This window comes from Leisingera sp. (assembly GCF_034669605.1).
GTDB lineage: Bacteria > Pseudomonadota > Alphaproteobacteria > Rhodobacterales > Rhodobacteraceae > Leisingera.
This window is the reverse complement of the sequence record NZ_JAXMOX010000008.1, coordinates 1-41,115: the sequence shown is the minus strand read 5'-3', so window position 1 is coordinate 41,115 and position 41,115 is coordinate 1. Positions and strand designations below refer to the sequence as shown.

At 60.9% G+C, this 41,115-nt stretch carries 32 protein-coding genes and 3 pseudogenes; 16 read left to right on the top strand and 19 right to left on the bottom strand.

Annotation, left to right across the window (positions count from 1 at the left end):
* Positions 1 to 352: 352 nt before the first annotated feature.
* From VOI29_RS01950 to VOI29_RS01935, 4 genes and pseudogenes are all read right to left on the bottom strand, one after another.
* Positions 353 to 430: pseudogene (locus tag VOI29_RS01950) on the bottom strand (IS6 family transposase); the annotation flags it as partial.
* A 381-nt stretch (positions 431 to 811) separates the two neighbouring features.
* The gene (locus tag VOI29_RS01945; RefSeq protein ID WP_323775773.1) at positions 812 to 1,891 is read right to left on the bottom strand and encodes a betaine/proline/choline family ABC transporter ATP-binding protein; all 1,080 of its coding nucleotides are present in this window, start codon (positions 1,889 to 1,891) and stop codon (positions 812 to 814) included.
* 5 nt (positions 1,892 to 1,896) lie between these two features.
* Positions 1,897 to 2,928: an ABC transporter permease gene (locus VOI29_RS01940; protein ID WP_323775772.1), complete on the bottom strand. Its 1,032-nt coding sequence runs from the start codon at positions 2,926 to 2,928 to the stop codon at positions 1,897 to 1,899.
* Between the two features lie 75 nt (positions 2,929 to 3,003).
* Positions 3,004 to 3,966, bottom strand: coding sequence for an ABC transporter substrate-binding protein (locus tag VOI29_RS01935; RefSeq protein ID WP_323775771.1), 963 nt, complete (start codon positions 3,964 to 3,966; stop codon positions 3,004 to 3,006).
* 173 nt (positions 3,967 to 4,139) lie between these two features.
* Between VOI29_RS01935 and VOI29_RS01930 the strand changes: the two genes are divergently transcribed.
* Positions 4,140 to 5,114, top strand: coding sequence for a LysR family transcriptional regulator (locus VOI29_RS01930; protein ID WP_323775770.1), 975 nt, complete (start codon positions 4,140 to 4,142; stop codon positions 5,112 to 5,114).
* An 8-nt stretch (positions 5,115 to 5,122) separates the two neighbouring features.
* Here VOI29_RS01930 and VOI29_RS01925 read toward each other — a convergent pair whose 3' ends face one another.
* Complete coding sequence (locus VOI29_RS01925; protein ID WP_323775769.1) at positions 5,123 to 6,646, bottom strand: trimethylamine methyltransferase family protein; 1,524 nt, start codon at positions 6,644 to 6,646, stop codon at positions 5,123 to 5,125.
* Positions 6,647 to 6,836: 190 nt separating this feature from the next.
* On the opposite strand from VOI29_RS01925, the gene VOI29_RS01920 reads away from it, so the two are divergent.
* From VOI29_RS01920 to VOI29_RS01890, 7 genes are all read left to right on the top strand, one after another.
* Positions 6,837 to 9,272, top strand: a complete 2,436-nt coding sequence (locus VOI29_RS01920) for an FAD-dependent oxidoreductase (RefSeq protein ID WP_323775768.1) — start codon at positions 6,837 to 6,839, stop codon at positions 9,270 to 9,272.
* Positions 9,273 to 9,279: 7 nt separating this feature from the next.
* Positions 9,280 to 10,365 carry a GlxA family transcriptional regulator gene (locus tag VOI29_RS01915; RefSeq protein ID WP_323775767.1) on the top strand — a complete coding sequence of 362 codons (1,086 nt, stop codon included), beginning with the start codon at positions 9,280 to 9,282 and terminating at the stop codon, positions 10,363 to 10,365.
* Positions 10,274 to 11,287 (top strand): D-cysteine desulfhydrase, encoded by a 1,014-nt coding sequence (locus VOI29_RS01910; RefSeq protein WP_323775766.1) that lies wholly within the window; start codon positions 10,274 to 10,276, stop codon positions 11,285 to 11,287. Before VOI29_RS01915 ends, VOI29_RS01910 begins: the two co-directional genes overlap by 92 nt.
* Before the next feature lie 2 nt (positions 11,288 to 11,289).
* Positions 11,290 to 12,495 (top strand): DegT/DnrJ/EryC1/StrS family aminotransferase, encoded by a 1,206-nt coding sequence (locus VOI29_RS01905; protein ID WP_323775765.1) that lies wholly within the window; start codon positions 11,290 to 11,292, stop codon positions 12,493 to 12,495.
* Complete coding sequence (locus VOI29_RS01900) at positions 12,492 to 13,193, top strand: aspartate/glutamate racemase family protein (RefSeq protein WP_323775764.1); 702 nt, start codon at positions 12,492 to 12,494, stop codon at positions 13,191 to 13,193. Before VOI29_RS01905 ends, VOI29_RS01900 begins: the two co-directional genes overlap by 4 nt.
* Positions 13,194 to 13,197: 4 nt before the next feature.
* The gene (hisD, locus tag VOI29_RS01895) at positions 13,198 to 14,463 is read left to right on the top strand and encodes a histidinol dehydrogenase (protein ID WP_323775774.1); all 1,266 of its coding nucleotides are present in this window, start codon (positions 13,198 to 13,200) and stop codon (positions 14,461 to 14,463) included.
* 110 nt (positions 14,464 to 14,573) lie between these two features.
* Positions 14,574 to 15,602, top strand: coding sequence for a YeiH family protein (locus VOI29_RS01890; protein WP_323775763.1), 1,029 nt, complete (start codon positions 14,574 to 14,576; stop codon positions 15,600 to 15,602).
* 763 nt (positions 15,603 to 16,365) lie between these two features.
* On the opposite strand, the gene VOI29_RS01885 is transcribed toward VOI29_RS01890, so the two are convergent.
* The 3 genes from VOI29_RS01885 to VOI29_RS01875 form a co-directional block, all read right to left on the bottom strand.
* Positions 16,366 to 17,832 (bottom strand): sodium:solute symporter family protein, encoded by a 1,467-nt coding sequence (locus tag VOI29_RS01885; protein ID WP_323775762.1) that lies wholly within the window; start codon positions 17,830 to 17,832, stop codon positions 16,366 to 16,368.
* Positions 17,833 to 17,912: 80 nt separating this feature from the next.
* Entirely contained in the window at positions 17,913 to 18,854 is a 942-nt protein-coding gene (locus tag VOI29_RS01880) for a CobW family GTP-binding protein (RefSeq protein ID WP_323775761.1), read from the bottom strand.
* Positions 18,851 to 20,485 carry an amidohydrolase gene (locus tag VOI29_RS01875; RefSeq protein WP_323775760.1) on the bottom strand — a complete coding sequence of 545 codons (1,635 nt, stop codon included), beginning with the start codon at positions 20,483 to 20,485 and terminating at the stop codon, positions 18,851 to 18,853. Before VOI29_RS01875 ends, VOI29_RS01880 begins: the two co-directional genes overlap by 4 nt.
* 103 nt (positions 20,486 to 20,588) lie before the next feature.
* Here VOI29_RS01875 and VOI29_RS01870 point away from each other — a divergent pair, with 103 nt between their 5' ends.
* From VOI29_RS01870 to VOI29_RS01860, 3 genes and pseudogenes are all read left to right on the top strand, one after another.
* On the top strand, positions 20,589 to 21,533 hold the full coding sequence (locus VOI29_RS01870; protein ID WP_323775759.1) for a LysR family transcriptional regulator: 945 nt from the start codon (positions 20,589 to 20,591) through the stop codon (positions 21,531 to 21,533).
* Between the two features lie 307 nt (positions 21,534 to 21,840).
* Positions 21,841 to 22,195: pseudogene (locus tag VOI29_RS01865) on the top strand (hypothetical protein); the annotation flags it as partial.
* Between the two features lie 4 nt (positions 22,196 to 22,199).
* Positions 22,200 to 22,349: pseudogene (locus VOI29_RS01860) on the top strand (ATP-binding protein); the annotation flags it as partial.
* 77 nt (positions 22,350 to 22,426) lie between these two features.
* On the opposite strand, the gene guaD reads toward VOI29_RS01860, so the two are convergent.
* Genes guaD through xdhA form a run of 5 tightly spaced genes read right to left on the bottom strand, consistent with a single transcriptional unit; the run spans position 22,427 to position 30,104 of the window.
* Positions 22,427 to 23,725: a guanine deaminase gene (gene guaD, locus VOI29_RS01855; protein ID WP_323775758.1), complete on the bottom strand. Its 1,299-nt coding sequence runs from the start codon at positions 23,723 to 23,725 to the stop codon at positions 22,427 to 22,429.
* A 60-nt stretch (positions 23,726 to 23,785) separates the two neighbouring features.
* Positions 23,786 to 25,381 (bottom strand): xanthine/uracil/vitamin C permease, encoded by a 1,596-nt coding sequence (locus tag VOI29_RS01850; protein ID WP_323775757.1) that lies wholly within the window; start codon positions 25,379 to 25,381, stop codon positions 23,786 to 23,788.
* A 31-nt stretch (positions 25,382 to 25,412) separates the two neighbouring features.
* On the bottom strand, positions 25,413 to 26,306 hold the full coding sequence (gene xdhC, locus VOI29_RS01845; protein WP_323775756.1) for a xanthine dehydrogenase accessory protein XdhC: 894 nt from the start codon (positions 26,304 to 26,306) through the stop codon (positions 25,413 to 25,415).
* Between the two features lie 3 nt (positions 26,307 to 26,309).
* A complete protein-coding gene (xdhB, locus tag VOI29_RS01840) occupies positions 26,310 to 28,628 on the bottom strand; it encodes a xanthine dehydrogenase molybdopterin binding subunit (protein WP_323775755.1) in 2,319 nt (772 codons plus the stop codon).
* A gap of 12 nt (positions 28,629 to 28,640) precedes the next feature.
* Positions 28,641 to 30,104, bottom strand: a complete 1,464-nt coding sequence (gene xdhA, locus VOI29_RS01835) for a xanthine dehydrogenase small subunit (protein ID WP_323775754.1) — start codon at positions 30,102 to 30,104, stop codon at positions 28,641 to 28,643.
* 207 nt (positions 30,105 to 30,311) lie between these two features.
* Between xdhA and VOI29_RS01830 the strand changes: the two genes are divergently transcribed.
* Positions 30,312 to 31,229 (top strand): LysR family transcriptional regulator, encoded by a 918-nt coding sequence (locus VOI29_RS01830; RefSeq protein WP_323775753.1) that lies wholly within the window; start codon positions 30,312 to 30,314, stop codon positions 31,227 to 31,229.
* A 54-nt stretch (positions 31,230 to 31,283) separates the two neighbouring features.
* Here the strand turns inward: VOI29_RS01830 and VOI29_RS01825 are convergent, their stop codons facing one another.
* Complete coding sequence (locus tag VOI29_RS01825) at positions 31,284 to 31,487, bottom strand: hypothetical protein (RefSeq protein ID WP_323775752.1); 204 nt, start codon at positions 31,485 to 31,487, stop codon at positions 31,284 to 31,286.
* Between the two features lie 291 nt (positions 31,488 to 31,778).
* Positions 31,779 to 33,038, bottom strand: coding sequence for a urate hydroxylase PuuD (locus tag VOI29_RS01820; RefSeq protein ID WP_323775751.1), 1,260 nt, complete (start codon positions 33,036 to 33,038; stop codon positions 31,779 to 31,781).
* A gap of 104 nt (positions 33,039 to 33,142) precedes the next feature.
* On the opposite strand from VOI29_RS01820, the gene VOI29_RS01815 reads away from it, so the two are divergent.
* On the top strand, positions 33,143 to 34,051 hold the full coding sequence (locus VOI29_RS01815) for a LysR family transcriptional regulator (protein ID WP_323775750.1): 909 nt from the start codon (positions 33,143 to 33,145) through the stop codon (positions 34,049 to 34,051).
* Positions 34,052 to 34,130: 79 nt separating this feature from the next.
* Here the strand turns inward: VOI29_RS01815 and uraH are convergent, their stop codons facing one another.
* Complete coding sequence (gene uraH, locus VOI29_RS01810; protein WP_323775749.1) at positions 34,131 to 34,487, bottom strand: hydroxyisourate hydrolase; 357 nt, start codon at positions 34,485 to 34,487, stop codon at positions 34,131 to 34,133.
* A 150-nt stretch (positions 34,488 to 34,637) separates the two neighbouring features.
* On the opposite strand from uraH, the gene puuE reads away from it, so the two are divergent.
* The 3 genes from puuE (at position 34,638) to VOI29_RS01795 (ending at position 38,046) form a co-directional block, all read left to right on the top strand.
* Complete coding sequence (gene puuE / locus VOI29_RS01805) at positions 34,638 to 36,053, top strand: allantoinase PuuE (RefSeq protein ID WP_323775748.1); 1,416 nt, start codon at positions 34,638 to 34,640, stop codon at positions 36,051 to 36,053.
* On the top strand, positions 36,050 to 36,541 hold the full coding sequence (locus VOI29_RS01800; RefSeq protein WP_323775747.1) for an ureidoglycolate lyase: 492 nt from the start codon (positions 36,050 to 36,052) through the stop codon (positions 36,539 to 36,541). The genes puuE and VOI29_RS01800 overlap by 4 nt, the downstream gene beginning before the upstream one ends.
* A gap of 68 nt (positions 36,542 to 36,609) precedes the next feature.
* Complete coding sequence (locus VOI29_RS01795; RefSeq protein ID WP_323775746.1) at positions 36,610 to 38,046, top strand: nucleobase:cation symporter-2 family protein; 1,437 nt, start codon at positions 36,610 to 36,612, stop codon at positions 38,044 to 38,046.
* A gap of 68 nt (positions 38,047 to 38,114) precedes the next feature.
* Here VOI29_RS01795 and bhcD read toward each other — a convergent pair whose 3' ends face one another.
* The 3 genes from bhcD to VOI29_RS01780 form a co-directional block, all read right to left on the bottom strand.
* Positions 38,115 to 39,080: an iminosuccinate reductase BhcD gene (bhcD, locus tag VOI29_RS01790; protein WP_323775745.1), complete on the bottom strand. Its 966-nt coding sequence runs from the start codon at positions 39,078 to 39,080 to the stop codon at positions 38,115 to 38,117.
* A gap of 70 nt (positions 39,081 to 39,150) precedes the next feature.
* Positions 39,151 to 40,314 (bottom strand): 3-hydroxy-D-aspartate aldolase BhcC, encoded by a 1,164-nt coding sequence (gene bhcC / locus VOI29_RS01785; RefSeq protein WP_323775744.1) that lies wholly within the window; start codon positions 40,312 to 40,314, stop codon positions 39,151 to 39,153.
* A gap of 16 nt (positions 40,315 to 40,330) precedes the next feature.
* The coding region (locus VOI29_RS01780; protein ID WP_323775743.1) for a pyridoxal-phosphate dependent enzyme at positions 40,331 to 41,115 on the bottom strand (785 nt) is incomplete at its 5' end.

Below are 41,115 nucleotides of genomic sequence, written 5' to 3'. Positions count from 1 at the left end.
TCATCATCACCCATCCCATGCCCGATCTCTCTGCCTGTTATCATTGCAGGCGAGAGTGACACTTCTGAATTGCTCATGGGTGACATTTTAGAATTGCAGCTACAGCGCTCCGCACCATAATCCTGTTTATGTTAAATAGATCAGCCTATCTGATCTAAATTGCGCCTGCTGATTCACACAACTGAACGCAACTTCATACCGCCACGCCCGCTCCGATGCCTTCAGCCTCTGGGCAAATTACTCTGCGGAAATGGTGGCATGCTCCTGCCTTTGCCAAGCTTCACAAGCTGACGCCAGCAACTTGGCAATACCGATCCTCGACATCCGCCGTGCTGAGTGCAAATCGGTGTTATGCCCAGACCGCATTGGCGACAATCCCGCGAGGAAAACGGTAGCCTTTCAGACCAGGCATCGTGCTAGGTATTTTCATCCCGGTTGCCTATGCGAAAGCTGACCGGCAAACAAGTTGGCAATGCCCCCAGACCGCACATGCGACGATCTCACTAGGAAAACGGTCGCCTTTCAGGCGTGGCATGGAAGATGGCATATTCATGCCCAACCCCTAACCAAGCACCGCACCGCAAACAAGTTGGCAATCCCACTCGATAACATGCCTATGACGGAACAGAACCCAACTTGCCAAATACTGCGTTTTGAATGAATGTCGGGTTCTGTGGACAAAATCCGTAACGTGACAAAATCAAACACAGTTTCGCTTGGGGGGCAGCACATTCGTTTTTAGTGTTTGGTGACTTTTCCGGCTGCGACAAGAAAGCAACCGTCTGGACCAACTCAAAATTGAACGCCCCAGCTATGCTACGCTTGATGCGCTTGCCGTACTCTGGGCCTCCGGGCTGTTTCTGTTGGAGGCATAGGGCACTAAAGCCAGCATCAAATCACGCATTTCGATACTACCTGCGACGTGTCCCTCCCGGAGGACTCTTACCGAGACATCCGCGCGCCCGCCTGTTGTTTTGATGACAGTTTCCAGAGTGTCCTGCCAGTCGACTTCTCCGACAACGGTTCCCGCCGGAGCCCCCGCAACGGCGATTGTTCCGGCCCGCAGAACACGCGCGCGGTTGATGTCACCAACAAAGGCTTCGATATAAGGATCGCCCGGGTTCATCACAATCTGTTGCGGAGAGCCTTGCTGTACAACAGCGCCGTCCTTGAGGATCACCAGATGATCGGCAAGCTTCAGCGCCTCATCCAGGTCGTGCGTAATGAAGATGATCGTTTTGTGCAGTTCAGTTTGAAGTTCAAGAAGCAGGTCCTGCATGTCTGTTCGGATCAGCGGATCAAGCGCCGAGAATGCTTCGTCCAGCAGCATGATGTCGGTATCTGCGGTCAACGCCCGAGCGATGCCCACACGCTGCTGCATCCCGCCGGAAAGCTGATTGGGATAGCGATTTTCGAACCCGGACAAGCCAACACGATCAAGCCATTTGCGCGCTTCCGCCTCTCTTTTTTCCTGCTCGACCCCCTGGATGCGCAGAGCGGTTGCCGCATTTTCCAGCACAGTCTTGTGTGGCAGTAGGGCGAATTTCTGGAACACCATGGACATGGACGTCCGCCGTATGCCGCGGAGGCTAACCGGGTTCAGATCCGTGACATCCTGCCCATCCAACAGGATTTCTCCAGCGGTGGGCTCGATCAAGCGGTTCAGGTGCCGGATTAGAGTGGATTTCCCAGATCCTGACAGCCCCATGATGACGGAGATTTCCCCGGCCTGCATGTCAATGCTGATGTCCCGCAGCCCCAGCACATGCTGGTGCTGTTCCAGGAGCTCCGGTTTACCAAGGCCCTGATCCCGCACCAAGGGCAGAACGGCTTTCGGGTTGGAACCAAAGATCTTGTACAAGTTCCGGATCTGAATTTTGGGTGTCGTCATTTGTGTCAATCCGTCTTGTGCGTTGGGTCAATGCGTTGCAGGGCTGCTTTGGAGCAGCGGTCCAGCACCACGGCCAGCAAAACAATACCAAAGCCGGCGACCAGTCCAACGCCCAGTTCCAGGTTGCGTATTCCCCGAAGGACAAGCACGCCGAGACCGGGTGCAGATACCAGTGACGCAATCACCACCATTGCAAGGCTCATCATGATCGTCTGGTTCACCCCGGCCATGATATTGGGCAGGGCAAGTGGCAGTTGGACACCATACAGTTTTTGCCGATCTGTCATTCCGAAGGCGTCGGCGGCCTCGATCACATCCTTGTCGACCAGCCGGATGCCCAGATCGGTCAGCCGGATCACGGGCACAATCGCGTAGAGGATGATCGCGATGCCATACAGTTTTGGCTCGGTAACGGAAAACAGAAAGATCAGCGGGATCAGGTAGACGAAACTCGGCAGGGTCTGAAGCATGTCGAGGATGGGCAGCATAAGCTGCTGCATCCGGTCGGACCGGGACATCATGATGCCAATCGGCACACCCAACAAAACACTGAACCCGGTGCAGACAAATATGATCGACAGCGTCTGCAAGGCGACATCAAGATGGTCGATCACGCCAAAGAACAGGAATACAGCCGCGACAAATACCGTGATGCTAAGTGCGCGCGTGGCCAGCCAAGTCGCCAAGACCAGAAGCGGGATCAGAATCCACCAGGGTGTTGCCATGAAGGTAAAAAGCGCCCCTTCCAGTATCCACGACAGCGGCTGGGTCAGCGGGTCAAGGATGAACTTGAGGTTGTCCTTGATGGAAAGGAAACCTTGCTCGACGCTGATCGTCATGTCCCGGGTTTGGGGAAAAGCGTTGCAAGCCTCGTGAAGGGCGTCCAACGAAGGAAACGGCAGTGTCCCGGAACTCTCCGCATTGCCTTCATTGGTCTGGGCTAGCAATTGGGCCATGCTCATCGGCGAATCCGCCGCATCGGCATCGCACCAGTCACGCAATCCCAACCGGTCAAACAGTTTCTCGTAGCTCGTCACGCTTTGGCCCCTTAACTGATCTTCATATGAGCGCGCCCCGGGGCACTGGTTGCCGGAACGCGCTCGTTCGTTGCTTTAATTCAGGATCGTGGACAGCTTTGCGCGGGCGTCGTCGTTCAGCCAGTCGCTCCACTGATCTTTGTTGTTTGTCAGGAAGTACACAGCGCCTTCCTCGGCAGAGGCATTGTTGTCTTCCATCCAGGCGAGCACCCCGTTCATCTGGTCGTTGGTGAAAGAAATGTTCGACATCAATTCGGCGATCGCGGGTTCACGCTGCTGGAAATCGGTCGTCGCAGCCGTTTTGACCGCAGCACGCGGATAGGCCGAGACACCGGGTTCCGCGCAGTCCTTGGAACTGTTGCAGGTATGCTGTTCAGCATCATGCGCGCCGACATCGACCAGAACCATCGGATATTTTCCCAGAATAGCGGTCGGAGCCCAGTAGAAGCCGAACCAGGGTTTCTGGTCCGCATAGGCCGAGGCGATGGCGGTTGCCAGCGTTTCGCCCGATCCATGGTTGAAGACCTCGATCCCCTTGCTTTCCATATCAATGGAACGGTTCATGTTGTCATTGACAGTTCGACACCCCCAGCCATCGGGGCAATTGTCAAACCGGCGGCCAACAAGGCCGGGGTTGGCCAAAATACCGTCCAGGGTGGCCGCTTCGGGATGCGCATCGACCACATATTGCGGCACCCACCAACCTTCGATACCGCCATCTGACAGCACGTCGGCCAGTTCGACCAGCTTACCGTCGGCAACCAGATCGGCATAGGCTGGGGCAGTATTGACCCAAAGTTCGGTCAAAATATCAGGGGTGCCGGTCTCGGCAACTGATGTCAAAGCTGTCGGTGTCGAGGATGGAACGGTCGTGACGTCACACCCATACCCCTGTTCCATCAAGAATTTGGCCACTGAAGTCACGACATTGGCTGAAGCCCAGTCCATTTGCGTGATGGTCACGTCACCGCAACTTTCGGCCCAAGCAGGTGCAGCAAGGCCCATGGCAAATGCGGATGTCAAAAGCAGTCTTTTCATTTCTACCTTCCAAGTTTTGGCTTGGCACCGCCAGAAGCCCAATCTGCATGATTTGCAAAGCTCCCACAGCTTCCTGATACGGAGGACAACTATTCGATTGATAGGATGATATCTGATCAATAGTATCATAATTTAAAAGTTATCCGATGCGGATCCTAAGAAAGAAAGATCACATGCCCCGTCAACCAGCCCCCAAGGATCTTAGTCTCAAATGGCTGGAGATTTTTCAGATATGTGCACAGAAAGGGTCGCTTCAGGCGGCATCCGAAGAAACCGGTCTGACCATCAGTACCGTGTCACATCACCTGCGCAATCTGGAAGATCATCTTGGGGTCGAGTTGTTCAACCACTCCCGCAGGCCCATGGTATTGACCCCCAAGGGACAGGTTTTTCTACGCAATATAGATGACGCTCTTTATGCAATCCGCAAAGCCAAGGCCGAGGCCTCGGCTGGAAGTATTGCAGACGCAAGTTATCTGAGGATCGGTACGATTGAGGACTTCGACAGCGATATCATACCGGAACTGGCGGTCTTTCTATCGGGAAACATGCCGTCCTGCGACTTCATGTATCAAACGGATTCCAGCCACGCGATCATCGAACTGCTGCGCAACCGTCATCTTGATCTAGGGATCACGACCACCCCGGATGAAAGGTTGCGCGACCTGCAGGACCGCCCGTTGCTGCGCGACCCTTTTGTTGTGGTGCTGCCCCGGTTCAGCGAACAGTCATTGGCGGATATTGTCGAAGGCCGCACCAAACTTCCGTTCTTGCGGTTTTCAAGTAACCTGATCATAGCAAGACAAATAGAATCCCAAATGCGGCGCATAGGACTTAGAGCGCCCTCCAACTTTGAATGCAGCAACAACCAAACGCTGATGGCGATGGTTGCGGCAGGCTCCGGGTGGACCATCACCACCCCCTTGCTGTTCTCCCGGGCCAAGCGGTTTCAACCGAAACTTGCTATACACCGGTTCCCGGGCAAGAGCTTTTCTCGCACGCTGGCCATTGTCGCCACCCCCGATTGTTCAAGGTCCGTGATGGAACTGATAGACAGCAAAATGCGGGCGTTAATCCGGGACCATGTCATCTCAACGCAGCATCAGCAAACGCCATGGCTTGCTGACAGCTTTAAACTAGTGGACTGACTTCTGCGTCAGGACGACAGGATTTTGAACCGCGACCGGATTTCCTGCTCTTGCTCTGGGGTAAGATAGGCCGGGTTGTGGCCACGCAATATCTCACGGGCTTTAATCTTGGCACGCCCCCAGGCATCCTGCGCCCCGTTGTCAGCCCATGTGCGCGGCTCGTCGCGGTCTGCAAGCTTAGGGTAGAAGTAGTCGCGCTCCATCGCGGCATATGTATGCTGACCGCCTAGGAAATGGCCCTCTCCCAACACAGCGCCACAAATGGCCTCGAACCCCAGATTCTCATCCGTCACCTCAATCCCGCGCAGCGCGCGGTAGGTATTCGAGTGCATTTCGTCATCCAGCACGAACCCTTCGAAACTTGCCCCCAACAGCGATGCGGTCATTCCCGAGCTTTCATAGATCAGGTTCCCGCCTGCCAGCGCCGCCGCCATCGAGGTGATGCCCTTTTCCATCCCGTACTGAGCGTCAATGGCCTTGGCGTCCGTCATCGAGCAGGCCACCCCCGACGGCAGGCCCAGCCAGTTCGACAGCTGCGCCGAGGCCGCGTTCAGCACTGCCGTCTCGCCGCTGCCGCCGGAGAACGCACCGGTGCGCAGGTCAATCACCAGCGGCCAATTTGAGAACACCATCGGATAGCCGGGCTGGATGGCGTGTACCATCAGCAAGCTGCCAAGCGTTTCTGCAAGCGATTGCGCCAGAAAGCCGGCCAATGTGGCAGGCGCGGTCGCGCCGGCCTGCGCCGCAGTGATGCAGGAGATCGGAATGTTGTGCCGGATACACTCATACACCACATCCACCGCATCCTCGCCATAGCGCATAGGCGAGATCATCGGGCTGATATGGGCCTTCATAAAGGGGCGCTTGGAAAACTCTCCCGGACCGCCTGCCGCGATATCCAGCATCTCGACAATCGGGGCAACATACTCGGCTAGCGTGAACGAGGTTGCTGTTGGCTTGGAGGTGTTTTTCAGCAGCGCAAAAACCGTGTTGACGTCCAGATCGTAATTGTCGGGCACGTCAGTCGCCACGCAGCAGCGGGTGAACCAGCTGACATTGGCCAGCGTGTCCTGGAGCCGTGTGAAATCATGAAGGTCCTGCAGGGTCGACGGGCGGTAGATCCCGCTGTCCATATCCAGCGTCTGTACAGCCGCGCCACCAGTGCCGAAGTACACTTTGTTGCCACCGACCTCGATCGAGCGCTCCGGGTCGCGGCCATGCAGGATAAAGGTCTTGGCGGCCTGATCAATTGCCTCTTCGACCAATACAGGCGGGAACAGGACCCGTCCGTTGCCATTGTCGATGGCACCGATGGCCAGCAGATCGGCGTGCAGCCTGTCCGGCACTTCGCCGATCCCCAGTTTTTCGAGCAAGTCGAGCGCAGTATCGTATATGCGCCGCAAATCAGAATCGCTGAGTGGTTTGTATGTGCCGCCGGCCTGACCAGGGGGGCATGGGTCCACTGCAGGCTTTGCCGCTCGCTGTGCCAGACGCTCCCGGCGCCCGCCTCTCTTTCCACGCTGTACAGCCATATCAAGTCCTTTGAAGCAGGTGCTACGGGTGCGATCCAAGGGCCTTGGCAGCGCTGGCACAATAGTCTCTCGATATATACTAAAAAATAGAACTCTAACTTCGAAATTGTATGAAGATGGAGCCGTGCAATTGCGCTGAAAGGCAATGTGACGGTGTATCTGGGTCAAATTGTTTCGGAGGCGCTCTTCTATGAAATCCCGTACCAAAGTTGTAGTGATCGGCGGCGGCATCGCCGGCTGTTCCACCCTCTACCACCTCACCCAGGAAGGCTGGACTGACGTCGTCCTGGTCGAACGCAATGAGCTGACCAGCGGCACCACCTGGCATTCCGCTGCACAGGTCACGAACTTTGGCATGAACCAGACCATGGTCGGGCTCAAGACCCATTCGATCAACCTGTACAAAAAGCTGGCTGAAAACCCGGAATACCCGATCAACTACCACCATGCAGACGGCGGCATCCGGCTGGCAAATACCGAAGAGCAGATGCAGGGCTACCGCCACTTCGCCTCTATGGCGCGCGGCATGGATGTGCATCTCGAAGTGATCGACGCCGAGGAATGCGCCCGCCGCCATCCGCTAATCTCTACCGACAACATGATAGGGGGTCTCTGGGACCCACTGGACGGCGATATCGACCCTGCGCAACTGTGCCAGGCGCTCGCCTACCACGCCCGCAAGGCAGGTGCCGAGGTCTACCGCAATACCCCGGTCACCGCTCTTACCCAGCACAAGGACGACACTTGGACCGTGCACACTGAACACGGTGACATCGACTGTGACATCGTGGTGAACGCCTGCGGTTACCGGGTGAACGAGGTTGGCGCGATGATGGGGGTGCACCACCCGGTCGCCTCGATGGAGCATCAGTATTTCCTGACCGAAGACATCCCCGGCATCATTGACGCGGGCCACCGGATGCCGCTGATCCGCTGCCCGATCAGCGACTACTACAGCCGCCAGGAAAAGAACGGTCTGCTGATCGGCTTCTACGAGCAGGAGTGCAAAACCTGGGGCATGGACGGGATCGACCCGAACTTCGTGAACGCCCTGTGCCCCGATGATCTGGAGCGTGTGATGGACCCTCTGGAGGGCGCGTTTGAACGGATGCCTGCGCTGCGCGAAACCGGAATCCGATCCATTGTCAACGGCCCCATCACCTATACCATCGACGGCGCGCCGCTAATCGGCCAGATCCCGGGCAAGCGCAACGCCTTCTGCGCTATCGGCCTGCGTGCGGGCTTGGGCGAAGGCGGCGGCCACGGCTGGCTGCTGGCACAGCAGATTGTGCATGGCGAGGCCTGCTATGACACCTGGTGCATCGACCCGCGCCGCTTTACCGGCCACACCAATGTGGAGCTGACTGCGCTGAAAGCGATCGAGGACTACCAGAACGAATTCCGTTTCCATTTCCCGCATGAGCACCGCCCCGCCGGGCGTCCGGCCAAGACCACGCCGCTGACACCTGTGCTGGCAGCCGAGGGTGCGGAGTTCACGGTGGTAAACGGCTGGGAGCGGATGGACTACATCAAGCCCGCGCCGGATTTCCACCCCTCGCTGACTTTCAATTTCGACGAGGCCTTCGGCATCGTGGCAAAGGATGTGAAGAACGTGCAGGAAAACGTCGGCCTGTGCGAAGTGAACGGCTTCAACCGGTTTGAGATCACCGGCAGCCACCGCCACAGCTTTCTGGACCGCATGTTCTGCGGCGCCGTGACCAAGCGCGACGGCCGGGTGGGGTTGGGCTATCTGCTGAACGATCACGGCATGGTCAAGGGCGAGGCGACGATTGCCAACCTGCCGGCATCCGACCGGGGCGAGGCGCGGGTCTGGTACGGGTCTGCGGCGGCCAGTGAATATCACGACATGGACTGGCTGCAGCAGCATGTTCGTGCGGATGAGGACGTGCAGATCCGGTCGCTGACCAATGAGCAGACCATTCTGGTTCTGGCAGGTCCCAAGGCGCGCGATGTGCTTTCAGCCTGTTCCCGCGGCGACTGGTCTAAAGAGGCGTTCCCGTGGCTGTCGGTGCGCGAATGCTTCATCGGGTTCTCGCCGGCGACCGTCCTGGGCGTCAGCTTCTCGGGCGAGCTGGCCTATGAGATCCACGTACCCAATGCCTCGCTCTACGCGGCCTACCTGGCGCTGCGCAAGGCAGGCGAGGCGCATGGGATGAAGCTGTTCGGCGCCCGTGCGGTGGAATCGATGCGGATGGAGAAGGGCTTCTTGCACTGGAAGGCGGATATCCTGACCGAATTCGACCCTTTCGAGACTTCGCTGGACCGGTTCGTGAAGATGGACAAGGGCGATTTCATCGGCCGCGAGGCGCTGCAGAAACGCCAGGCGCAGGGTCCGTCCAAGAAGCTGGTGACGCTGAAGGTGGACGCAACCGATGCGCCGGCCCACGGCGGGGCCTCGCTGATGCAGGGCAGCAAGGTCGTAGGCACCGTGACCTCGGGCGACTGGGGGCACCGGGTGGGTATGAACCTGGCCTATGCCTTTGTCGATCCGGAGCTGGCGGGCGAAGGCACCAGGATGCAGCTGGATATGTATGGCGACGCGGTAGAGGCCGAGGTCATCGCGCCGTCGCCCTATGATCCCAGCTATGGCCTGATGCGGAGCTGAGCCGGTCATGAAAAACGTTGTGGTCATAATTCTGGCTGAGCAGGGATATGTCCCGACAGAGCTGGCACTGGTGCTTGATGTCCTGCGCATCGCCACGCGGCTGAGTTCGGAGGTCCGGTTTGCTCACCAGGTATGCACAACACAGGAGTACACGCTGGTCGAGGGAATGGGGGGCAGCTTGGTGCGCGCAGCTCCGTTCCAGCCCGACGGCGCCGCGCTGCCCGATCACCTTCTGGTGCTGGGCGGTGCGGGCATCCGGCCGGCGTTCCGCAAGCTGAAGCCGCGGTTGTGCTGGCTGGAACGTCTGGGCGTCAGCATCACGCTGCTGTCCGACGCGGCTGCGGAATGGAAGCGGCTGCATCCGGACACGGATGAGATGACCACCCATTGGGAAATCCAGCAGCTGGATCAGGATGCGGGGTATTCGCTGGACCAGCCGCTGCCGCTGTTTGCGAAGAAGGTGCGGATCATGACGGGCGGGGGCATGGCCTCTACTGCGGATCTGGTACTGTCGCAAATCGTGGCGCCGCTGTCGCCGCATTTGGCGCAATCGGTGGCCCAGGTGCTGCTGATGGGGGAAATCCGTGACGGAACCATCCAGCAGCCGCGCAGCGCCAATGATGTGATGGCCCTGCGCCTCGTGAAGCTGGAACCTGTGATCGCAGCGATGGAGAACGCGCTGGAGACCCCGCTGACGGTGGCGCAGCTGTCTGAAATCGCTGGCTTTTCCATCCGCCAGATGGAACGCAAGTTCAAATCGCAGCTGGGCCAGAGCCCGGCTGCATTCTACCGGTCGTTGCGCCTGCGTCGTGCCAAGGCGCTGATCGAACAGACCATTCTGCCCATTTCCGAAGTCGCGGTGGCCTGCGGCTTTACCAGCCTGTCGAATTTCTCGAAGAAATACACGCAGGAATTTGGGGTTTCCCCTTCCAAACGACGGGTTCAGCTGTCGACCGCTTCGCACCCGCATCAACTTACCTCTGAACATCAAGGAACAAGCTATGCATCTCTCCCGCTTTCCCCGAGTACATCTCGCTCATTTGTCCACTCCTCTGGAGCCCATGAAACGCCTGTCCAAGGAGTTGGGGGTTGATCTCTGGATCAAACGTGATGACTGCACCGGCATGTCTACGGGTGGCAACAAGACCCGCAAGCTGGAATTCCTGATGGCCGAGGCGCTGGAACAAGGTGCCGATATGGTGATGACGCAAGGCGCGACCCAAACGAATCACGGGCGTCAGACCGCAGCCTTTGCCGCCAAACTGGGGCTAAAATGCCATATCCTGCTGGAGGACCGGACCGGGTATCAGGACAGCAATTACAACACCAACGGCAACGTGCTGCTGGATCACCTGCATGGCGCCACGACCGAAAAGTTCCCCGGAGGCCACGACATGCCCGCCGAGATGGAACGCGCAGCCGAGAAAATGCGTGCCCAGGGGCATAAAGTCTATGTCATCCCCGGTGGCGGGTCCAATCCGACCGGCGCGCTTGGCTATGTGAACTGCGCGTTTGAACTGCTGGCGCAAGCCAATGACTCCGGGCTCAAGATCGACCGAGTCGTTCATGCGACCGGGTCGTCGGGCACCCAGGCGGGTCTTGTAACCGGCATGTGTGCCATGAACAGCCAGATCCCCGTGCTGGGCATCGGAACCCGGGCGCCGCAGCCGAAACAGGAACAGATGGTCTATGATCTGGCCTGCAAAACCGCTGAAAAACTGGGCTGCCCCGGTATAGTCAAGCGTGAAGACGTGATGGCCAATACCGATTACGTCGGTGAGGGCTATGGCCTGCCGACCAAAAGCGGCATCGAAGCAATTCGCATGTTTGCCGAGCTGGAGGGCATCCTGCTGGACCCCTGCTATTCTGCCAAGGGCGCGGCCGGGCTGATTGATCTGGCCCGCAAGGGTGAGTTCAAGGACGAGCGAGTGGTGTTTTTGCACACGGGCGGGGCTGCGGCCCTTGGCGGTTATGACTTCGCCTTCGATCACGGCAACCGCTGGGTCAACCTGTAAAGATGGAGGACATCGTGGCTCGCAAGTTCACCCGGGTGTTCACGCAACAGGCGCCCCTGCCTGCCGAGTCGATGCAGGCCGCGATGTCCGTTCTGGAAAGCGGCAGGCTGCACCGCTATAATCTGGTGCCCGGCGAAACAGGCGAAGTGGCCGCGCTGGAAGCCGAGTTCCGCGACTGGCAAGGCAGTTCTTACTGCCTTGCGCTGACGTCGGGCGGTCAGGCGCTGCAGATCGCCATGCGCGCCTGCGGCGCCGCGCCGGGCGATGTTGTTCTGACCAATGCCTTCACGCTGGCCCCGGTGCCGGGGGCCATCGCCGCCGTCGGCGGCCGCGCCGCACTGGTCGAGATCACTGAAGACCTGCGTCTGGATCTGGGCGATCTTGAACAGAAGATTGCTGACACCGGGGCACGGGTCCTGTTGCTGTCCCACATGCGCGGGCATCTGTGCGACATGGAGGCCCTGATGCGCATCTGCGACAGTGCCGGAGTCACGGTGATCGAAGATTGTGCTCACACGATGGGCGTGCGCTGGAACGGCAGGCGGTCGGGGAACTTTGGCAAGGTCGCCTGTTTCTCGACACAGACATACAAGCATATGAACTCGGGCGAAGGCGGGTTTCTGACCACTGATGACGCCGAGATCGCCGCGCGAGCGACGATTCTGTCGGGCAGTTACATGCTGTATGAACGACACGGAGCAGGCCCCGCACCCGAGGCGTTTGCCGAAACCCGCTATCAGATGCCGAACTGTTCTGCCCGGATGGACAGCCTGCGCGCGGCGATCCTGCGCCCGCAGCTGGTCCGGCTCGAAGAGAACATAAGCGCCTGGAACGCGCTCTATGCCGTTACCGATCGCGGGCTCGCCGCATCGAACCGGATCCGCACCATAGCAAGGCCTGCTTCGGAAACGCCGGTGGGATCGTCAATCCAATTCCGTCTGCCCGGTTTCAGCGCAGCGCAATGCGAGGCCGTGCTGGCCGCTGCCGATGCGCGCGGAGTCGAGCTGAAGTGGTTTGGCGCGGCCGAACCAAGGGGCTTCACCTCCAACCATCAAAGCTGGCGCTACTTGGACACGCACTCCTTGCCGCGCACCGATCGCGTGCTGTCGACGCTGTTTGACATGCGTCTGCCGCTGCCCTTCACCGAACAGGACTGTGCCTTCGTTGCAGAGCTTATCTGCGAGGCCGTGGATGAGGTGGCGTCATGACCCGTCGCGTAGTCGGTGTTCTGGGCGGGATGGGACCAGAGGCCACAATCCTTTTGCAACAACGCGTGCTGCAAAAAGTCGAGGCCCGCGATGACTCAGATCACCTGCCCCTGTTGATCGACATGAACCCGCAGGTTCCCTCGCGGATTGCGCATTTGATCGAGAGAAACGGTGAAAATCCCGGCCCCGTTCTTGCCGATATGGCGCGGCGGCTGGAAACCGCTGGCGCCACAGCCCTGGCCATGCCTTGCAATACGGCCCACCACTATGCGCCCTTCATTACGGCGGCAGCCGCCGTTCCCTTCCTCGACATGGTGGCGCTTTCGGTGGCGGTGGCCCGCCAAAACCTGCCGCAAGGGGCCAAAGTCGGAATTCTGGCCTCGCCTGCCGTCAAAATGGCCGGAGTGTTTGATGAGCCCCTCAGAGAGGCGGGGCTGTCGGCGCTCTGGCCTGCCGATGCGGACAGGATGCTGACCGCCATCAAGCGGATCAAGGCAGAGGGACCCACGCCGGATGCCCTGGATATCCTGACCGATGCGGCAACCGAATTGACTCGGGGAGACGCCGACATGCTGTTTGTCGCCTGCTCCGAGTTTTCCCTGATGTCACAAGAATTGGTCGCGCAGGTGCCGATTGTCGACACTGTCGATGTTCTGGCCACTGCTATCCATGACCACACCACCCAAGAAGCGAGCTGATCCAATGGCAATCACCTATCTCAAAAAGGCCGCGCCCCGGCCCTCAGCAGAAAACAGCGACATCCGCGATACCGTCTCGGTCATGCTGACCAATATCGAACGTGAGGGGGAAGAGGCGGTTCGGCGCTACGCGAAGAAATTGGACGGCTGGGCTGGCAGCATCGTGCTTTCCGGTGCAGACCGGGCAGCTGCCTGTGCCCGCGTTTCGCAGGACCTGAAAGACGACATCCAGTTCGCCCATGCGAATATCCGCCGCTTTGCAGAGGCGCAAAAGGCCACCATGGGCGAATGCGAGATCGAGGTCATCCCCGGGTTGATCGCAGGGCAGAAGCAGATACCGGTCTCCAGCGCGGGGTGTTACGTGCCCGGAGGCCGCTACAGCCACATTGCCAGCGCCCTGATGACCATCACCACCGCCAAAGTGGCTGGTGTAAAACATATCACGGCAGTTTCACCGACCCGGCCGGAGACCGGCATACCGGATGCGATCATATATGCGATGGATCTGTGCGGCGCGGATCTGATCCTCAACCTGGGCGGGGTCCAGGCCATTGCTGCCATGGCGCAGGGCCTGTTTGGGGCCAAACCCGCCGATATTCTGGTCGGCCCGGGCAACTCCTATGTTGCCGAGGCTAAGCGGATGCTGTTTGGAGAAGTGGGGATCGACATGTTCGCCGGGCCGACGGACTCGCTTGTCATTGCAGATCACACTGCTGAGGTTGAAACGGTTGCTTGGGATCTGGTCAGCCAAGCGGAACATGGTGCCGACAGCCCCGTCTGGCTGGTCACCACAAGCCAGACCCTGGCCGAAGGTGTCATGGCCCGGGCAGAGGGCCTGATCAGCCAGCTGCCGGAGCCCAACCAGTTGGCCGCGCGCCAGGCCTGGGCGGATCGCGCCGAGGTCATCCTTTGCGACAGTCGTGAAGAAGCGGCCCAAGTCAGTGACCGCTACGCCCCCGAGCACCTGCAGGTCCAGGCCGAAGATCTCGATTGGTGGCTGGACCGCCTCACCGCCTATGGCTCATTGTTCCTGGGCAAGGAGACCACGGTGTCCTTCGGTGACAAGACCTCCGGTCCGAACCATGTCCTGCCCACCAGCGGCGCGGCGCGCTATACCGGCGGCTTGTCGGTGCACAAATTTACCAAGACCGTCACCTGGCAGCGCAGCAATGCCGCAGCATCCCATGAGTTGGCGCTGCGCACAGCGCGGATCAGCCGGATGGAAGGCATGGAGGGGCATGCCCGGGCGGCGGAACTGCGTCTGAGCTGACACTCTCGCCGCGCCCTTCAGGCCAGCGAACCGCGAAAACGGGGACGTCACCCTGAACCGGCGTCCCCGAACAGTTTTTTATTGCCACCATGAAGCCGGAAAATTCGCTTATGTTACAGAGAGTTATTCAACCTGTATGCCTCAATCCGCTCCCGGGCCTTCGAACCCGCGCGCGGGGGTTTCTGGTGTCTCTTGTCATAGCGGTCGCTGCGCAATTCATCTCGGAACACTATGGTGCGCCTGCAATGTTGATGGCGCTGCTTCTGGGCATCGCGCTGCATTTCCTCAGCGAGGAAGAGACCTGTCGCGCAGGCGTGGAATTCACCGCGCGCAGCGTGCTGCGTTTCGGCGTAGCGCTGCTGGGCGCGCGGATCAGCCTTGAGTTGCTGGCGGGTCTGGGCTTGGGCCTGATCGGTCTGCTTGTGGCCGGGGTGCTGCTGACGATAGGCTTCGGCCTTTTGGCTTCCCGCTTCTTGGGGCGCGGATGGCGTTTTGGCCTTCTGACGGGGGGGGCGGTGGCAATTTGCGGCGCCTCCGCGGCCATGGCAATCTCGGCTGTTCTGCCCAGGAACGAACATTCCGAGCAGAACCTTATCTTCACAGTACTCAGCGTCACGATGCTGTCGACCGCCGCGATGATCCTCTATCCGGTCCTTGGCGATACCTTTGCATTTGACGATGTGACGATCGGAGTGTTCCTTGGTGGCACGATCCACGATGTTGCCCAGGTGGTCGGGGCCGGCTTTTCCGTGTCTGAAGAGGCCGGAGAGGTCGCCACGCTGGTCAAACTGTTCCGCGTTGCAATGCTGGCCCCGATCGTTCTGGTGATTTCGCTGCTGATGCGGGGCGGCTCGGCTGCGTCCGGCGAAAGCAAACGCCCGCCAATTCTCCCCTTGTTCGTGGTTGGCTTTCTGGGGTTTGCCACGCTGAATTCGCTTGGCTTCATCCCGGCGCCTGTCGTCGGCGTGCTGAGTGAAGCGAGCCGGTGGGCGCTGCTGATCTCGATTGCGGCGGTCGGCATGAAAACATCGCTCAAACGCATTCTGGAAGTTGGCGGCCAGGCCATCACCCTGGTGGTGGCGGAAACCGTCTTCATCGCGGGCTTTGTGCTTCTCGGGATCACGATGCTTCACTCCTAGATCCTGTAACATCCGCCTGGATACCGCGGCCAACCAGCGTTTCGGATTACAAGCTGGCTCCCGTTGCGTGATCCATGTCCCAGCTGCGGCCTGTTCACGCTTTTGCTCGTCACCACGCACTGTTCCAAATCGCCCCTGTTGCTGCGCTCCAATATCCCGCGCGGTTTGTTCTGCACTGCTTTCGACCGTACGCGGATCAACGGCATGTCCACAATGACCTGCCCCCCGCTGGTCCCTCCTTCATGATGCGAGTCTGCGGGTTTGCGCGCTGCTCCCCAACTTTGGGCCACCATAAGCTGGATTTTTCCGGGTGCAGTGGGAGGCCTTCCGCCAGACCTCCGAAACCAGCGGCTTCCGACAGGTGCAAAAATACCGGCTTCTACGGCCGCCCCTTCGCTGGAAAGGCCTGCTGCGATACCCTGCCTGAACCGGCATGGATTCTCCCGCTGCCGAACTGGGGGCCGTCCTGACGAGGATAATTTACGCCGCGTCGAGCACTTGGACTTCCGTCTTTCTGTCATCACCTACACCTCCAAGAACGGGGTGTCGCGACGACTGGTTGAATCCGCCCAATATCTGTCCATCAAGTACATCCAGCAGCTGAACAAATCGAAGCGATAGATAAGGTCGCGTAACGCGTTGAACGAAACGCTCGGGCAAGCCGGGGCGGTTCAAACTCAACCGCCCCTGAAATGGCGGAATGAAATCTTCGGGGCAAAGCAAGACTCGCCCCGAAGATAGATGGATCGCGACCGGCGAGGCCTCAGACCACTGCGACTGTTTCGTCGGCGGCCGGAACAGTCTCGGCCCGGCGCTCGGCTGTGGGGAGATCTTCCCAGTAGACCGCGCGGGGGCACTCCAGCGCCGAGTGGTTTGTCATCAGGCTGACCAGCACCAGCACGATCAGGCAGGTCAGCATCCCGGGGATCACCGGGTCGATACCGGTCCCCAACAGGGGCCAGATAATCGTCACCGCAATGGCCGAGAGCATGGCCGACGCGCATCCCTTCGACGTTGCCCGACGCCAGAACATCACCGCCAGGAAGGGGATCACCAGCGTGGTCGTCGAGATCCGCAGCGCCCATTGGTAGGCGCTGATGATGTCGGTCATCAGGAAGGCCACCATAAGGGACAGAACGGAGATGATCACAACGCTCAGCCGTGCAGCTCTCATTTTCTCGGCGTCAGTCGCCTGCGGCTTGAATAAACGGCGGTACAAGTCCTCCGCGAGGTTGGAACTGCCTTGCAGAATGAATGAGTCCGCGCCGGTCATCAGGGCCGACAGCAGACCGACGACCACGATCCCGCCGAGCGCCGGCGGCAGCAGTTCCACCGTCAGGTAAGAAAAGATCAGGTCGGGCCGCATGCCCTCGGGCACGAATTGCACTGCGCTGAGGCCAATCAGATAGGGCAAAAGCGCGATGACCGTGAAGATGGCGAAGCCGGTCAGGCCCGCGCGGATCGCGATGCTTTCGGTGCGCGAGGCGAAAATCCGCTGCCAGATGGACTGCCAGACAAGATAGAACGGGCCGACGGTCAGGGCGAAGACAAGCACTTCCGTCACACCGTCCGCGCCGAAGAGGCTGAGATGCCCTGCATCGGAATTTGCGATGATGGCCTCGGGACCGCCGGCGAAGCGGATCGCCGCAAAAAACAGCAGGACGATGCCAGCAATGACGATGACGCTCTGCAATGCATCCGTCACGATGGTTGCGACAAGGCCGCCGAGGATGGTGAAGCCGAGAATCAGCGCGAAGCTCAGCAAAATTGCCCCTTCATGGGGAATGCCGAAGACCGTGGTAAACAGCGTGCTCATCCCCACTATTTGAAGCGCCGCAGTCGGAACCGAGTAAACGAAGGCGGAAAAGATCGACGGGATCAGCCCGGCTCTTGCCCCGAAGCGCTCGGCAAATAGGTCAGCCAATGTATAGAGACGCTGCCGCCGCAGCGGCTTGCTGAAGAAATAGATCAGGATCATGCTGAAAATGGTTGCGGGCAAGGCGAATTTGACGAAGCCCGAAATGCCGACGGAATATCCCATGCCCACCCAGCCGATAAAGACGGCAGCGCCCGCGCAGGTGCTGATGATGGTTCCGGTGATCGACCAGAACCCCATGTTCCAATTCGCGATCAAGTACTCGTCCGAGGTCTTCACCTTGAAGAAGTAGTAGAATCCGATTGCGAACATCACCGCAAAATACGCGATGGTGTATGTCAGATACCAAGCCAATGCTCTCTCTCCCTTTTTGCTGTCGAGCGTTGCCGTGCGGTGGTTCCTCCGGGTCTCCTCCCTTACCACCGCGCGTCATATCATGTCGTCCCTGACCGTGCCGGCAGGGGTTCGAGTGTTGCCTGTTTGGTTCGAAACCGGCGCAGTGCGGCGTCATCGGTGCCGATCAGTACCAGACGCACCGCGGGTCCGGGACCCGGGTCATTGGGCGGCTTGCAAACCGTGATCTCGCCGCCTGCCAGCTGCACCAGTGACGGAGCCTCCTCGGACGCAAAGCGGACAAAGCCCTTGGCCCGGTGCAGCGACAGTGCGGCAGCACGCAGCCTGTCAAGGAAGCCTTCGCGCTCCGGCGCGGCGTCCTGGAGCAGAGTTGCACGGCTGAACAGGTCCGCATGGGCGTGGGCTGGCAGGGTGCTGACCGTCATGTCCACGTGGGGTGCGTCCATCGCTTTGAGGAAGGCCTTGCCCATCGCGTCATGGATCGCGCTGGCCGGGTTCGCCAGCATCACCCGCGTGCAGGCCTTGCGGGACCGCTCATCGGGCTGCCTGTCGGACCGCGAAAGATATACCACATCCGCGCCCTCGATCTGCCGTCGCACCACACCGCAGATGCGGCCGTCCTGCAGCCTTTGCTCCAGGGTGAACGGATCGACCACGGCCACCACGGCGCGGCAATCCAGATCCGGCTCGGCCCGGGCAAAGGCGGTCAGCCGCGCGGGCTCCGCCACTCCGCTTGCCTCGATTACCAGCCGGTCGGCCGTTTCGCGCAGAGACAAGGCGCGCTCGAAAGCGTCGAACATGCCCCCCGCCATCGAGCAGCAGATACAGCCATTGCTGAGCTGAATCGTGTCGGCGGACCGGGCAGAGACCAGCGCTGCGTCCACTGCAATGTCCCCGAAATCATTGACCATCACGATGATGCGTTCTTCGCTCTGCGTCAGCAGACGGTTCAGAAGTGTGGTCTTGCCGGCACCCAGGTAGCCGCAGATCACGTTGACCGGAAGCGGGGCCCGGGTGCTCAAAACGACCCCGCTTCAACGGCCCGGCCGCCCGATACGGTGCCCCAGACGCCAATGTCCTTCAGCGCCTCGCCGCCCATTTCGTAGGGATCATCTTCCAGCACCGCGAAATCGGCACGCTTGCCGACCTCGATGGAGCCAACCTCCCCATCCAGCTTGAGCGTATAGGCCGCGCCGAGCGTGATCGCGTGCAGCGCCTCGTCAAGCGTGATGCGCTCTGCTGCGCCAAGACGGCGCCCGCTGCCGGTCAGCCGGTTGACTGCGCACCAGGCGGTGAAGAGCGGTCCCAGCGGCGTCACCGGTGCGTCGGAGTGGATTGCCAGCGGCAAGCCCAGATCCAGCGCGCTGCGGCAGGGGTTCATGCGGTTGGCTCGCTCAGGACCCATGGTGATGTCGTGATGCTTGTCGCCGAAGTAGTACAAGTGATTGGCGAAGAAGTTGACGCAGCAACCCAGCGCCGCCGCCCGCCGCAGTTGCGCCCGGTCCGCCATCTGGCAATGCTGAAGCGTATGCCGGTGATCGGGCATAAAATGCTCTGAGAGTGCCGCCTCGAGGGCTTCGATGGCCGCAAGGCTGGCGGCATCGCCGTTGACGTGGATATGCATCTGGATGCCGGCGCGGTTCAAGTTCGCCGCCATGGTGTTCAGTGCGTCCGGCGCGATGTTCCAGATCCCCTGTGCCGTACCGCGGTAGTACCCGGGCGCTTTCATTTGCGCCGTGAAACCCTGGATCGATCCGTCGGTGACGATCTTGACCCCGCCCAGGCGCAGCCGGTCCGTCGACCCTGCGGCAAGCGTCTTTGCCCGGCCGGCAAGCTGATCGGTTGGCATCGACATTGCCGACAGCATCGGCACAAGGCGGAGCGGAAAGCCTTCTGCGCCTGTGACGCTTTGCAAATCGCTCACCGCGTCGTCACCCAGTTCGTTCAACAGGTCGGTGGAGGTGGTCACCCCCGCCCTGCAGGCCGATCGCGCGAAGTTCCAGATTGCATCGCGCCCGCCGGTCAACTGGCTAAAGCTGGTGCCGATCCGCCGCATCACCGGGAACATCGCGCCCATTTCATGCAATTCGCCGTGCAGCGACCCGTCCGTGTTACGGATCACCCCGGGCAGATCGGTGCCGCTGCCGTAACCGGCCAGGTCCATGGCAGCCGAGTTCGCGGTGATCAGGTGCATATTCGAATGAAACACGATGACCGGACGCTCCTGCGATACCTGGTCGAGATGCTGCCGCGTCAGACGCTTGCCCGGCACGAAGAGCGGGTCGAACCCCCAGCCGACCACCGGCCCGTCCGGCGCCGCAGCAGCGCGGTCTTGCAAACGTGAAATCAGGGCCTCGGTGGTGTCCACACCCGGCCAATGACGCCCATCCGGCGCGGTGCGGCCAAAGTGACCAAGATAAGTGTACTCCCAGATCGCCCCCTCCATGAGGTGCGCATGCCCCTCGACGAAACCCGGCATCAGCACCTTGTCCGCAAAACGGTCGTCCTGCACCGTGTCGCTCCAGTGGCTCATGTCGTTCAGGGTACCGACCCCGAGGATAGTCCCATCGGCCGCTACCGCGACATGGGTGGCCACGGGCCGCGTCGGGTCCATCGTGATGATGCGGCGGGCTGAGTAAACGGTCGTGGGCATTTGTCTCTCCGGTCCTACAAACTTGGAGAGAAGATACACGTGACAACTTCCATTCTAAAATGTATTATCATGCGGTAATTCCTCTAAAAATATGAGGAAGAGGATGCATTACACGCTAAAACACTTGCACTATGTCGAGGCTGCTGAACGCCACCAGTCAATCACCCATGCGGCCAACGCCCTTACTGTTTCGCCTTCGTCGATCGCAGCCGCGATCGATCATCTGGAAGGCCAGTCAGACCAGCCGCTGTTTCAGCGCACGCCATCGCGCGGCATCCGCGCAACGCAATTCGGACGCACCTTCATCGATGAGGTACGCTCTCTACTTGCCGCGCAGGCCCGCTTTGACATGCGCGTCACCGAGCTCAACACTGTTCTTGACGGCACTGCCCGCATCGCCTGTTTCACACCGCTGGCACCGATCCTGCTGCCCACCATTCTCAAGGATGTCCGGGAGCGTTTTACAAACCTCAAGATCGAGATCATGGACGTATCGACCACTGAAATCCCGCAGGTGATCGACAGCGGCGAAGCCGACTTTGCCCTCTGCTACGGCATGCTGGACACGTCGAAGTACAGTTTTATTCCGTTTTTCCGCGCTCCACCTTACGTTGCCCTTTCGGCCGATCACCCGCTCGCGGCGGGCCGGTTCGTGACGCTTGAGCAGCTTGAGCCCGAGCCATTGGTGGTGCTGGAACTCGAACTTTCCAAGCAATATCTCCTGGGCCTTTTCGAGGCGAAGGGGCTGAAGCCTAATGTGATTTTTTCTGCCCGCTCCACCGACATGATACGAGCCATGGTCGCCGCCGGGATGGGTTATGGAATCTTCAATATCCGCCCGATGACGAAACAGACCTATGTCATCGGCGATATATCGGAGTTGCCCTTGGCCGGAGACCATGAATGCCCGAGCGTCGGTATCATGGTCAGACGCGGCTTGGCCTTGCAGCCGGTCTGCGACGCAATCATCAATGCCTGCCAATTGCAGGCGATGAGTGGCGCCTTCGACGGGGCCTTAATCCAGCCGCATGTTCAACAAGATTATTAACAAAGAAGGATTGAACTGATGCGCTGGATGCGCCCAGCCGGCGGCATCAAATGTGCCATAACGGTTTCGCAGGGGCCAAGGCGAGGGAGGCATCCATGTCAGAGACTGCAGCCATTCGACTTTAACTGGCTCTGCCTTCGGCCGCGGGGCCGTATTCGTCAAACCCTTTCGGCCACGCGAACCAATCCGCCAGAGCGGGGTTGCTGATTTCCTCACGCTCCGTCCTGCCCTGAATTGCACTCTCATACCGAGATTCCCGGGGTACATGCTTCGGTCCTATCCAGTTAACTGTACGGTGCCCCAACCCATTCAGCAGTCGACAGGCCCCAGGACGTTTGTTCCTCTGTCGTTCCAGCCGGGCGAAGCCTTCCAATTCGACTGGAGCGAAGGATAGGCGATCCTCGGTGGTGAGCGCACCAAGCGCCAGGTTGCGCATATCAAACTGCCGCATAGCAGGGCATTCCAGGTCAGGGCCTATTTTCTGCAAACCCACAAGATGCTGCTTGACGCGCATTGGCATGCTTTCCGGGTCTTCGGCGGCGTGCCCCGGCGCGGGATTTATGACAGCGAAGATTGTCTGCACTGGTTCATGGCCGATGACCGCGCGCACAGCGGTTGACCGGGTCGGCACAGGCAAGAACCGCCAGATCAATGCGCGCTTCCGAGTTCGATTTTGCGTCCAGTGAGGTGAACGAGGCCCTGGTCCGCCAGCTGCACCGCTGCGAATTCCTCGACGGTGCCCACAATATCGTCCTGATCGGCGGACCAGGCACCGGAGAAAGCCATATTGCCACTGCCAACGGCGTGCAGGCTGTCTCGATCTCTGTTCTGTTTCGCAACAGAACAGAGATCATAACCTGCTGGATTCACCAAACTCATTTCCAATCAGGCTCTTAGAGTTTCATCGGCTTGCCGGCCACATAGGTCTGCGCGATGGAGCGGTCGTCACCCAGGGTCTGCAGGATGAACAGCTCCTCGGACAGCGTCTCTGCCCGCTGCATCCGCAGATCCATCGCCGGGGTGGCGCGGGAATCCAGCACCACGATATCAGCCTCGGTGCCGGCCTCCAACGTGCCGATCTTGTCGTCCAGCCCCAGCGCAGCCGCATTGCCGCGGGTGATCCAGTCGAAGGCGCGCAAGGGGTGCAGTTTCTGGTTCTGCAATTGCAGCACCTTGTAGCCCTCGTTCAGCGTTTGCAGCATGGAATAGCTGGTGCCCGCGCCGATATCAGTCGCAATTGCGTTGGTGATGCCGCGCGCGCGCAGGCCTGCGTCGTCAAACAGCCCGCTGCCCAGAAACAGGTTGGAGGTCGGACAGAACACCGGTTTGGCCTTGGTTTCGGCCAGCGCATCGATCTCGCGCGGTTGCAGGTGGATCGAATGGCCCAGCAGCATCTTTTCGGTCAGCAACCCATAGGACTGGTAGACATCCAAATAATCGCGCGCCTGCGGATAGAGTTCCGCGGTAAAGGCGATCTCATCATGGTTCTCTGACAGATGGGTCTGGACGTAGCAATCGGGGTGTTCCTTCACCAGGGCGCCGGCCATTTCCATCTGTTCAGGGGTGGAGGTAATCGCAAAGCGCGGCGTGACCGCATAAAGCCCGCGGCCCTTGCCGTGGTACTTGGCGATCAGGTCCTTCGTGTCGTCATAGCCGGTCACGGGCGTGTCCAAGAGGCCCTCCGGCGCGTTGCGGTCCATTAGAACCTTGCCGCCTATCATCCGCATGTTGCGCTGTGCGGCCTCGTTAAAATAGGCCTCGGCGGATGCCTTGTGGACCGAGCAATAGGCCACCGCAGTGGTGGTGCCGTGGCTGGTCAGCAGGTCAAGGAAGTGGCCAGCCATCTTGGCGCTGTGGCCCGCATCGGCAAAGCGGGTTTCCTCTGGGAAAGTGTAATTGTTCAACCACTCCAAGAGCTGCGAGCCCCAGGACGCGATCACCTGCACTTGCGGGAAATGCAGATGAGTGTCGACGAAGCCGGCCATTAGGATGTTCGGACGGTGGTCGATCACCTCGGCACTTGCGGCCTGTACAGCGAGGTCGCCGTAGTTGCCCTTGGCCAGGATCATTCCATCCGCCATTAGCAGCGCGCCGTCTTCGATGAACTCATAGGCGCTGGTGTCCTCAGCGCCTTGCGGCTCGGCGGTGAAGGAAAGCACCCGCCCGCGCAGCAGCGTCTGTTTCGTTGTCATTTCTGTGTTGTCCTTGGTTGCTGGCAGGGGGCGCGATGCCCCCTGCCCTGTCCGTTAAGGTTATTCGCCTGCCGGCAGGTGCGGCACATGAGGTTTGGCACTGTCGTCTTCAGCTTCCTCGTACCCATCCGCCTTGTGGAAGATCGGGTAGATGAACAGGAAACCGGCCGCGATCAGGTAGCCCATCGCGACACCGCTGAAGTCCGGCCAATGCAGGCTGGCAGAATGGATCACGCCGATCAGCGACATCGCCGCTGCTGCCAGGGCAAAGCCGCCCGCGTTGCGGAAATCACCGTCGATCACACTGGCGACGATGGCACCCCAGATCAGGCCAGTCAGGATGGCGCCTTGGCTAAGAGCCTGGTGGCCTTCGAAATGCGCGCCTTGCTGCAGCAGCGCCGCGGTCAGCTCCGGATCGCCCAATTGCGCCATGCCAGTGGCACCGAGTGCGCCCAGGGCTCCGGCCATCGCGCCCCATTTCACCATCAGGAAGGCGGAGACATGCGGCATCATCGCAATGGTCACCGCGGCAATATGGTCGGTCTTCACCGAATGCGCGGTATTGGTCACCAGGCTGAGCGCCACAAACACCAGCACCGGCGCGGCAGCAGCTACGGGGATCAGGTTGTTGAGGAACGCCAAGAGGCCAAAGAAGGCAGCAAAGGGGATCACCAGACCAACGCCGATGATATAACCTGAGCGCGCGCCCATCCGCTTATAGGCCGGGTGGCCGATATAGGCGGTGGTCGGGAACGGAGAGCCGAAGACCGCACCGATCATGGTGCCGACGCCATCGGTCACCTGACACAGGCCCACCGGGTAATGGTCGCCCGCCGCTTCGGCGCTTTCGACGTTGTTCATGGTCTCGATAAAGTTGTAGATCTGTACCGGCACCAGAACCAGGAACAGCTCCGGGTTGGCAAACAGATGCTGGATACCGGCAATCAGGTCGCCGAAGTAGGGGATCGGCAGGTAGACGCCGACGCCCTCGAAGGAGACCGAAGCCTTGCCCATTCCTAGTGCTACAACGGTCCCGACGATCAGCGCGAGCAGGCCCGCCGGGATGTTGAACGGCAGCCGGTGACGGCCGACCAGCCCCCACAGGATGATGATCATCGAAGCAAACCCGACAAATGGATTTTCAAAGATCGTTGCCAGTGGCACCGTGCCGATGAACACCAGCGCGATGCCGCAGAGGGTGCCCAGCATGCCGGCGCGCGGAGTCACCCTCTTCAGCCAGGGGCCGACGATGGCACCCAATGCAGCGACAATGCCGCCCATGAAGCCGGCGCCAATGCCCACCTGCCAGGCCAGCATGGCGTCATTGGTGGACCAGTAGATCGGCCCGATCACTCCGAACAGATAGACAAACATCACCGGGGTCGAGATGCCATAGGGCAGTGCGGTGACGTCGCGCCCCTGTTTTTCGGCCACATGTTTGGCCAGCCAGGTGTAGACCGCGATCCCCGCCAGAATGGCCACCGCCGCCCCCGGCACGATGCGGCCGAACACGATGTCCGCCGGCATCTGAAACACAAATTGGCAGATGCCCGAAAGCACGATCAGGTTGATCAGGTTGTCGGTGAACAGCGCCCAGAATGCACTGAAGTCATTCCGCGCGAACAGTTTGTACGTATAGCTCCGCCCTGTGGTCATGGCGGCCTCCTCCTATCAGAGGACGCAGTCCTTAACGGCTGATCTTCCCAGCCGTGTCTCCCTCTGCGTCCGGTTGCTTGCCCGTTTGAGGCAAATCAATGCTCCGTGCTGGAGCGGACGCGGCAGTTTCAGAGGTCAAATCAGCGATCACTTCCGCCGCCACGAAGGCCGCGATGACGCTGGGCCGCTTGTCGCGGCTGCCGCCTGCCCCAATGGGGCAGATGAGACGGTCGGTTCCCAGACCGTCGCAATGGTCCCGGCACCAGCGGCGGAATTTCTCCCGCTTGGTGGCCGATCCGATCAGGCCGACATAGCCCGCATCGCCGCGCTGCAGGGCAGCGGAGGCAAGCAGGAAGTCGAGCGCATGATCGTGGGTGAGTACAACAAAGGCGCTGCCCGCCGGGGCAGTGGCGATGTCGATCTCGGGAATGGCGCTTTGGCGGATTTCCACATCCGCCTGGCATAAGTTCAATTCTTCGGAGCGCTGGTCGATCAGGATGCAGCGCAACGGCATATGCTGGAACAGATCCGCCAGCGCCCGGCCCACATGGCCCGCGCCCATCACATAGACATGCGGCAGCGCCTGTTCCTCGGCCTTGGCGGCGGAGACGGCCGCCGCTCGGTCGGGTTGGCGCATCTGCGCCAGCGACATTTCCACCCGGCCGCCGCAGCACTGGCCGATTTCCGGCCCCAGCGGCACATCCAGCGTGTCGCTGAGCACGTGCCTCTTCAGCATCCGCCGGGCATGGTCAATGGCGATATATTCCAGCTGGCCGCCGCCAATGGTGCCCCATGAGGCTTCCGCCGCCACAAACATGCAGGTGCCGGCCTCACGCGGGGAGGACCCGCGAACGCGGCTCAGGCGCACCTGGACCACACGGCTGTGACTGATCAGAAAGTCCTGAAAGGAAGCGCGGCACGGCATTGCTCAGCCCCGCCCCTTGAGGGTTTCGATCGCCATCAGCACACGCTCCGGTGTTGCGGGCGCATCCAGGCGCGGGCAGACCTTGTAATCGGCGGTGCTGGCCACCGCCATCGACAGCGCCTCGAACACTGAGATGCCCAGCATGAACGGCGGCTCGCCCACGGCCTTGGACCGCTTGATGGTGCGCTTCTTATTCACTGACCATTCGGCCAGCCCGGTGTTGAAGATGCGCGGCCGGTCAGAGGCCAGCGGGATCTTGTAGGTCGAGGGCGCGTGGGTGCGCAGGCGGCCTGCGCCGTCCCACCACAGTTCTTCGGTGGTGAGCCATCCCATCCCTTGGATGAACGCGCCCTCCACCTGGCCCTTGTCTAGAATCGGGTTCAGAGAGCGGCCTACATCGTGCAGGATGTCGGTGCGCTCCACCCGGTATTCGCCGGTCAGCGTATCGACCGACACCTCGGAGCAGGACGCGCCATAGGCATAGTAGAAGAACGGCTGCCCCTTGCCCGCCGCGCGGTCCCAGTGGATTTCCGGCGTCTTGTAGAACCCCGCCGCCGACAGCTGGACGCGGGCCATATAGGCCTGTTTCACCAGCGTATCGAAGGGGATCACCTCGCCGCCGACGCGCACGCGGTTGGGCAGGAACTCCACCTCCGCCTCGGACACTTCATACTTCTCAGCCGCGAACTTGGTCAGCCGGGCAATGATCTGCTCCACCGCATCCAGCGCCGCCATGCCGTTGAGGTCCGATCCGGACGAAGCCGCGGTGGCCGAGGTGTTCGGCACTTTCTCGGTCGTGGTCTTGGTGATCTTGATACGCTCGAAATCCACCTGGAAGGCATCGGCCACAACCTGCGCCACCTTGGTGTTGAGGCCCTGCCCCATCTCGGTACCGCCATGGTTCAGGTGGATTGAGCCGTCATTGTAGACATGGATCAGCGAACCGGCCTGGTTGTAGTGCGTCGCGGTAAAGGAGATGCCGAATTTCACCGGAGTGAGCGCGATGCCCTTTTTGATGATCTTCGACTCCTTGTTGATAGCGATGATCTCTTCCCGGCGCTTGCGGTACTCGGCGTTTTCTTCCAGCTCCCCGATCAGCCGGTCGAGGATATTGTCCTCCACCTTCTGGTGGTAGGGCGTGAGGTCCCGGCCCTCTTCGCCATAGAAATTCGCCTTGCGTACATCCAGCGGGTCCTTGCCCAGGGCATAGGCGATCTCTTCGATCATCCGCTCGGCGGCAACCACACCCTGCGGGCCGCCAAAGCCGCGGAAGGCGGTGTTGGAGACGGTATTGGTCTTCATCGGCCGGCTTTTCAGCAGCACGTTCGGGTAGAAATAGGCGTTATCTGCATGGAACAGCGCCCGGTCGGTGACCGGCCCCGACAGGTCCGAGGAATAGCCGCAGCGCGCGGCAAAGCCGCCCTCGACCGCCTGGATGCGGCCCGCGTCGTCGAACGCCACGTCATAATCGATCACGAAATCATGTCGCTTACCGGTGGCGGTCATGTCCTGATCGCGGTCGGGGCGGATCTTAACCGGGCGGTTGTGTTTCTTCGCCGCAATTGCAGCCACCGCACAGAACAGGTTCATCTGGCTTTCCTTGCCGCCAAAACCGCCGCCCATCCGGCGCACGTTGACGGTGACCGCGTTGTTGGCCACGCCCAGGACATGCGCCACCATATGCTGCGCCTCGCTCGGGTGCTGGGTGGAGCAATGCACGGTCACGTCTTCGTCCTCGCCGGGTATGGCAAAGGCGATGTGGCCTTCCAGATACATGTGGTCCTGGCCGCCGACGGTCATCTGCGCCTGGATGCGGTGGGCAGCACCCTTGCGGCCCGCTGCCACATCGCCGCGCTCCAGCTTCAGCGGGTCGGTGACCATCGGATAGCCGGCTTCCTGCGCCTGAACCGGGTCCAGCGCGTGCGGCAGCACTTCGTAATCTACCTGTGCCAGTTCGGCGGCACGACGGGCGGTGTCGCGAGTTTCAGCGATCACCGCAAACATCGGTTGGCCGTGGAATTCCACCTTTTCGGTCGGAAACACCGGCTCGTCATGCTTGCCCGTGGGGCTGATGTCATTGACGCCGGGCACATCAGCAGCAGTCAGAACATCCACCACGCCGGGGGCGTTGCGGACAGCGCTGAGGTCGATGCCCTTGATATTGGCATGCGTCACGGTGGAGACACCTAGATAAGCGTGCAGCGTGCCATAAGGTTCGGCGATATCGTCGGTGTATTCGGCGCGGCCGGTGACATGTTTGATCGCACTGTCATGCTGGCGGTCATGGTGCACGGCGCCGCTGATGGTCTGATGGTCTTTCATCTCAAATCCTCCTCAAGCGACGGCCAGCCGGACAGCACCGGCGGTGGCAGCATCATGTTCCAAATAGAAGCGGCGCAGCAGGTTGCTGGCCGACAGCGCGCGGTAGTCGGCAGAGGCCCGCCAGTCACTCAGCGGGGTGAAGTCCTGCTTCACCGCTTCTGCCGCCGCGTCAAACGCGGCCTCGCCCCAGGGCTGGCCAACCAGCGCGACCTCGGCGCCTGCAGCGCGTTTCGGCGTTGCCGCCATGCCGCCGAATGCGATACGGGCCGCGGTAATCACGCCGTCCGCTACTTCTACGCTGATCCCGGCAGCAACCGAGGAGATATCCTCATCCCGGCGCTTGGAAATCTTGTATGCGGCGTCGATTTGCCCGTCCCGGCGCAGCGGGATGCGGATCGAAGCAACGAAATCGCCCGGCTCGCGGTCCTGCTTGCCGTAATCGATAAAGAACTCCTCCAGCGGCAGGGTGCGCGAACCGCCCTTTTTCTGCAGCGTCACCTCGGCTCCCAGCGAGATCAGCACCGGCGGGGTGTCCCCGATGGGCGAGCCGTTGGCGATATTGCCGCCGATGGTGCCCATGTTGCGCACCTGCCAGCCGGCGATGCGGTCCCAGTAGGCGCTCAGATGCGGGAAGGCATCGCGGATCGCCGCTTCGCTCTCGGTATAGGTGACGCCAGCGCCGATAATCAGCGCCTCGTCGGTCAGCTCAATGGCTTTCAGCTCTTCAAGATGGGAAACAAACACCACCGGCGAAATCGGCTTCATGAATTTGGTGACCCAGAGGCCGACATCGGTGGAGCCCGCCACAATTGTCGCCTTGGGGTTCTCGGCCAGCACCTGCGCCAGGTCGGCGGCATCCAGCGGCAGGATGGCGCGGTCGTCCCCGGGGCCGGTCACCACACGGGCCTGCGGCTGAATCGCCTTCAGTTTGGCGGTCAGGGCCTCACGCTCAGTGGTCAGGTAATCATTGGCCGGTGTGCCGTACTGGTTCACCGCCAGCGCGGCCTTCACAATCGGCTCATAGCCGGTGCAGCGGCAGAGATTGCCTTGCACGGCGGTTTCCACCTGCGTCTCGGTCGGCTGCGCGTTTTCCATCCACAGCGCATAAAGCGACATCACGAAACCGGGGGTGCAGAAGCCGCACTGGCTGCCGTGGTACTCCACCATGGCCTGCTGCACCGGGTGCAGACGGCCTTTGGGGCCGGACAGATGCTCGACCGTCACCACATGGCAGCCGTTCAGCGACGCCAGGAAGCGGATGCAGGCGTTCACCGCTTCATAGCGCAGGGCGCCGCCATGCAGACGGCCCACCAGCACGGTGCAGGCGCCGCAGTCGCCCTCGGCGCAGCCTTCCTTGGTGCCGGTCAGCCGCTGCTCCAACCGCAGGAAATCCAACAGGGTCGTGGTCGCCTTCACGTCCTCCAGCACAATGTCCTGGCCGTTCAGAAGAAAGCGTATGCCGGTTTGATGTGCCATAGGGCCTCCCGAATGTCTCTTGGGCCGAGCTGGCCCGCTTGTGTCTGTTTTACCTTGTCCGACTGCCACGGTTAACGGCTGCAATCGCGAAAGGCTTTCAACACTCTGTTGAAAATGGTTAGGCTAGTGGTAGCCGGAACCGGTGTGTTTGCTCCCTGCCACCGCAAAGGGCAAGCAGCAAAGGCGCCCCGTAAAGGACTGTGAACCATGTCTTATCTGGAATCCCTGCGGGTCTTTACCCGAGTCGTCGAGCTGGGCAGCATCACTTCCGGCGGGCGCGATCTGCGACTGACTCCGGCGGTGGCCAGCAAGCGGATCAAGGAGCTTGAAAAGCACCTTGGCGTCCGCCTGTTCAACCGGACCACGAGATCGCTGACCCCGACCGAGGCTGGAAAGCTGTTTTATGCCGAGGCGAAGAAAGTCCTCGAATCGATTGAGGACGCAGAAGCGGTGGTCTCGCAGTTCTCCGAGGCGCCGCGCGGGGTGATCCGGGTGACCGCGCCGCTGGGTGTCGGCCGCCGTATCATCGCGCCGTTGGTGCCCGGGTTTGTCGAGGCGTATCCCGCCACAGAAATCCGCATGCGGATGTCGGACCGCAAGGTCGACATTCTGGCCGACGGGCTGGACGTGGCGTTCTTCATCGGCACTCCGCATGATTCCACGTTGAAAATGCGAAAGATCGCCAATTGCGCGCGGGTGCTGTGCGCCGCGCCGGCCTATCTTGAGCGGCACGGGACGCCGCAGATGCCGGAGGATCTGCTAGTCGGCCACAACTGCCTGCTGCTGCGCTACCCGCGCTCGCCGGAATATTTCTGGACGCTGGACACGACGGATGGGCCGCGCAAGCTGGAGGTGTCAGGGAAATACGATGCCGACGACAGCGATGTGCTGACCAATTGGGCGCTGGAGGGGCACGGCATTGTCAACAAGCCTCGGTTTGACGTGGCTGCGCATCTGCGCTCTGGCGCGCTGGTCGAGGTGCTGCGGGAAACGCCGCCGGAGCCGACCATTTTCGGCTGCCTCTATCCGCACCGGAAACTGCAGGACCCCAAGATCCGCCTGTTTGTTGACCATGCAGTGAAACACGGGCTGGCTGCCTTCCGGCGGAGCGAGGCGGGAAATTAGCAAGCGAACAGACGGGCTTCATTGGCCCGCCTTCTTCAGTCAAATGTCCGCGCCTCAGCAGCGGTGCGGGTTTTCCTTGCAGTAAACCAGGTTTGCGGCAGCCCCGACGGCGGCACCCGTCACCAGGTTACCGTCCAGCACGGCAGCACCAGCCGCACCGGCGCCCGCGCCATAGACCAGCTGCTCGCCAGTGGTGTCACCGCAGGCAGCAAGGGTGGTGCAGAGTGCAAATCCAAAAGCGATGGTCTTCCTGAGCATTGTGTTACCTCCATCAACGTCCAAATCCCGCAGTTTTGCCGCGGTCCCAACGGCTAGTTCCCGGCTTGTACCGCCTGGGGAAGGATGCCCGAAAGGGATTGGCGCTGTGGCAGAACAAGCCAGCCAGCCTTGGCTATCCGGCGCAATTGGGCAAACCCTGCATCAGTATAACACATGGCGGGGCTGTTTGCTTCTACGGTCTTGCTGCATGGGAAGTGCACACGTGGTGCCGGAAGTAAAAATGGCCCCGCCACGGGGGCGGAGCCATTTGGATTGCAAATCGGTTCTGCTTCAGTTCGCAGCCAGCGCGAACGGCAGATCCTTAGAAGCGCTGCCGTACCAGCGGCGGATCAATGCGCGCTCCTCGTCCTCCATATAGGTCACATTGGCAGGCGGCATCGCCTGGGTGGCGCCGGCCTGCAGGTAGATCTCTTTGGCGTGTTTCGCCACATCGGCCGGTGTCTCCAGCAGCACGTTCTTGGGCGCACGGCGGATGCCGTCATAATAGGGCTCCCGCGCGTGGCACATCGCACAGCGGCCCGGCACCACATTCATCACATCCTCGAAATGCTGGTTGCTGGCAAAGACTTGCTCGCTCTTGCTCAGCTCCCGTGCTTCGGACTCTTCATAGGTGTCCTGCTGCAGTGGCGCCTGGCTCAGGATCATGATGCCGATGAACAGGATCGCGGTTACCGGCCAGGTCCAGGTCGGGTTGCTGGTGCCCGCATGGTTGCTGTTAAAGTAATGGCGGATGGTCACGCCCATCAGGAACACCAGCGCCGCGATCAGCCAGTTGTACTCGGTGGCAAAGGCCAGCGGATAGTGGTTGGACAGCATCAGGAACACCACCGGCAGCGTCAGATAGTTGTTATGGGTCGAGCGCAGCTTGGCGATCTTGCCGTATTTCGCGTCCGGGGTGCGGCCTTCCTGCAGGTCCTTCACCACGATGCGCTGGTTCGGCATGATGATGAAAAAGACGTTTGCCGTCATGATCGTCGCGGTGAAGGCGCCCAGATGCAGCATCACGGCGCGGCCGGTGAAGATCTGGTTGTAACCCCAGCCCATTGCGACCAGCAGCACAAACAGAAGCACCATAAGGAAGGTCGGTTTTTCCCCTAGGGGCGACTTGCACAAGGCATCATAGACCAGCCAACCGATGCTCAGCGAGGCGCCGGAAATCAGGATGCCCTGCCAAAGGGCCAGATCGGCCTTGGTCGAGTCGATCAGATACAGCTCGCCGCCGGCCCAATAGACGATCATCAACAGGCCAGCACCTGACAGCCAGGTGGCGTAGCTTTCCCATTTGAACCAGATCAGATGGTCCGGCATGTTTTCCGGCGCCACCAGGTATTTCTGGATGTGATAGAAACCGCCGCCATGGACCTGCCATTCCTCGCCGTGCGCGCCGACCGGCAGATGCGGAACCTTCCGCAGGCCTAGGTCCAGCGCGACGAAGTAGAAGGACGATCCGATCCAGGCAATGGCGGTGATGACGTGAAGCCAGCGGACCGCAAAGCCCAGCCAGTCCCACATGATCACAAGCTCTTCCATTGTTCTCTCCTCATAAGCTTTGACCCAAGACTAGAGCATGCCGCTATTTTCATGTATTAGGTAAAAAATCCAAGCTGTTTCAAAATAACGCAAAGAATACTTGAATGGCCTATCTCGACAACATCCGTACCTTTGTCCGGGTTTATGAACTTGGCAACATGTCCGCCGCGGCGCGGGACATGCGGATTTCAGCGGCGGTTGCGTCGTCGCGGATTTCGCAGCTGGAGGATCACCTGAACGTGCGGCTGTTCCAGCGCACCACCCGGCTGCTTAACCCGACCGAGCAAGGCAACCTGTTTTACCACGGCGCGGTCAAGATCCTGGAAGCGGTGGATGAGGCTGAGGCCGATATCAGCAGCGTGACCCAGACGCCGCGCGGCACCCTTTATGTGGCGGCGCCTTTGGGGCTGGGGCAGCGCCTGGTTGCGCCCGCCGTGCCGATGTTCAAGGAAGCCTATCCGCTGATCTCGATCCGGTTGCGGATGTCGGACCGCAAGCTGGACCTGGCCGCGGAGGGGCTGGATGCGGCGTTTTTCCTGGGCGTGCCGGAGGATTCCAACCTGCGTATCCGCAAGATCGCTGACTGCCGGCGGGTGCTGTGCGCCTCACCCGACTATATCAGGCAGCGCGGACAGCCGAAAAACAGTGAGGAGCTGAAGACCGACGCGCATGACTGCCTGAACCTCCGCTATCCCGGCGCGCCGGAGTTTCAGTGGCCGCTGCGCAGCCAGGACGGGGTCAAGCGGGTGACCGTTACGGGGCCGTTTGAATCGGATCACGGCGATGTGCTGACCAGCTGGGCGCTGGACGGGCACGGGATTATCCTGAAGCCGGTGTTCGAGATTTCAGAGCACCTCGCCTCCGGCCGGCTGGTGCCGGTGCTGACAGAGGAGCCGCCGATCCCGATTCAGATGGCTTGCCTCTATGTGCACCGCCGCCACCAGGACCCCAAGGCGCGGCTGTTCATGGACTTCATGGTTGATCACATCCAGGCCTCCCTCCCCTCAGACTGAAAAAGCCCGCCCCAATTGCTTGGGGCGGGAACCGCTGGCAGATGCCGAGCGGGAGGAGAGGTATCTAGGGGAGTGCGACTCAGCTGCCGCGGTAAGTGGAATAGCCGTAGGGCGATAGCAGCAGCGGCACGTGGTAGTGGCTGTCCGCCTCGCTTATGCCAAAGCGCAGCGGCACTTCGTCGAGGAACAGCGGGTCGGCGCCCGCCTGCCCGGTGGCCCGCAGATAGCCGCCCGCGTGAAACACCAGCTCATAGGTGCCGGTGGCAAACTCAGCCGCAGGCAGGATCTGCTCATCCGTGCGCCCGTCATCATTGGTGGTCAGGCTGCGCAGACGGCTACGCTCGCTGCCCTCGATCCGGTAGAGATCGATCTTCAGCCCTTCCGCCGGGCAGCCGCGGGCGGTGTCCAGCACATGGGTGGTCAGAAATCCGGTCATGCCAGCCTCCTATTTAAACTGTTTCCATAGGTATGCGCTGTTCAGCCCATTGCATACAGAAGGAAGAGTCAAAAAGTTCTTTCAAAAATATACTGAAAGCCGAACGTGATTGTTTTGTTATATAGATAATGAAAAGACAGGAGACCTGACGTGACGCGCTATCCTCGTGACTTGCGCGGATACGGTGCTGACGCACCTGACCCGCAGTGGCCCAATGGGGCCAAAGCCGCCGCGCAATTTGTTCTGAATTATGAAGAAGGCGGTGAGAACTGCATCCTGCACGGGGATGCGGCCTCGGAGGCCTTTCTTTCCGACATTCCCGGCGCCGCACAATGGCCCGGCCAGCGCCATTGGAACATGGAATCGGTCTATGAATACGGTTCGCGGGCCGGGTTCTGGCGGCTGCACCGGCTGTTTGCCGGCGCCGGCATTCCGCTGACCATCTATGGCGTCGCCACCGCGCTGGCCCGCTCGCCCGCGCAGGTGCAAGCGATGAAGGATGCAGATTGGGAGATCGCCAGCCACGGGTTGAAATGGGTCGAGCATAAGGACATGGCCGAGGAGGAGGAACGCGCCGCCATCGCCGAGGCGGTGCGCCTGCACACCGAAGTAACAGGCGAGCGCCCGCGCGGCTGGTACACCGGGCGCTGCAGCGCCAACACGGTGCGGCTGGTGGCCGAAGAAGGCGGGTTTGACTATATCTCCGACACCTACGACGACGACCTGCCCTATTGGCTGAAAACCGGCGGCCGCGATCAACTGATCATTCCCTACACGCTGGAAGCCAATGACATGCGGTTCGCCAATTCGCCGGGCTGGATCACTGGCGAGCATTTCTTTCAGTATCTGAAGGATGCCTTCGACGTGATTTATGCCGAAGGCGAGGCCGGTGCACCGAAGATGATGACCATCGGGCTGCATTGCCGCTTGATCGGACGGCCGGGCAAGGTTGCGGGCCTGAAGCGTTTTATCGACTACATCCAAGGCTTTGAGGGCGTCTGGTGCCCGCGCCGGATCGAGATTGCCAAGCATTGGGCCGAAACCCATCCGCCGGTGAAAGGCGAGCGCCCCAGCCGGATGGACCGCGAAGAGTTTGTCACCAAGTTCGGTTCGATCTTCGAGCATTCGCCCTGGATCGCCGACCGCGCCTTTGATCTGGAGCTGGGCCCGGCGCATGACTGCGCCGCAGGTGTCCACAATGCGCTGTGCCGCATCTTCCGCACCGCCAGCGAGGAAGAGCGCCTGGGCGTGCTGACCGCACACCCGGATCTGGCGGGCAAGCTGGCCGCCGCCGGCCGTCTGACTGCTGAGAGCACCTCGGAACAGTCCAGTGCCGGCCTTGATATGCTGACCGATGAGGAGCGCGAGAGTTTCACCCGGCTCAACACCGAATATGTGGAGAAGCACGGCTTTCCCTTTATCATCGCGGTGCGCGACCACAACAAGGTGTCGATCATGGAGGCGTTTTACCGCCGCATCCACAATGACCGTGCGACCGAGTTCGACGAGGCCTGCCGCCAGGTTGAGCGTATTGCCCAGTTCCGTCTGCAGGATCTGCTGCCGTGAGCAGGTTGCTGACAGCAAAGACGCTGACGGCAGCGGCTTTTGCGCCTTATGGCGACGTGATCGAGGTCGCCGGCGCGCCCGACAAGATGATCAATCAGGGCATGTGCGGCCGTCACCACGATCGCGCAGCCCTGGATTTCGGCCCGGACGGCCGGGCCGGCATCAGCCTGTTTGATGCCAAGGCCCGCCACCTGCCGCACAAGGTCGATATGGTGGAACGCCACCCGGAAGGCAGCCAGGCATTCGTGCCAGTCAGCGGCGTGCCGATGCTGGTGGTGGTGGCGGATGACGACAACGGCGTGCCGGTCAACCTGCAGGCCTTTATCAGCCAGCCGGGCCAATCCATAAATTTGCACCAGGGCACCTGGCACGGGGTACTCGCGCCGCTGGGTGCGCCCGGCCAATACATTGTTGTCGACCGGATCGGCACCTCGCCGAACCTTGAGGAACACTGGTTCAAGGAGCCATTCACTGTGGTCGCGGACTGACCACTCCCAGAAGCCGCCAGCAAAAAAAACAAGAAGCGGCAAGATCCCCATGACCAACAGGAGAACACATGGTTGATACTTCCATCGGGACGCCAGAACAGCTGCGCGATCCCAACTACACCCCGCCCCTGCACAAGGCGGTGCCGCTGGGCATCCAGCATGTGCTGGCGATGTTCGTTTCAAATGTGACACCGGCGATCATTGTTGCCGGTGCCGCCGGGTTCGGCTTCGGCTCCAACTCGCCGGATTTCCCCGAACTGCTGTACCTGATCCAGATGTCGATGCTGTTTGCCGGCATCGCGACGCTGCTGCAGACCCTTACCCTTGGCCCCATAGGCTCGGCGCTGCCGATTGTGCAGGGTACGTCGTTCGCCTTTCTGCCGATCATGATTCCGCTGGTCGCGGGCAAGGGCGTGGACGGGCTGGCAGCCCTTTTCACCGGCGTCATTGTCGGCGGTATCTTCCACAGTCTGCTGGGTACGGTGATCGGCAAGATCCGTTTTGCCCTGCCGCCGCTGGTAACCGGTCTGGTGGTTACCATGATCGGCCTGGCGCTGGTCAAGGTTGGCATTCAGTACGCCGCGGGCGGGGTTCCGGCCATTGGCACGCCGGAATACGGCTCGCTTCTGAACTGGTCGGCGGCGCTGGTCGTGATCCTGGTGACATTGGGGCTGAAGTTTTTCTCCAAGGGGATGCTGTCGGTCTCGGCTGTGCTGCTGGGGCTGATCGTGGGCTACATCTATGCGCTGATGACCGGCATGCTGACATTTGAGGCGGTCTCCGGCTCCTGGGAGCGGGCAGCGGCCTTTGCCCTGCCGCAGCCGTTCAAATACGGGGTTGAGTTCTCTGCCGCGGCCATCATCGGCTTCTGCCTGATGAGCTTTGTCTCTGCGGTGGAAACCGTGGGTGACGTCTCTGGCGTGACCAAGGGCGGCGCAGGCCGTGAAGCCACCGTGGAGGAGATTGCAGGCGCAACCTATGCCGATGGTGTGGGAACGGCCTTTGCGGGCTTCTTTGGCGCCTTCCCCAACACCTCCTTCAGTCAAAACGTCGGCCTGATTGCAATGACCGGGGTGATGAGCCGCCATGTGGTGACCTGCGGCGCCATTTTCCTGATCATCTGCGGGTTGGTGCCCAAAGTCGGTGCGGTTATCCGCACAGTTCCGATCGAGGTTCTGGGCGGCGGCGTGATCGTGATGTTCGGCATGGTGGTCGCGGCCGGCGTGTCAATGCTGTCCGACGTGGACTGGAACCGCCGCAACATGGTGATCTTTGCCATTGCGCTGTCCATCGGCCTCGGCCTGCAGCTTGAACCCGGTGCCTTGCAGCATATGCCTGAAACAGCCCGCATTCTGCTCACCAGCGGCCTGCTGCCAGCAGCACTGATTGCCATCGTGCTGAACCTGCTTCTGCCAGTCGAACTGACGGGGGAAGCAACCGAAGAAGTCTCCGGCGGGATGAGCGGCCAGGGCCGTGGATCATTGCCGCATGAAGACCGCGCCTGAAACGCGGGGATCCTGAAAACAGAAAGGGCGCCAATGCGGCGCCCTTTTCATTTGCTATTCTAACCGGTTCAGAAATCGACTTCGATGGCGATACCGGCCTCAACTGCGCGTTCCACGACAGAGGCAGCAACCGCCAGATCCTGCAGCCCCACGCCGGTGCCGTCGAACAGGGTAATCTGTTCGTCCGAGGTGCGCCCCGGGTTGGTGCCATTGATAACCGCCCCGATCTGGGCAACGTCAGCCTCCGTGATCAGGCCCTGCGCCACCGCGTGCTGCGCCTCGCCGATGGCGATGGACTGGGCGACCTCGTCGGTGAACACGTCTGCCGCTACCAGCAGCTGGGGATCGACCTCCTGCTTGCCCTTGGGATCGGTGCCCATGCAGGCGATGTGGGTGCCGGGGCTGACCTGATCCGCCTTCAGGATCGCGTCAAAGGACGAGGTGACCGAAATAATCACATCCGCCTCGCGCAGGCCGTCCAGCTCCACCGCTTCAAACGGCAGCCCCGCCTCATCCGCCACTTCTTGCAGGTTCGGCAGCATCTCCGGATGCAGGTTCCAGCCGATGACCTTTTCAAACTCGCGCTGCTCCAAGGCTGCCCGCAGCTGGAATTTGGCCTGATGCCCCGCGCCGATCATGCCGATCACCTTGGCGTCCTTGCGCGCCAGATGCTTGATCGACACCGAGGACGCCGCCGCCGTGCGCAGCGCAGTCAGCAGGTTGCCGCCCACCATCGCCTTGACCTTGCCGGTGTCCGGGTCGAACAGAAAGACGGTCGACTGATGGTTGATCAGCCCGCGCTTTTCCAGGTTGTTCGGCCAGTAGCCGCCAGCCTTGAGACCAAGGGTCAGCCCGGCGCGGTCAAAGCCGCCTTTGAAGCCATAAAGCGCGTCCTCATGGCCGATAGCCTCACGCACAACGGGAAAGTTGTAGGCGTCGCCAGCTGCCATGGCGGCAAACACATTTTCCACCGCGTCAAACGCCGCCTTGCGGGTCATCAGAGCGGCGATTTCCTGTTCTGGAACGATGTACATATTTGTTTCTCCTAAACAAAAATAGGCGGAGGGCGGCAAGCGCACCTCCGCCAGTTCGGGGATTGGTGGATCAGTATGCTTTGCCGCGGGCCGAGACAGGCCAGACGGTTTCGACCTTACCGTTGCGCACGCCGACGTACCAGTCATGCACGTTGGCGGTCGGGTCGCAGTGGCCGGGCACCAGGCGCAGCTTTTCGCCGACCTTCAGCGCACCCTCAGGGTCGGCAACCACGCCATGCTCGTCCGAGCATTTGACATATTCCACGTCGTCGCGGCCGAAGATGAAGGGCAACCCGCTGTCCACCGATTGCGCCTTGAGACCGGCATCGACGATGGCCTTGTCGGCCTTGGCGTGGCTCATCACCTGGGTCAGAATGAAAAACGCGTTTTCCCACTCACCCTGGTCGATCCGGTTGCCGTCCTTGTCGAGGATACGGCCATAATCCGCGTCCATAAAAGCATAGGAGCCGCACTGCAGCTCGTTGTAAACGCCCGAGTTCGACTCGAAGTAGTAGGAGCCGGTGCCACCGCCGGAAACCAGCTCGCACGCAATGCCCTCTTTCTTCAGGCCTTCAACTGCATCAGCAACCTGCGCGATGGCGATGTCCAGCTTGGCCTTGCGGTCCTCATAGCTGTCCATGTGCTGCATTGCACCTTGGTAGGCCTGAATGCCAGTGAACTTGAGGTTCTCAGCCGCGTTCACCGCCTTGGCAATATCAACAACCGCTTCGGTGGTGGTCACGCCGCAGCGGCCTGCACCGCAGTCGATCTCGATCAGGACTTCCAGTTCGGTGCCGTGCTTTTGCGCCGCCGCCGACAGATCGGCCACGTTTTCGATGTCATCGACACAAACGATGGTGCGGGCGCGCAGCTTGGGCAGGCGGGCCAGACGGTCAATTTTCTGCAGATCGCGTACCTGGTTAGAGACCAGCACGTCCTTGATGCCGCCGCGGGCAAAAACCTCCGCTTCGGAGACCTTCTGGCAGCAGACGCCAACCGCGCCGCCGAGGCGTTCCTGCAGCTTGGCCACATCCACCGATTTGTGCATCTTGCCATGCACCCGGTGGCGCATGCCGTGGGCCTTGGCGTAATCACCCATCTTCTTGATGTTGCGCTCCAGCGCGTCCAGGTCCAGCACCAGGCAGGGGGTCTGGATGTCGGCTTCGTCCATGCCCGGCACTGCCGGGACATCATAGCCGACTTCGAGGTCGTCAAATTTGGTCTGTGCGTTCATATCAGTATTCCCCAGTTTAGCTGTTCATCCAGGGCAGCTTGTCGAGGTCGACATTGCCTCCGGTGACGATCAGGCCTACGCGCTTGCCCGCGAAGGCATCTTTGTTTTTCAGAATGGTGGCGAGCGGCACCGCGCTGGACGGTTCCATCACGATGCGCAGGTGCTTCCAGATCAGCTTCATCGCGTCGATGATCTCGGCATCCGAGGCGGTGTAGATCTCGCTGACGTGGTTGCTGACGAAATGCCAGGTCAGCTCCTTCAGCGGCACCAGCAGCCCGTCGGCCACGGTCTTGGGCGCATCGTCAGCAATGATGTAGCCCGCTTTGAAGCTGCGATAGGCATCGTCGGCCTGTTCCGGTTCCGCAGCGATCACCTTGGTTTCGGGAGCCAGCGTCGACAGCGTCAGGCAGGTGCCTGAGATCATGCCGCCGCCACCGATCGGGGCCACGACCATGTCGAGGCCATCGGTTTGTTCGACGAATTCCTTGGCGCATGTGCCCTGCCCCGCAATGACGCGATGGTCATTGTAAGGATGCACAAAGTCGCCGCCGGTTTCGGCCTGCACCTTGGCAAAGGTCTCCTCGCGCGAGGAGGTCGAGGGCTCGCATTCGGTGATCTTGCCGCCATAGCGGCGCACGGTGTCCTTCTTGGCCTGCGGCGCGGTACGCGGCATGACCACGTTGCAGGGGATGCCGCGCCGCATTGCCGCGTAGGACAGGCAGGAGGCATGGTTGCCCGAGGAATGCGTCGCCACACCCTTGGCCGCCTGCGCCTCATCCAGTCCGAACACCGCGTTGCTGG

Bases quoted from the DNA above. Each gene is read 5' to 3' on its own strand.
- VOI29_RS01930 (WP_323775770.1), top strand. From the start codon at position 4,140: ATGCCCCGTCAACCAGCCCCCAAGGATCTTAGTCTCAAATGGCTGGAG.
- VOI29_RS01935 (WP_323775771.1), bottom strand. From the start codon at position 3,966: ATGAAAAGACTGCTTTTGACATCCGCATTTGCCATGGGCCTTGCTGCA.
- VOI29_RS01795 (WP_323775746.1), top strand. From the start codon at position 36,610: ATGGTTGATACTTCCATCGGGACGCCAGAACAGCTGCGCGATCCCAAC.
- VOI29_RS01900 (WP_323775764.1), top strand. From the start codon at position 12,492: ATGACCCGTCGCGTAGTCGGTGTTCTGGGCGGGATGGGACCAGAGGCC.
- VOI29_RS01830 (WP_323775753.1), top strand. From the start codon at position 30,312: ATGTCTTATCTGGAATCCCTGCGGGTCTTTACCCGAGTCGTCGAGCTG.
- VOI29_RS01890 (WP_323775763.1), top strand. From the start codon at position 14,574: ATGTTACAGAGAGTTATTCAACCTGTATGCCTCAATCCGCTCCCGGGC.
- VOI29_RS01945 (WP_323775773.1), bottom strand. From the start codon at position 1,891: ATGACGACACCCAAAATTCAGATCCGGAACTTGTACAAGATCTTTGGT.
- VOI29_RS01915 (WP_323775767.1), top strand. From the start codon at position 9,280: ATGAAAAACGTTGTGGTCATAATTCTGGCTGAGCAGGGATATGTCCCG.
- VOI29_RS01850 (WP_323775757.1), bottom strand. From the start codon at position 25,381: ATGACCACAGGGCGGAGCTATACGTACAAACTGTTCGCGCGGAATGAC.
- VOI29_RS01925 (WP_323775769.1), bottom strand. From the start codon at position 6,646: ATGGCTGTACAGCGTGGAAAGAGAGGCGGGCGCCGGGAGCGTCTGGCA.
- VOI29_RS01905 (WP_323775765.1), top strand. From the start codon at position 11,290: ATGGAGGACATCGTGGCTCGCAAGTTCACCCGGGTGTTCACGCAACAG.
- VOI29_RS01825 (WP_323775752.1), bottom strand. From the start codon at position 31,487: ATGCTCAGGAAGACCATCGCTTTTGGATTTGCACTCTGCACCACCCTT.
- VOI29_RS01815 (WP_323775750.1), top strand. From the start codon at position 33,143: ATGGCCTATCTCGACAACATCCGTACCTTTGTCCGGGTTTATGAACTT.
- bhcD (WP_323775745.1), bottom strand. From the start codon at position 39,080: ATGTACATCGTTCCAGAACAGGAAATCGCCGCTCTGATGACCCGCAAG.
- VOI29_RS01870 (WP_323775759.1), top strand. From the start codon at position 20,589: ATGCATTACACGCTAAAACACTTGCACTATGTCGAGGCTGCTGAACGC.
- guaD (WP_323775758.1), bottom strand. From the start codon at position 23,725: ATGACAACGAAACAGACGCTGCTGCGCGGGCGGGTGCTTTCCTTCACC.
- VOI29_RS01920 (WP_323775768.1), top strand. From the start codon at position 6,837: ATGAAATCCCGTACCAAAGTTGTAGTGATCGGCGGCGGCATCGCCGGC.
- bhcC (WP_323775744.1), bottom strand. From the start codon at position 40,314: ATGAACGCACAGACCAAATTTGACGACCTCGAAGTCGGCTATGATGTC.
- xdhB (WP_323775755.1), bottom strand. From the start codon at position 28,628: ATGAAAGACCATCAGACCATCAGCGGCGCCGTGCACCATGACCGCCAG.
- VOI29_RS01910 (WP_323775766.1), top strand. From the start codon at position 10,274: ATGCATCTCTCCCGCTTTCCCCGAGTACATCTCGCTCATTTGTCCACT.
- hisD (WP_323775774.1), top strand. From the start codon at position 13,198: ATGGCAATCACCTATCTCAAAAAGGCCGCGCCCCGGCCCTCAGCAGAA.
- VOI29_RS01875 (WP_323775760.1), bottom strand. From the start codon at position 20,485: ATGCCCACGACCGTTTACTCAGCCCGCCGCATCATCACGATGGACCCG.
- uraH (WP_323775749.1), bottom strand. From the start codon at position 34,487: ATGACCGGATTTCTGACCACCCATGTGCTGGACACCGCCCGCGGCTGC.
- xdhC (WP_323775756.1), bottom strand. From the start codon at position 26,306: ATGCCGTGCCGCGCTTCCTTTCAGGACTTTCTGATCAGTCACAGCCGT.
- VOI29_RS01820 (WP_323775751.1), bottom strand. From the start codon at position 33,038: ATGGAAGAGCTTGTGATCATGTGGGACTGGCTGGGCTTTGCGGTCCGC.
- xdhA (WP_323775754.1), bottom strand. From the start codon at position 30,104: ATGGCACATCAAACCGGCATACGCTTTCTTCTGAACGGCCAGGACATT.